The organism is uncultured Streptococcus sp., assembly GCF_901875575.1.
Taxonomy (GTDB): Bacteria; Bacillota; Bacilli; order Lactobacillales; family Streptococcaceae; genus Streptococcus.
The window spans coordinates 1-42,396 of sequence record NZ_CABFMF010000012.1; the positions used below are offsets into that span (position 1 = coordinate 1).

The 42,396-nt window shown below is 38.3% G+C and carries 34 protein-coding genes and 2 pseudogenes; 14 read left to right on the plus strand and 22 right to left on the minus strand.

What is annotated here, in order from left to right; all coding sequences use genetic code 11:
- Nucleotides 1-209 precede the first annotated feature (209 nt).
- Nucleotides 210-470: a lanthionine synthetase LanC family protein gene (locus QZ114_RS04960; protein ID WP_295500312.1), complete on the minus strand. Its 261-nt coding sequence runs from the start codon at nt 468-470 to the stop codon at nt 210-212.
- Between the two features lie 183 nt (nt 471-653).
- Between QZ114_RS04960 and QZ114_RS04965 the strand changes: the two genes are divergently transcribed.
- Nucleotides 654-1,517 carry a helix-turn-helix domain-containing protein gene (locus QZ114_RS04965; RefSeq protein ID WP_295500315.1) on the plus strand — a complete coding sequence of 288 codons (864 nt, stop codon included), beginning with the start codon at nt 654-656 and terminating at the stop codon, nt 1,515-1,517.
- Between the two features lie 50 nt (nt 1,518-1,567).
- Here the strand turns inward: QZ114_RS04965 and QZ114_RS04970 are convergent, their stop codons facing one another.
- Nucleotides 1,568-2,200 (minus strand): LysM domain-containing protein, encoded by a 633-nt coding sequence (locus QZ114_RS04970; RefSeq protein ID WP_295500318.1) that lies wholly within the window; start codon nt 2,198-2,200, stop codon nt 1,568-1,570.
- A 241-nt stretch (nt 2,201-2,441) separates the two neighbouring features.
- On the opposite strand from QZ114_RS04970, the gene sdaAB reads away from it, so the two are divergent.
- From sdaAB to QZ114_RS04985, 3 genes are read left to right on the plus strand one after another with little or no spacing between them, the layout of a single operon-like run.
- Entirely contained in the window at nt 2,442-3,113 is a 672-nt protein-coding gene (sdaAB, locus tag QZ114_RS04975) for an L-serine ammonia-lyase, iron-sulfur-dependent subunit beta (RefSeq protein WP_295500321.1), read from the plus strand.
- Nucleotides 3,114-3,121: 8 nt separating this feature from the next.
- Entirely contained in the window at nt 3,122-3,994 is an 873-nt protein-coding gene (sdaAA, locus tag QZ114_RS04980) for an L-serine ammonia-lyase, iron-sulfur-dependent, subunit alpha (RefSeq protein ID WP_295500324.1), read from the plus strand.
- 21 nt (nt 3,995-4,015) lie between these two features.
- A complete protein-coding gene (locus QZ114_RS04985) occupies nt 4,016-4,663 on the plus strand; it encodes an HAD-IA family hydrolase (RefSeq protein ID WP_295500327.1) in 648 nt (215 codons plus the stop codon).
- Between the two features lie 121 nt (nt 4,664-4,784).
- On the opposite strand, the gene QZ114_RS04990 is transcribed toward QZ114_RS04985, so the two are convergent.
- The 3 genes and pseudogenes from QZ114_RS04990 to QZ114_RS09840 form a co-directional block, all read right to left on the minus strand.
- The gene (locus tag QZ114_RS04990; RefSeq protein ID WP_295500330.1) at nt 4,785-6,635 is read right to left on the minus strand and encodes a nucleoside-diphosphate sugar epimerase/dehydratase; all 1,851 of its coding nucleotides are present in this window, start codon (nt 6,633-6,635) and stop codon (nt 4,785-4,787) included.
- 84 nt (nt 6,636-6,719) lie between these two features.
- Nucleotides 6,720-7,520: a glycosyltransferase gene (locus QZ114_RS04995; RefSeq protein WP_366926345.1), complete on the minus strand. Its 801-nt coding sequence runs from the start codon at nt 7,518-7,520 to the stop codon at nt 6,720-6,722.
- A pseudogene (locus QZ114_RS09840) lies at nt 7,500-7,647 on the minus strand (glycosyltransferase family 2 protein); the annotation flags it as partial. The gene QZ114_RS04995 and the pseudogene QZ114_RS09840, both read right to left, overlap by 21 nt.
- Nucleotides 7,648-7,704: 57 nt before the next feature.
- On the opposite strand from QZ114_RS09840, the gene QZ114_RS05000 reads away from it, so the two are divergent.
- From QZ114_RS05000 to QZ114_RS05020, 5 genes are all read left to right on the plus strand, one after another.
- Nucleotides 7,705-8,871, plus strand: coding sequence for an MFS transporter (locus QZ114_RS05000; protein WP_295500337.1), 1,167 nt, complete (start codon nt 7,705-7,707; stop codon nt 8,869-8,871).
- A 138-nt stretch (nt 8,872-9,009) separates the two neighbouring features.
- The gene (locus tag QZ114_RS05005) at nt 9,010-9,336 is read left to right on the plus strand and encodes a PadR family transcriptional regulator (RefSeq protein ID WP_042901798.1); all 327 of its coding nucleotides are present in this window, start codon (nt 9,010-9,012) and stop codon (nt 9,334-9,336) included.
- Nucleotides 9,323-9,916 carry a DUF1700 domain-containing protein gene (locus QZ114_RS05010; protein ID WP_295500342.1) on the plus strand — a complete coding sequence of 198 codons (594 nt, stop codon included), beginning with the start codon at nt 9,323-9,325 and terminating at the stop codon, nt 9,914-9,916. The genes QZ114_RS05005 and QZ114_RS05010 overlap by 14 nt, the downstream gene beginning before the upstream one ends.
- Nucleotides 9,909-10,820 carry a DUF4097 family beta strand repeat-containing protein gene (locus QZ114_RS05015; protein WP_295500345.1) on the plus strand — a complete coding sequence of 304 codons (912 nt, stop codon included), beginning with the start codon at nt 9,909-9,911 and terminating at the stop codon, nt 10,818-10,820. The genes QZ114_RS05010 and QZ114_RS05015 overlap by 8 nt, the downstream gene beginning before the upstream one ends.
- A gap of 57 nt (nt 10,821-10,877) precedes the next feature.
- The gene (locus tag QZ114_RS05020; protein ID WP_295500348.1) at nt 10,878-11,942 is read left to right on the plus strand and encodes a DUF6574 domain-containing protein; all 1,065 of its coding nucleotides are present in this window, start codon (nt 10,878-10,880) and stop codon (nt 11,940-11,942) included.
- Between the two features lie 86 nt (nt 11,943-12,028).
- Here the strand turns inward: QZ114_RS05020 and QZ114_RS05025 are convergent, their stop codons facing one another.
- Both QZ114_RS05025 and QZ114_RS05030 read right to left on the minus strand, forming a co-directional pair.
- On the minus strand, nt 12,029-13,015 hold the full coding sequence (locus tag QZ114_RS05025) for a rhodanese-related sulfurtransferase (protein WP_049539876.1): 987 nt from the start codon (nt 13,013-13,015) through the stop codon (nt 12,029-12,031).
- 196 nt (nt 13,016-13,211) lie between these two features.
- The gene (locus QZ114_RS05030) at nt 13,212-13,508 is read right to left on the minus strand and encodes a bacteriocin immunity protein (RefSeq protein ID WP_295500353.1); all 297 of its coding nucleotides are present in this window, start codon (nt 13,506-13,508) and stop codon (nt 13,212-13,214) included.
- A 628-nt stretch (nt 13,509-14,136) separates the two neighbouring features.
- Here QZ114_RS05030 and QZ114_RS05035 point away from each other — a divergent pair.
- Nucleotides 14,137-14,291, plus strand: a pseudogene (locus QZ114_RS05035) (glycoside hydrolase domain-containing protein); the annotation flags it as partial.
- Nucleotides 14,292-14,451: 160 nt separating this feature from the next.
- On the opposite strand, the gene QZ114_RS05040 reads toward QZ114_RS05035, so the two are convergent.
- The 13 genes from QZ114_RS05040 to QZ114_RS05100 all read right to left on the minus strand — a co-directional run bounded on the left by QZ114_RS05040 (nt 14,452) and on the right by QZ114_RS05100 (nt 37,870).
- A complete protein-coding gene (locus QZ114_RS05040; RefSeq protein WP_295500356.1) occupies nt 14,452-26,082 on the minus strand; it encodes a DUF1542 domain-containing protein in 11,631 nt (3,876 codons plus the stop codon).
- 1,213 nt (nt 26,083-27,295) lie between these two features.
- Nucleotides 27,296-27,532: a hypothetical protein gene (locus QZ114_RS05045; RefSeq protein ID WP_295500359.1), complete on the minus strand. Its 237-nt coding sequence runs from the start codon at nt 27,530-27,532 to the stop codon at nt 27,296-27,298.
- A 100-nt stretch (nt 27,533-27,632) separates the two neighbouring features.
- The gene (locus tag QZ114_RS05050; protein ID WP_295500362.1) at nt 27,633-27,998 is read right to left on the minus strand and encodes a hypothetical protein; all 366 of its coding nucleotides are present in this window, start codon (nt 27,996-27,998) and stop codon (nt 27,633-27,635) included.
- Between the two features lie 21 nt (nt 27,999-28,019).
- A complete protein-coding gene (locus tag QZ114_RS05055) occupies nt 28,020-28,241 on the minus strand; it encodes a hypothetical protein (RefSeq protein ID WP_295500365.1) in 222 nt (73 codons plus the stop codon).
- 253 nt (nt 28,242-28,494) lie between these two features.
- On the minus strand, nt 28,495-29,397 hold the full coding sequence (locus QZ114_RS05060) for an SPFH domain-containing protein (protein ID WP_295500513.1): 903 nt from the start codon (nt 29,395-29,397) through the stop codon (nt 28,495-28,497).
- A gap of 130 nt (nt 29,398-29,527) precedes the next feature.
- Complete coding sequence (locus QZ114_RS05065) at nt 29,528-30,679, minus strand: iron-containing alcohol dehydrogenase (RefSeq protein ID WP_295500369.1); 1,152 nt, start codon at nt 30,677-30,679, stop codon at nt 29,528-29,530.
- An 847-nt stretch (nt 30,680-31,526) separates the two neighbouring features.
- On the minus strand, nt 31,527-33,032 hold the full coding sequence (gene adcA / locus QZ114_RS05070) for a zinc ABC transporter substrate-binding lipoprotein AdcA (protein WP_295500372.1): 1,506 nt from the start codon (nt 33,030-33,032) through the stop codon (nt 31,527-31,529).
- A 9-nt stretch (nt 33,033-33,041) separates the two neighbouring features.
- Entirely contained in the window at nt 33,042-33,848 is an 807-nt protein-coding gene (locus QZ114_RS05075; protein ID WP_295500375.1) for a metal ABC transporter permease, read from the minus strand.
- Entirely contained in the window at nt 33,841-34,545 is a 705-nt protein-coding gene (locus QZ114_RS05080) for a metal ABC transporter ATP-binding protein (RefSeq protein WP_295500377.1), read from the minus strand. Before QZ114_RS05080 ends, QZ114_RS05075 begins: the two co-directional genes overlap by 8 nt.
- Nucleotides 34,545-34,985, minus strand: coding sequence for a zinc-dependent transcriptional regulator AdcR (adcR, locus tag QZ114_RS05085; protein WP_295500380.1), 441 nt, complete (start codon nt 34,983-34,985; stop codon nt 34,545-34,547). The genes QZ114_RS05080 and adcR overlap by 1 nt, the downstream gene beginning before the upstream one ends.
- A gap of 300 nt (nt 34,986-35,285) precedes the next feature.
- Complete coding sequence (raiA, locus tag QZ114_RS05090; protein ID WP_295500383.1) at nt 35,286-35,834, minus strand: ribosome hibernation-promoting factor, HPF/YfiA family; 549 nt, start codon at nt 35,832-35,834, stop codon at nt 35,286-35,288.
- Nucleotides 35,835-35,912: 78 nt separating this feature from the next.
- Nucleotides 35,913-36,575: a ComF family protein gene (locus tag QZ114_RS05095; RefSeq protein WP_295500386.1), complete on the minus strand. Its 663-nt coding sequence runs from the start codon at nt 36,573-36,575 to the stop codon at nt 35,913-35,915.
- Nucleotides 36,572-37,870, minus strand: coding sequence for a DEAD/DEAH box helicase (locus tag QZ114_RS05100; protein ID WP_295500389.1), 1,299 nt, complete (start codon nt 37,868-37,870; stop codon nt 36,572-36,574). The genes QZ114_RS05095 and QZ114_RS05100 overlap by 4 nt, the downstream gene beginning before the upstream one ends.
- Nucleotides 37,871-37,925: 55 nt before the next feature.
- Here QZ114_RS05100 and QZ114_RS05105 point away from each other — a divergent pair, with 55 nt between their 5' ends.
- The 3 genes from QZ114_RS05105 to cysK all read left to right on the plus strand — a co-directional run bounded on the left by QZ114_RS05105 (nt 37,926) and on the right by cysK (nt 40,043).
- On the plus strand, nt 37,926-38,561 hold the full coding sequence (locus QZ114_RS05105; protein WP_295500392.1) for a YigZ family protein: 636 nt from the start codon (nt 37,926-37,928) through the stop codon (nt 38,559-38,561).
- Nucleotides 38,562-38,576: 15 nt separating this feature from the next.
- The gene (locus QZ114_RS05110; protein WP_295500396.1) at nt 38,577-39,020 is read left to right on the plus strand and encodes a PH domain-containing protein; all 444 of its coding nucleotides are present in this window, start codon (nt 38,577-38,579) and stop codon (nt 39,018-39,020) included.
- A gap of 96 nt (nt 39,021-39,116) precedes the next feature.
- A complete protein-coding gene (cysK, locus tag QZ114_RS05115; RefSeq protein ID WP_295500399.1) occupies nt 39,117-40,043 on the plus strand; it encodes a cysteine synthase A in 927 nt (308 codons plus the stop codon).
- Nucleotides 40,044-40,159: 116 nt separating this feature from the next.
- On the opposite strand, the gene tsf is transcribed toward cysK, so the two are convergent.
- Together tsf and rpsB are read right to left on the minus strand one after the other, a co-directional pair.
- Nucleotides 40,160-41,200, minus strand: a complete 1,041-nt coding sequence (gene tsf, locus QZ114_RS05120; protein ID WP_295500402.1) for a translation elongation factor Ts — start codon at nt 41,198-41,200, stop codon at nt 40,160-40,162.
- A 78-nt stretch (nt 41,201-41,278) separates the two neighbouring features.
- Nucleotides 41,279-42,058, minus strand: coding sequence for a 30S ribosomal protein S2 (gene rpsB / locus QZ114_RS05125; protein WP_000268466.1), 780 nt, complete (start codon nt 42,056-42,058; stop codon nt 41,279-41,281).
- 85 nt (nt 42,059-42,143) lie between these two features.
- Here rpsB and QZ114_RS05130 point away from each other — a divergent pair.
- A partial coding sequence (locus QZ114_RS05130; protein WP_295500508.1) for a hypothetical protein occupies nt 42,144-42,396 on the plus strand: 253 nt, incomplete at its 3' end.

Sequence of the window (42,396 nt, forward strand, 5' to 3'; positions counted from 1 at the left end):
TTATTAAGTGCAAAATTTATATCTTTGAGAATGGTTGAATGACCATAATTTTTACTTACATTTATAACTTCCATTTTTCAATTCCTCCATTAATATCTTTTAGAATTAAATAACTTGTTCTGATATGATTTAGAGCTAAGGTTTAAAGGAATATAAGATTTCTCTCCTTGGTTATACTGACTTAACAAAATAGCAGTATCAATGATACCCTACCATTCTAAGAAATATCCCAATAAGTAATCTCTAGATCGTTCTCCAGTGTAATAACCGTTATCTCTAGCAAAAGCAAAGGCTTTTCTCCAAAAACTATTTGCTAAATTTAAATATCTGGAATCTTCAGTTACAGCATATACAAATAATAGAGATTGCACCATTCCTGCTATTCCGTGACAAACAGAAAAATCAACTTCATCATTTTCTTCTATAGCAAAGCTCTTCGCAATTTCAAATAAATCAACTTTTTTATTCATACCTTTTTCCTCCTATCTGTATTTTGTGTCTATAGTATACCTCTTCTTTACTCTATTTTAGAATTAGTTAACTTTTTTCACACATTATTTTAGTTTTCTTTTTTACTATTCCTATTATTAGGATAAAATATTTTTAATAGAATTACATTGTTTGTTAACTTTTTTCACAAAAAGGAGAAAAGCATGCGTTATGATTTCGGAAAGGTCTATAAAGAAATACGTGAGTCAAAAGGCTTAACCCAAGAAGAGGTCTGTGGGGGTGTTCTCTCAAGAACCAGCCTATCAAAAATCGAAAGTGGCAAGACAACCCCAAAATATGAAAATATGGAATTTCTTCTCCGTCAAATCAATATGAGCTTTGAAGAGTTTGACTATATCTGCCATCTCTATCAACCTAGCCAACGGACAGAAATCATGCAAACTTATCTCAATATGAATTCTATCGTTGGCAGCAGTAGTTTAGTTCATTTTTTGGAAACATGTCAATCCTATCTCAAATCCCACCACGACCTGCCTATAGAAGAAATCAGGGATATGCTAGAAATTGTCATTCATATCCGTCGACATGGTACAGAGCAACTGTCAGACCAAGTAAAACAGACTATCAAAAAGCTTTGGGAAAAAATTGAAAAACAAGATACATGGTATGAAAATGATCTAAAAATCCTCAATACCATCCTTTTCAGCTTTCCCATTGAACATCTCCATCTCATCACTGGAAAAATCTTGCAACGCCTAGAAGTCTATAAAAACTATCAACATTTATATGACTTGCGAATGGCAATCCTACTCAATCTATCCACCATTTACTTATATCATCAAGATAAAAACATGTGTCAACAAATCTGCTATACTTTACTAGAGGATGCCAAGAAAAAGAAAAACTATGATAGCTTAGCTGTCGCCTATGTTCGTATCGGAATTTGTAGGGATGATGCTAAACTTATCCAAAAAGGTTTCTCCCTTCTGGAGCTGATCGATGAAACTTCTATGCTGTCTCATCTCAAAAAAGAAGTGGAGACCTATTATCAACCGAAGAAAATATAAAAAAGTCGAGGAATTTCCTCGACTTTTTAAATTATTCTGTTCGTTATTTCTTAATACCAGCCGTTGTTAAGCCAGAAGTTTTTAGCGGCTGACCATGAACCGTAACGTCCTGCAACGTAGGCATCTGCTACACGTTCTTGGTTTTCAGCTGAGTAGTCACCGTTCAAGTATGAAGCTGTCAATTGGTAACGTCCGATATATTGTCCGTTTGTAGCTGTGTAGCTACCACCTGATTCTTTTTGAGCAATCCATTCTTTTGCTTCTGCGTCAGATCCGCTTACAGTTGAAGCTGGTGCTGCCGCTGGTGTTGGAGCAACTGCTTCTGCAGGAGCACTTGCTACTGGTGCTACTTCTGTAGTTGCTGCTACTGGTGCTGAAACAGCCTCATTCTGTGCTGCTGGTGCTTTATAAGTGCTTGGAGCTGGTGTTACAGCAGGTGCTACAGGTCCATCGATAACGAGCTCTTGACCTACGTAAATCAAGTGGATGTTCTCAATGTGATTGTTTTCTGCTAATTTCTCAACAGTTGTGTTATATGTTTCAGCAATTTCTGAGAGAGTATCACCCTCTTTAACAGTGTAAGTTGTTGATTCTTGAGCAGATACAAACGATGGTACAAATACTGCAAACAAAGCAGCTACTCCTGCAATAGTTGTTTTGATTTTATTAGTTGTTGTTTTCATTTTTAAAAGTTCTCCTTCTTTCTATATCTCTATGATACCTTTTAAATATTACTATTTCTTAACACTTTTATGTAGAAATATTACAAAATTATTTTTTTATTTGATAAAACAAGGCATTTTTGTCACAAAAGAGCCTATTTTTATGCTATTTTGGACATTAAAGAGGTTTTAATCCACAATTAAAGCCAATACCTTCATTCTTTGATATAATATAACTAAGAATTTTTATAAGGGGAAACTGATGCAATCACTTCGTTTTCAATCTGTCTTTGATATTATCGGACCAGTCATGATTGGACCATCTAGTAGCCATACTGCTGGTGCTGTTCGAATTGGGAAGATTGTCTCTTCCATTTTTGATGATACCCCGACAGAAGTCGAATTCCAATTATTCAACTCATTTGCTAAAACCTATCGAGGACATGGTACAGACCTAGCCCTTGTTGCAGGGATTTTAGGCATGGATACAGACGATCCTGAAATTCCAAACAGTCTGGAAATAGCCCACAAGAGAGGCATCAAGATTGTCTGGACCATCCAAAAAGACAGCAATGCCCCTCACCCAAATACCACCAAGATTACTGTCAAAAATGCCCACAAGAGCATCAGTGTCACTGGTATTTCTATCGGTGGGGGGAACATTCAGGTCACCGAACTCAATGGCTTTGCGGTCTCTCTCAATATGAATACACCTACCATCATCATTGTGCATCAGGATATCCCTGGGATGATTGCCCTTGTAACCAAAGCTCTCTCCCGCTATGATATCAATATAGCTCAGATGAATGTTACTAGAGAAAAAGCCGGTGAAAAAGCCATCATGATTATCGAAGTTGATAGTCGAAATTGCGAGGAAGCCATCGAAGAAATTCGAAAAATTCCTCATCTTCACAATGTCAATTTCTTTAAGTAGGGGGAATCATGTTTTATTCTATCAAAGAATTAGTCGAACAAGCAGAAAAGAACTTCCAAGGAAATGTCGCTGAACTGATGATTTCGACAGAATTTGAGTTGACCGGTCGAGAACGCGAAGAAGTCCTTCTCCTAATGGAACGCAATCTAGAAGTCATGAAGGACTCTGTACAATTAGGACTAAATGAAAATAAATCCCGTAGTGGCCTAACTGGAGGTGACGCTGCAAAGCTTGATCGCTATATCCAAAGTGGCAAAATCTTGTCAGATAACACTATTTTATCAGTCGCTCGCAATGCCATTGCAGTCAATGAACACAATGCTAAAATGGGTTTGGTCTGCGCTACTCCTACAGCAGGGAGTGCTGGTTGCCTACCGGCAGTTCTTACGACCGCTATTCAAAAATTAGACCTGAATCATCAAGAACAATTAGATTTCTTATTAGTCGCTGGGGCCTTTGGCCTAGTTATCGCAAACAATGCTTCTATCTCAGGAGCTGAAGGTGGATGCCAGGCTGAAGTCGGTTCTGCCTCTGCTATGAGTGCTGCCGCCCTCACTTTAGCAGCAGGTGGAACTCCCTATCAAGCTAGTCAAGCCATTGCCTTTGTCATTAAAAATATGCTAGGCTTGATTTGTGACCCTGTTGCAGGTCTAGTTGAAGTTCCCTGTGTCAAGCGCAATGCCATGGGATCTAGTTTTGCCTTCATCGCAGCAGATATGGCCTTGGCAGGCATCGAATCCAAAATCCCCGTAGATGAAGTTATCGATGCCATGTATCAAGTAGGAGCGGCCATGCCAACTGCCTTTCGTGAAACAGCCGAAGGTGGCCTTGCTGCCACTCCTACTGGCCGTCGCCTCCAAAAAGAAATTTTCGGAGAGTAATCTTATCTGATAGGAGAAATTATGACCTCTATCTCAGCCATCTTTTTTGATCTAGATGGAACTCTTGTTGATAGTTCCATTGGGATTCATAATGCCTTTAGCTCTACCTTTAAAGAGCTGGGAGTCCCTTGTCCTGATGCCAAAACCATTCGTAGTTTCATGGGACCACCTCTTGAAAGTAGCTTTGAGACTTGCCTCCCCAAAGAAAAAATCTCTGAGGCAGTTCAGACTTACCGTTCTTACTACAAGGAAAAGGGAATCTATGAAGCTCAACTCTTTCCTCAGATTGTAGACTTGCTTGAGAAGTTGTCGAGCAATTATCCACTCTACATCACCACTACAAAGAATACACCTACTGCTCAGGAAATGACAAAAAACTTGGGAATTAATCATTTCTTTGAGGGAATCTATGGATCCAGTCCTGAAACTCCACATAAGGCGGATGTCATTCGCCATACACTAAAAACACATCAACTAGCACCAGAACAAGTTATCATCATTGGTGACACCAAGTTTGATATGATAGGAGCTCAGGAAACCGGACTTAAAAAACTAGCAGTCACTTGGGGCTTTGGAGAAAATGCTGATTTACTAATCTATCAACCTGATTTTATAGCCCATGACCCCTTAGAAGTTTTGACTTTTTTCAAGACAAAAGAAGCTAGGTAAAAACTCAATTTTAGTAGAAACTGAAGTAAAACTTTCCATAACAAAACGCATAGTATCACGTTTTTTCATACCTGATACTATGCGTTTTTCTGATTTTAAAGACTTTTTACCCAAACTCTTTCTATTCAACATGGGTTGTTTCATTAGCAAAAGCGATAATGGCTTGCTTCAACTCATCTCCACGTAGGGAGCGGAATTCTTCAATTTTTTGATCGATAGCTTCTAGTGGCATGACATTTACTTTACCAACAAAAATCTTATCCATCACTTGATTATCAACCAATTCGGTTGACACCAAGAGTTCTTCATAAAGTTTTTCACCTGGACGGATACCCACTTCAACGATTGGAATTTCGCTTTCAGTATGACCACTTAGTAGCACCATTTTCTTAGCCAAGTCATAAATCTTGACTGGTTTGCCCATATCAAGGATAAAAACTTCTCCATCCTTAGCATAGGCCCCAGCATGGATAACTAGACGGCTAGCTTCTGGAATCGTCATAAAGTAACGGGTCATGCGGAAGTCAGTCACCGTTACAGGACCACCCTCAGCAATCTGACGCTCAAATACTGGAATCACACTACCACGGCTACCAAGAACATTCCCAAAACGAACTGCACAGTAGGTAGATTTGCTCCGTTGATTAAAGCCAGTCACAATCAACTCAGCCACGCGCTTGGTTGCACCCATAACATTTGGTGGATTAACCGCCTTATCTGTCGAAATCATGACCATCTTAGGTACTTTAGCTTCATCAACTGCCTTGGCAACATTGTAAGTCCCACGAATGTTATTTTTGAAGGCTTCTTTTGGATTGCGCTCCATCATAGGAACGTGCTTGTGGGCAGCCGCATGATAAACAATAGCTGGCTTGTACTGCTCAAAGACTTGCAACAGACGGTCGTAGTCTTGAATATCTGCGATAACTGGCACATAATCAATCCCTTGGAACTTACGAATCAATTCATGATACACAAGGTAGATTGAATTTTCCCCATGACCAAGTAAAACAATGCGTTCAGGATTAAAGCGACTAACTTGGCGACAGATTTCAGAACCGATTGAACCTCCAGCACCTGTGACTAAGATTGTCTTACCTGTCAGTTCTGCGCCCAGACGCGATTCGTCAAGACGAATTTCCTGACGGCCCAAAAGATCGGTAATGTCAATTTTCTGGAACCCAGTACCTGCTTGGTGTAAACCTTGAACAACTGTTTCAACCTTAGGCATCTTGTAACATTTAACGCCTAGTTTATTACACATCTGCAAGATTCGCTCATATTCTGACGGATCTAGTGATGGAATAGCTACGATCACACGCTCAATTTGGTGACGTTTAGCTAATTCAGGCAAATTATCATATGAGCCCAAAACAGGGATCCCACCAAGTTTTTGACCTTTTTTCTTAGCATCCTTGTCCAAAATACCAACAAGTTCCAATTCACTAGTTGGATGTTGGTAACTGTCCATAAAGAGAGCTCCACCATCACCCGCACCAATCAAGAAGGTACGACGATGCTCACCATCTCCACTTCCTTTTTTGCGTTTAGAGTAAATTAATTGCCAGGTAATACGTGGTAATAAAATCAAGAAAGTACTCAATAAGATAAAGAGAACGATAAATCGAATCGAAAAGAGTGGCAAGAAAGCATAACAGATACTATATGACAAGATGCTACTTGCAGTCACACCAAAAAAGATTTTCATAAAATCCGTTATCTTGCTATAACGGCTGATACTAGCGTTTAGCCCCCAAAATGCAATCATCAACTGGTAAAATAAGAAGGACAAACTTGTATAGATAATGTAGTCAACAGGCGCTGGGTTTATCAATCCATAAAATAAGATATAAGATACGATGATAGAAACCACCATACTTAGAATATCGAAAATCCCCCAAAACACTTGTTTTTGTTGCTTATTTAAAATTTCAACCAGATCAATGACATAATCTGTTAGTTTTTTATTCATAGGAATTTAGTCCCCCTAAAAAGAGATGAATAGTTATATTGTTATTATAACACTTTTTGCTAATTTGCTATCTAGTGCCTGCTTTTATTTGCTTTTTCTTAATAGTTTGACAAAGATAAACTGACGAACAAAGCCAGGACAAAGGGCAACGACTGCCTGAATTCCAACGCTTTTAGCATATTCTATGTAAGAGATTTGATTTCTTTCCAACATCCGTTGTCGAGCCTGACGATAGAGTTTGAGATAACGCAATCCCCCACGACGCTCAAACATACCCGCACCGACGCGAACCCTGCACAAAATTTGATCAATATTCCCAGTTCTAGCACCTGCAGCAATCATATTGAGCCAAAGGAGATCATCCTCCATATAAAGTCCATCTTCGTAGTTACCTGCTTTGAGGACCATGTCCTTCTTGAACATGACCGTCATGTGATTAAAGGCACTTCTCATCCTTTGATAAGAAACAATTTCTGTATGCTGGGTTGGAACACGACGATAGGAAACAATCTCTTCTGGATTGTCAATAAATTCTGCAATGTGACCACCTAAGAGATCAAGATTTTCCTGCTCCATGAGATGAATTTGTTGTTCAAAGCGATCAGCTACTGCTATGTCATCTGTATCCATACGAGCAATGATATCGTACTGGCACTGCAAAACACCGTATCGAAGAGCCAATCCTAGACCTTGATTTTCTTCCAAAGGACAACGTTTAACGGGTATATCTGACTGATTTTCTACCTCGTCAAGTACTTGATAGAGCTCAGAAGTGAGAGGACCATCCTCCACAAGAATGATTTCACTCGGTTTCATAGTCTGGTTTTGAATGCTTTTGATAGCTTCCTTCAAAAATATCGGATTTTCCTTTATATAGACCGACATCAAGACGCTAATTTTTTGCTTTTCAGACACAGTTCTTCTCCAATGTATAAATTTCCTTCCACTATTTTATCATAATTTTCAAGACTTTCCCATTTTTATCTTGAAAGCCAGAAACCTTACTTGACATTATAAGGAAAAAGCCTTAAAATAAGCTGTTATTAAAATCAGCTAGAAGAGGTATTATATGAAAAAGCAATCACTCTTTTTTGTTCCAGGTATTATCCTGATTGGTGTTTCCTTGCGGACTCCTTTTACTGTTTTACCCATTATTTTAGGAGATATTTCGCAAGGTCTGGGGGTAGAAGTTAGTTCACTAGGTATCTTGACTAGCCTCCCTCTCCTCATGTTTACCCTCTTCTCGCTATTTTCTACTCGACTGGCTCAGAAAATCGGCCTGGAACATCTCTTCACCTATAGCCTTTTCTTCTTGACCATTGGCTCTCTCATTCGACTAATCAATCTTCCCCTCCTCTATCTAGGAACCTTGATAGTTGGGGCAAGTATCGCAGTCATCAATGTTCTGCTTCCTAGTCTTATCCAAGCCAATCAACCAAAGAAAATTGGTTTTCTGACTACCTTATATGTAACTTCTATGGGGATTGCAACGGCTCTGGCCTCCTATCTTGCCGTGCCCATTACACAAGCCAGTTCTTGGAAAGGACTTATCATCCTCCTCACCCTGCTCTGTCTAGCAACTCTTTTAGTCTGGTTACCTAATCACCGCTATAATCATAGACTGGTTCCACAAACCCAACAAAAAAGCAAAACAAAGGTCATGCGTAATAAACAGGTCTGGGCAGTTATTGTTTTCGCAGGCTTTCAGTCTCTGCTCTTTTACACAGCCATGACCTGGCTACCTACTATGGCCATCCATGCAGGCCTATCCAGTCACGAAGCTGGCTTGCTCACTTCTATCTTCTCTCTGATTAGCATTCCTTTTTCAATGACTATCCCAAGCCTGACAACCAGCTTGTCAACTCGCAACCGTCAGCTCATGCTCACTCTAGTTTCACTAGCTGGTGTGGTCGGCATTTCCATGCTCTTTTTCCCTATTGGTAATTTCTTTTACTGGCTTGCCATCCATCTCCTCATCGGAACGGCAACCAGCGCCCTCTTCCCTTATCTCATGGTCAACTTTTCACTCAAGACAAGCGCCCCTGAAAAGACAGCCCAATTGTCCGGCCTATCTCAAACAGGAGGCTATATCCTAGCAGCCTTTGGGCCGACTCTCTTTGGATACAGTTTTGACCTTTTCCACTCTTGGGTACCAGCTGTAGCGGCCCTCTTGCTCGTCGATATCCTGATGACTGTGGCTCTCTTTACAGTAGACAGAGCTGATAAAATCCTCTAAACTCCTAGTAAAAACTAGGAGTTTTTTATATATAAAAATTTTACACATTTCTCTTGACAGGGCTCTCTTTTAGATGTACAATGTATGTGTAGAAAAATTATATATAAAAATCTTATACATTAGAAAAGGAGGTTTCTCATGTACTTTCCAACATCCTCTGCCTTGATTGAATTTCTCATCTTGGCCGTACTGGAAAAAGGGGATTCTTATGGTTATGAGATTAGCCAGACCATTAAGCTGATCGCTAATATCAAAGAATCTACACTCTATCCTATCTTAAAAAAATTGGAAGGCAATAGCTTTCTGATAACCTACTCTAGAGAGTTCCAAGGTCGCATGCGCAAATACTACTCCTTGACAAATGGTGGTATAGAGCAACTCTTGACCCTAAAAGATGAATGGACACTCTATACAGACACCATCAATGGCATCATAGAAGGGAGTATCCGCCATGACAAGAACTGAATACTTGACTCAGCTAGAACTCTATCTAAAAAAACTGCCTCAGGCTGACCAAATTGAAGCCATGGATTATTTCAGGGAACTCTTTGACGATGCTGGAGTCGAAGGCGAAGAAGAACTCATCGCTAGCTTGGGAACTCCTAAGGAAGCGGCCCACGAAGTTCTCTCAAATCTTCTCGATAAAAAAATCAATGAAGCACCTGCTCAAAAGAATAACCGACAAATTTTGCATATCGCCTTGTTAGCCCTACTTGCAGCACCCATCGGTATTCCTTTAGGAATCGCCATTCTCTTGGCTCTTTTCGCAATCCTTGTGGCCGCTTCGAGCGTCATCTTGGCTTTCTTTGTAGTTTCCATACTTGGTATCATCGGTGGATTCCTATTTTTAGTTGAAAGTTTCACTGTCTTAGCCCAAGCTAAATCAGCCTTTATCTTGATTTTTGGTTCTGGTTTACTGGCTATCGGTGCTTCTTCACTAGTCTTACTAGGTATTTCCTATGTAGCCCGCTTCTTCGGCCTACTCATTGTTCGCCTGGTGCAATTTATTCTCAAAAAAGGAAAGAGAGGTGATCAGCATGCGTAAATGGACAAAAGGATTTCTCATCTTTGGTGTGGTGACTACCATTATCGGCTTTATCCTGCTTTTTGTAGGTATCCAATCTGACGGGATTAAGAGCCTACTTTCCATGTCCAAGGAGCCTGTTTATGATAGTCGGATGGAAGAGCTGACCTTTGGCAAGGAAGTCGAAAACCTAGAAATCACGCTCCACCAACACGCGCTGACCATCACAGACTCTTTCGATGATCAAATCCACATTTCTTACCATCCATCTATTTCTGCTAACCATGACCTTGTCACAAATCAAAACGATAAAACTCTGAGCCTCACTGATAAGAAACTGTCTGAAAGTCCGTTTCTCTCTTCTGGAATTGGCGGGATTCTCCATATCGCAAGTAGCTACTCTAGTCGTTTTGATGAAGTTATTCTCCAATTGCCAAAAGGAAGAGCTTTAAAAGGGATCAACATCTCAGCCAATCGCGGTCAAACTAGTATCACCAATGCCAGTCTTGAAAATGCGACCCTCAATACAAACAGCTATATCCTCCGAATTAAAGGAAGTCGTATCAAAAACAGTAAACTCACAACGCCCAATATCGTTAATATCTTCGATACAGACCTTACAGATAGTCAGCTAGAGTCAACAGAACATCACTTCCGCGCTGAAAATATTAAAGTATATGGTAAAGTAGAACTATCTTCTAAAAATGCGCTCAGTATCATGCTAACTCAAAAAGAAAGCCAAGAAATTAACTTAGACCTCTCGAGTCACCATGGTTTTATTTATCAATTATTAAGAGATAAGAGTCAACAGAAACCCAACGAATTAAGCAATCCTTACAAAACTGAAAAGACCGATGTAAAAGGTCAACTCATAGCTAAGGCTGATGATTATATTAGTCTTGAGACTACAGCCAACAGACCTTAACAAACCTATTTATATCGACCACAATAACGCATATCTAACTAAAAAGGAGGTTCTACCATGAAACAAGAATGGTTTGAAAGTAATGATTTTGTAAAAGCAACAAGCAAGAACAAGCCTGATGAACAGCCCCAAGATCTTGCAGACAAGGCTGAAGAAAGGATAGTCAATCTCGATACGCCAATTGAAAAAAATATTCAAGTAGAGGAGGAAGTCTCCCAAGCTGAAGTCGAACTGGAAAGCCAGCAAGAAGAGAAAATTGAAACGCCTGAAGACAGTAAAGCGAAAACAGAAATAGAAGAAAAGAAAGCATCCAATTCTACTGAAGAAGAGCCTGACATTTCTAAAGAAACAGAAAAAGTCACTATAGCTGAAGAAAGTCAAGAAGCACTTCCTCAGCAAAAACCAACCACGAAAGAGCCCCTTCTTATCAGTCAATCCTTAGAAAGTCCCTATATCCCCGACCAAGCTCCAAAATCTACGGATAGATGGAAAGAGCAAGCGCTTGATTTTTGGTCTTGGCTAGTGGAAGCGATCAAATCTCCTACGAGCAGTCTTGAAACAAGTAGCACACACAGTTATACAGCTTTTCTCTTACTCATTCTGTTTTCTGCATCTTCCTTTTTCTTTAGTATCTACCACATCAAACATGCTTACTATGGACATATAGCAACGATGCATAATCACTTCCCTGAGCAGCTAGCTCCTTTAACTCTCTTTTCAATCATCTCTATCCTAGTAGCAACAACACTCTTCTTCTTTTCATTCCTCTTGGGTAGTTTCGTTGTGAGACGATTTATCTACCAAGAAAAAGACTGGACGCTAGAAAAGGTTCTCCAACAGTATAGTCAACTCTTGGCAATTCCAATCTTCCTCACTGCTATTGCTAGTTTCTTTGCCTTCTTTGATAGCCTGCGATTTACAGCCCTCTTGTGTGTGATTAGCATTGGAATCATTCTGCTTGCCAGTCTCCATATCATTACAAGACCAAGTCAAGCAAGTGAAACCGACTCCTTCTATCAATTATTCTTGTCTGTCCTTGTGAACGGAGTTATTATCCTCCTCTTCTTTGTAGCTGAAGTGGCACTGATTGGGGATTATCTCCGTATCTTAGCCTTTCTTTAAGATTCAATCCTGTCATCCATGGCAGGATTTTTTTGAATACAACATGTCCGTCTAACTAAAAAACAGCCCCTGAGGACTGTTTGATCTTATACAGTAGCTGCTTGATCCAAGCTTTCACCGATAGTGGCTAGGCGCTCGACAACTTCAGCTTGTGTCAATTCATTTTCTGAAACATAGCGGTTACGTGGGTGAACACGGCACTCGTGTGAGCATCCACGAAGGTACTTGTCTTCATTTTCTTCTGATGTCAAGATACGACGGTTACAGAATGGATTTCCACAGTTGACATAACGTTCACATGGGGTTCCATCAAACCAGTCTTTCCCTACGATGGTTGGGTTAACATGGTTAACATCTACGGCGATACGCTCGTCAAAGACGTACATTTTCCCATCCCAAAGCTCACCTTGAACTTCTGGGTCTTTACCGTAAGTTGCGATTCCTCCGTGCAATTGGCCTACATCTTTGTAGCCTTCACGAACCATCCAACCTGAGAATTTCTCACAGCGAACGCCACCTGTACAGTAAACCACAACACGTTTGTCCATGAATTTTTCCTTGTTGTCACGAACCCACTGTGGCAACTCACGGAAGTTGCGGATGTCTGGGCGGATAGCCCCACGAAAATGTCCTAGGTCGTACTCATAATCGTTACGTGTGTCAAGGACAACAGTATCTTCATCAAGAAGGGCTTCTTTGAACTCTTTTGGAGACAAGTAAGCACCTGTTGTTTCAAGTGGATTGATGTCGTTGTCGAAGTCATTGTCTTCCAAACCAAGGTGGACAATTTCTTTCTTGTAGCGAACAAACATCTTCTTGAAGGCTTGTTCATTTTCTTCGTCAATCTTGAACCAGAGGTCTTCCATTCCTGGAAGGCTGTGAACGTAGTCCATGTATTTTTGAGTTGTTTCATAGTCACCTGAGACTGTTCCGTTAATTCCCTCGTCAGCGACTAGGATGCGGCCTTTAAGACCAATTGATTTACAGAAAGCCAAGTGATCTGCAGCAAATTGCTCTGCATTTTCAATTGGAGTATAAAGGTAGTAAAGTAAGACACGAATATCTTTTGCCATAAGATTTGTTCTCTTTTCTATTCTTAAATTTTCAGAATTTTTCATCCAACAATACTAGTATACCTGCTTGAGAAAACGAATGCAATTTATTTGACTGAAAATTATAGAGAAAGGACTTTCCTGCACTTCAGTGGTGAAGTTGTAACAGCTTTATTCCAAGAATTTAAAGGTCTATAACTTTCTGCTTACAGGCATTTCAGTAACCATATCGAATATTAGATAGATCTCGCAATTTTTTAATCTGCTTAGATTGACTTTCCGATAAATGCAACTTATGTTCAATCAATACACCTGCAATAGCGACATTCATTTGACTCAGAACAAATGGAACAGAGGTTCCACCATCCTTCAGCTGAGCTTTAAAAATAACTAAGTGCTTTTTGAGAGGGGCAAGTTGAGGCGTATCGTCTATATCTTGAAGGAGCTGATCTATGATAACAATCGCCTCATGAGATCTTTCACTCCCTCCAGCAAACCATTTTAAATTGGACATTCATTTTCCTCCTGAAATTTGCTTGACAAGAAGCTCGTTTTCTTTATGTGAATTCTCCTTTGTAAAGTCAATACATCTTTAATCTCCATTTATTCACACATAATATAAAAACAAAGGTGACTCTAATACTGAATATATCAAAAAAATAAGTTAAAAACAATCTTTATCATACTTTTCTTTTGATAGTGACAATCTGACTAATCATGCTAGTCTTCTGCTCTTCAAAGGTCTCGTCAAAAAGTTGAATCTAAACGAAGTCCGTTCAAAACACCTTTTGATTGATGATAAGAGACGCTATTATTTCTACTTAGATACCACTTTATTATCCAATGTCTCTTTGGCTACAATACAGATTATGCCTGTAAGGGATTGAAATCAGATGCTCATTTCTAACAGTTTTAGAGACTGGACTAATCGCTTCACAACTAACATTGTCTCGCTTTCTTTCACGTTCAACAGAGAAAACCGTTAAGAGCTTTAGCATATTGAGCTTTGAATTAGTTCAACTTTTTTTACAAATTTAAAAACAATCCAGTCTTATCATTAATGTAGACTCAACTCATTTTACCATTTAAGATCATAAAGAGAAACCCGGCTATAATGCTCATTAGCTAGCAAAAGCTTATCACCCTATCTCTTCCGTTACAGAAACTACACTGAATACACTAAACTTTAATCAATACAATGCATCAGAAGACATTCAAAGCAAGTTAGGAAGCCTATTCTGTCGCCGAGGATAATAGTAGTCTCTCTACCTGGTACATATGGTCTACTCTCGGACTTTAGCCAACCTGCCCAGGAAAACCAAATTATGATATTGTAATCCCTAAAAGCCAAAAATCTCCCAGCAGACTTTCCTGCTAGGAGATTTTCTTATGAGAGGTACTTGTTTAAGCTTTGAAAATCGGACTTATCATCTGATAATTATCAAACGATCTACCAATTAAGCTTCTTCGTCTTCTTTACGACGACGTCCTGCAAGACCAAGACCAAGTAATGCACTTGCTGCCGCTGCTACCATAGCTACAGTAGAATCTGCTGTACCTGTATTTGGTAATTCTTTAGCTACTTTACGCGCGTTTGTGGTTTCTTCTTGATTAGCATTTACTACTGCTTTAACACCTGCACCTGCATTAGTTCCTGCATTGTTGTTAGCACCTTTAGCTACTACTAATTTATCTGCTGGAATTACCATTTTTTGTCCATCTGGGTAAACGATTGTTGCTTCCCCTTTTGCTGAGATTGTGATCTTAGCATCTTTAAGTTTTGGATTTGCTTTGATTAATGCTTCTTTAACAGCTGCTTTTTCTGCGTCTGTAAGGTTATTCACATCACCTACTGCAACTTTTTCTGGTAAGTTAATATCTAATTCTGCATTTCCATTAGAGTCAGATAATTTTTCTTCTACTAATTTATCTGCTGGAATTACCACTTTTTGTCCATCTGGGTAAACGATTGTCGCTTCTCCTGTTGCTGAAATTGTAATATTAGCATCTTTAAGTTTTGGATTTGCTTTAATCAATGCTTCTTTAACAGCTGCTTTTTCTTCATCTGTTAAGTTTGTTTTGTTAACTACTCCAACTTTTTCTGGTAATTTTGGTGTTTCTTTTTGTCTGAAAGCATCATCTCTTGGAATTGCTAATACTTGACCTTCTTTTGTAACGATAGTTACATTTCCTTCTTTGTCAATAGTAACAGCTAATTCTTTCTTACCATCTTTTTCGATTGTTGCATTACCATCTTTATCAATAGTAATTTTCACTTTACCATCTTTAGATGCGTAAACTGTATTTTCTTTATCATCAGTTGATTTCTCTAGAGTGCTAATGTCGAATTCTTCAACACCAGTGATAGCTCCTAGAATCATGAATTGGAACTTCGCTTTTTCTTCTGGAGTAATATTCTTAAGGTCAGTTACAGTTACTTTACTTAAATCAAACTCAAGGTTATCTCCACCATTTTTCGCTTTAGCATCTTCTTTATCTTTCACTAGTTGTTCTTTAGCTATTGTTGCTGTAGAACCGTCTGGTAATGTTACTGTTGCATTTCCTTTGTCGTCTACTACTACAGTTGAACCTGGGTTGACTGCTTCAATTGCTTTCTTAACTGCTTCTTTTTCAGCGTCTGTTAAGTTTTCTTTATCTCCAACTAATGTACGGAAGGCAGGTGTTTTCACTTTAGCGTTCTTAGCTTCGTCAGCTAGGTTGTCAGCTGGGAGTACTAAGTCTGTTGATGGGATGTTTAGAACTGTTCCATCAGCTTTAGTTACTGTTGCATTTCCTTTGTCGTCTACTACTACAGTTGAACCTGGGTTGACTGCTTCAACAGCTTTCTTAACTTTTGCTTTTTCTTCATCTGTAAGTTTAGTTGGATCTGCTACTACAGTTTTAGCTGCTGGTGTGTTCGCATCGTTACCACCATTATCTTTCTTAGCATCGTCTTCAACTTTAACTAAATCTGTTGATGGGATAACTGAAACATTGCCATCTTTCACTACAGTTGCATTTCCTTTATCGTCAACTACTACAGTTGCGCCTGGATTTGCTGCTTTAACCTTGTCTTCAATTGCTTTCTTCTCTTCTGGAGTTAGAGCATTTGGATCTGCTACTTTTGTTTTAGCTGCTGGTGTAATTGCATTGTCTTTAGCTTGTCCATCGTTCACATCTTTTTCAGATTTTGTTAAATCTGATGCTGGGATGACTGCTGTCTTACCTTCTGGTGTTGTGACTGTTGCGTTTCCTTTGTCGTCTACTACTACAGTTGAACCTGGGTTGACTGCTTTAACTTTAGCTACGATTGCATCTTTCTCATCTTGTGTTAATGAGTCTGGATTTGCAACTTTTGTCTTAGAAGCTGGTTTAACAATATCGTTTCCTGCTTTTGGTGCTTTTTCTGCATCTGCATTCTTCGTTAAGTCTGATGCTGGAATTACCGCTGTTTTACCATTTGGAAGTGTTACTGTTGCATTTCCTTTGTCGTCTACTACAACTTCAGCACCTGAATTTACTGCTTTAACTTTAGCTGCGATTGCATCTTTCTCTTCTGGAGTTAAGCTTTCTGGATTTGCTACTACAGTCTTATCTGCTGGTTTAACGATGTCGTTTCCTGCGTTTGGTTTAGCTGCGTCTGCTGCTGATTTAGTTAAGTCCGCTGCTGGAATTACAACTGGTTTACCATCTTTAGGTGTTACTGTTGCATTTCCTTTGTCGTCTACTACTACAGTCGCATCTGGATTTACTGCTTTGACTTTAGCAACAATTGCTTCTTTCTCATCTTGTGTTAATGAGTCTGGATTTGCTACTACAGTCTTATCCGCTGGTTTAACTACGTCGTTTCCTGCGTTTGGCTCTTTAGCTGAATCTGCTGTCTTAGTTAAGTCTTTCGCTGGAATTACTGCTACTTTGCCATCTTTAGTTACTGTTGCATTTCCTTTGTTGTCCACTACAACTTCAGCACCTGGATTTACTGCTTTAACTTTAGCTGCAATTGCATCTTTCTCATCTTGTGTTAATGAGTCTGGATTTGCTACTACAGTCTTATCTGCTGGTGTGTTTACATCGTTTCCTGCGTTTGGCTTAGCTGCGTCTTCTTTTGTTTTCACTAAATCTTTCGCTGGGATAACCACTGTCTTACCATCTTTAGTTGTTACTGTTGCATTTCCTTTATCATCTACAACTACAGTTTTAGCTTCTGGATTTACTTCTGCTACTTTAGCTGCGATTGCATCTTGCTCGTCTGTTGTTAATGATTCTGGATTTTCTACAACTGTCTTGTCAGCTGGTTTAACTACGTCGTTTCCTGCGTTTGGTTCTTTAGCTGAATCTGCTGTCTTAGTTAATGCCGCCGCTGGAATTACTGCTGTCTTACCATCTTTAGTTGTTACTGTTGCATTTCCTTTGTCGTCTATCGCTATAGTAGCTACTGGATTTACTTCTGCTACTTTAGCTGCGATTGCATCTTTCTCATCTTGTGTTAATGGTTTAGAAGAATCAACCGCTACTTTATCAGCTGGTGTGTTAACGTTGTTTCCTGCATTTGGTTTAGCTGCTTCTTCTTTTGTTTTCACTAAATCAGCTACTGGAATTGTTGCAATATCACCATCTTTAGTTGTTACCGTTGCATTTCCTCTGTCGTCAAATACCACGTTAGCTTCTGGATTTACCGCTTTGATTGCATCTGTAATCTTAGCTTTATCCACATCTGTTAATGCATCTGGATTGCTTACAACCACTTTATCAGCTGGTGTGTTTACTTTGTTTCCAGCATTTGGTTGTTTAGCTTCTTCTTGAGTTGTTACTAAATCTTTTGCTGGAATTGTTGCTGTCTCAGTGTTACCATTTTTATCTATTACAGTTACTGTAGCATTTCCTTTATCATCTACGAATATCGCTTTCGCATCTGGATTAACTTCTTTAATCTTAGCTTCAATCGCTTTTTTCTCTTCTGTAGATAATGGTTTAGTTGGATCTGTTACTGCTACTTTATCTGCTGGTTTGTTAATGTTGTTTCCAGCTTTTTCGTTAGCAGCTTCTGCTTCAGTTTTCACTAAATCTTTTGCTGGAATTACAAAGCTCTTACCATCTTCTGTAGTTATTGTTGCATTTCCTTTGTCATCAACAACCACCGTTGAGCCTGGATTCACTTCCTCAACAGCTTTCTTAATTTTAGCTGCTTTATCCAGATCATTGTCTAACACTTTATCAACAGGTTTCTTAATTAAATCTTGTTTTTTAGGATTTAATAGATATGCTTTTGGTTTTGCTAAGTCTTCTACAGGGATTGTTGCAATGTCTCCATTTGCATTCTTAACAGTTGCATTTCCTTTTGCATCAAATACTACTGTTGCTCCTGGGTTAACTTCTAAGATGTTTTTCTCAATTTCTTTAATTTCATCCGCCGTTAATTTATCTCTGTCTTTCACAAACACTCTGTCTGCTGGTGGATTGATTTTGTTTCCTGCATTCACCTTAGCTTTATCGGCGTCAGTCTTCGTTAAATCAGCTACTGGAATTGTGGCTGTTTTACCTTCTGGAGTTGTGACTGTCGCATTTCCATTTTCATCTACGAACACTGTTGAACCTGGATTTACTCGTTGAACTTTAGCTGCAATTTTTGCTTTGACATCATCCGTGATTTGTCCATCTTTAGCAAATACGCCGTCAGCTGGTTTGTTGATTACGTTACCTGCTTTTGGATCCGTTAACACTTCATCTGAAGTCTTCACTAAAGCATCCGCTGGAATTACTGCTGTTTTTCCTTCTGGAGTTGTGACTGTCGCATTTCCTTTAGCATCAACTGCTACAGTTGCTCCTGGGTTAACTTCTAGAACCTTAGCTTTAATTGCTTCTTTTTCAGGTTCTGTTAAAGCATCTTTATCAGCAACTACTGTTTGATCAATAGGTTTCTTAATCGCATCTTGTTTAGCCGCATTTTCTAAATCTTCTTTAGCATTTGATTTCACTAAATCAGAAGCTGGGATTGTTGCTGTAGCCTTAGTTCCATCTGGATTTGTTACAGTTACTGTCGCATTTCCTTTGTCGTCTACTACTACTGTTGCTCCTGGATTTACTGATTCTACAGCTTCCTTAATTTTATCCTTAACTTCTTTTGGTAATGTTGCATTTGGATCATTCAATACCGCTGGATCTACAAGTGCTTTTTCAGCTGGAGTGTTTACTTTGTTTCCTGCTGATGGAGTTTCTTTAGCTGCTGGATCTTTCAGTAAGTCTTCAACTGGGATTGTTGCTGTCTTACCGTCTGGTGTTGTGACTGTTGCGTTTCCTTTATCGTCTACAAATACAGTTGCACCTGGGTTTACTGACTCTACTGCTTTTTGAATTTTAGCTTTAACTTCGTCTTTCTTGTCTCCAGTCAAGTCTGCTGGTGTTGCCGAAACTTTATCAGCTGGTTTGTTGATGTTGTTTCCTGCAGTTGCACCTTCAGCTTCTTTTGTAGTTTTCACTAGGTCAGATGCTGGAATTACTTCAGTTTTACCGTCTGGTGTTGTGACTGTTGCATTTCCTTTTTCATCTACAACTACTGTTGTGTTTTCTGGATTTACTTTTGCTACAGCTGCTTTGATTGCATCTTTTTCTTCTTGACTTAATTTAGCTGGGTTCTTAACAAGTGTTTTATCAGCTGGTTTCTTAACTGCATCTTGTTTAGCTGGATCTGTTAAGTCATTATTCGTTTTCACTAGATCAGCTGCTGGAATTGTCGCTACAGCTCCGTCTTTCGTTGTTACTGTTGCATTTCCTTTTTCGTCAAATACTACTTTAGCATCTGGATTTACTGCTTTAATTTTTTCAGCAATTTTATCCTTATCTTCAGTTGTTAATTCAGCTGGATTTGCTACTACTACTTTATCTGCTGGTGTATTTACTTTGTTTCCACCATTTACTTCATCTTTAGCAGTTGGAGCTTTCACTAAATCTTCAACAGGAATTGTTGCTGTTTTACCATCTGGAGTAGATACTGTTGCATTTCCTTTGTCATCAACAAATACTTTTGTTCCTTCTGGATTTACTTTAAGAATTGCTTCTTTAATTTTATCTTTATCAGTCGGTTGTAAGTTATCTTTGTTAGCAGTTACTTTATCTGCTGGTTTATTGACATTATTACCTGCTTTAGTATTTTCTGCATCAGCTGCTGTTTTCACTAAATCAGCTACTGGAATTGTTGCTGTTTTACCGTCTGCTGTTGTTACTGTTGCATTTCCATTAGTATCAACTACTACTGTTGCATCTGGATTTACTGCTTTAACTTTTTCTTCAATAGCTTTCTTAGCAGCTTCATCAATATTCGTTGGATCTGTTACTAATACTCTATCCGCTGGTTTATTGATGTTGTTTCCTGCTTTTGCAGTTTCTTTATCTGCTTCTTTTCTTACTAAGTCAGCTTTTGGAATAACTACAGTTTTACCTTCTGGTGTTGTTACTGTTGCATTTCCTTTATCGTCAACGACTACAGTAGAATCTGGGTTTACTGCTTCAACTGCTGCTTTAATCGCATCTTTAGCTGTTTGAGGTAATGTTGCATCTGCATTATCTACTAATTCTGGATCAACTACGACTTTGTCTGCTGGTTTGTTTACAGCATCTTGTTTCGTTGGATCTGCTAATTCAGTTTTAGCTTTCACTAAATCTGTTGCTGGAATTGTTGCTACAACGCCATCTTTATTTGTTACTGTTGCATTTCCATTAGTATCAAATACTACTTCAGCACCTGGATTTACTTTAAGGATTTCAGCTTTAATCTTTTCTTTATCTGTATCGTTTAATGAAGCTGGGTTTTCTACCACTACTCTATCTGCTGGAGTATTTACTTGGTTTCCACCACTTACATTTTCTTTATCAGATGAAGTCTTCACTAAATCAGCTACTGGAATTGTTGCTGTTTTTCCTTCTGGTGTTGTTACAGTCGCATTCCCTTTATCGTCAACGACAACTGTTGCACCTGGGTTTACTGCTTCAACTGCTGCTTTAATTCTAGCAAGTTCAGGCTCTGTTAGTTCAGCTTTATCTGCTACTTGTACTCTATCTGCTGGGTTGTTAATGTTGTTACCAGCTTTTGCAGTTGATGTTTCATTAGGTTTTTTAATTAAATCATCTGCATCGATTACTGCTGTTTTTCCTTCTGGTGTTGTTACAATTGCATTTCCTTTGTCATCTACAACTACTACTGCACCTGGGTTTACTGCTTCAACTTTTGCCTTAATAGCGTCTTTTACTTTAGTACGTTCTTCTGGACTTAATGTTGCCATATCAGCTACAACAGTTTGAGCATTCGGTTTATTGATGTCATCTCCACCGTTGACTTTGCTTGCATCTTCTGGTGTTTTAAATAAGTCTGCAGCTGGAATTGTTGCAATTGTACCATCTTTAAGAACTACTGTTGCATTTCCTTCAGCGTCATATTGAACTGTAGCATCTGCACCATTTAATTTTTTCAGTTTTGCAGTTGCTTTTTCTTGATCAACTGGATTTGTTGCACTACCAACTACTTTATCTGCTGGTTTAAGAATTCCTGCATTACCTGAACCATCTTTTCCTGCATCAGCTAATGTACGTACTAATTCTTTCGCTGGGAAACCTGCTGTATGCCCATCTGGTGTTGAAACTGTTACTGTTCCTGCAGCATCAATTGATACTACAGCATTAGGATTAACATCACGAACTGCTTTTTTGATCTTTTCTTTATCTTCAGCAGTTAACTGATCAGGGTTATTAACAATCACTTTATCTGTTGGACGGTTAATATTATTTCCTCCACCAGCTGTTTCTAAAGCACTTGCATCTTTTGTTAAGTCAACTTGTTTTAATGTTTCTGTTTTACCATTTGGTAATGTAACACTAGCACTTCCATCTTGATTTACTGTTACAGTTGCACCTGGGTTTACTGCTTCGATAGCTTTTTTAAGTTTTTCTTGTTCTTCAGCATCTAAATTGGTTGGGTTTTTCGCAACTAATTTATTTCCTGGTAAACGTGCAGAGTTAATAGCAGCAATGGCTGTTTCAGCTGCTTTTTTAGCTTTATCAACGTCAGCATTTTTCTTAGCACCATTAATTGCTTCTTCTGATGCTTTTTTAATTTCATCTACTTCATCTTGAAGTTTTTTCTTAGCTTCTGGCGATAATGCAGTATCGTCTTGAATTGATTGTTTTTTAGCTTCAGCAGCATTTGTCACAGCTGTATTAGCTTCTGGTTTTTTAGCTGGATCTTTTGCTAAAGCTGTAATAGTCGCTGCTCCATCAGTACCTGCTGCATTGATTTCACCTTGAATTGTTCCAGCTTCTTCAGGTGTATCAGCATTATTTTTCTTACCGTTGATTTCTGCTTTTTTAGTATCAGCAATCTCTTTAGCTTTATCTTTAACTTCTTTTTTCTCTTCATCGGTTAAGTCAGTACGATCATCGATTTCTTTTTCTTTTGCCTTTAATGCTTCATCGATTTTATCTAATGCTGCTTGTTTACTGATTGGATTAATTTTAGAGATTGCATCCGTACCATCTGTTTTTCCAGTATCAACTGCTGTTTGTGCTGTTGTTGCTTCTGCTGGAGTTGGTGCAGTATCTGGTTGTTCATTAATTTTAGCAATTGCTTTATCTGCTTCTACTTTAGCAGCTGCTTTTGCATCTTCTTTTTCTTTTTGAGTTAAATCTTCACGCGCATCAAGTGCATCATTTTTAGCTTTTAATGCATCTGCAACAGCTTGTTTAGCTGCTTCTTTAGCTACTGGGTTTACTTTACCTACGGCTGCAATTCCATCATTTTTAGCTGTTTCAATTGCTCCATTGTTTGTAGCTTCATCAATTTTACCTAATGCTGCTGTTTTATCTTCGTTTACTTTAGCAATAGCTTTTTCTTTCTCAGCTGGCGTTAATGCAGCGTTATTATTAATCGCTGTGATTTGGTCTGTTGCTTTGTTATTTACTGCATCAATAGCTGGTTGTTTATCTAATTTCACAACTTTATCTACTGGGATCGTATCTTTAGAACCATCTTTATAAGTTACTTCTAAGTTATCTCCTTTTTGAACAAGTGTATCAACTACTTTTGCAGCAGCAGCCTTGTCTACTACTGTTCCTTTTTTATCTTCTAAGTTTTTATCTTCATTTTTCTTAGAGTATTCTAAAGGAATATTTTCTTTGATTTTTTCTAATTCAGCTGCTGGAATATTAACTGTATCAGTTACTACAATTTTGTTAGCTTCATCTAATTCTTTAATATCATATTTTTTCGTTTGAGATTTCAATACAATAGAAAATGAGCCAGGGTCTGTTGCATATGAACTACTAGTTGCATTATTAACGATAATTTTTCCGTCTGTATCAGTTGCTGTCGCATAACGAGTTACCAGTCTATATTCGTCTGTATCTCCTTTAGGGAACTTAGTTTTATCAAGTCCTGCTGTATCTTTGGTTACTTTACCTCCGATTTTCACAATAGCAGGTTTTTCAGCTGTTGCTTCTGTTTCTGAAGTAACAGGTGTTAAAGTCATATCAAATTCATTATCTAAAACATCTGGATTAGCAGTAGTTGGATTTAAAGGCTGATTTCCACCTCTGTTAACTGTTGCTGAAGCTACTTTACCTGAATCATCTGTATATTTAATATCAAGGTCAATATCTTCATTCGCATATACATAGACATCTTTCTTGCCATCTACTGAATAAGGGATTTTCACTTCTGGAGCATTATTTTTACGAACGATTACTTTGTATGTGTAGTCAGCAGATTCTTTACCTTGACTATCTACAGCTTTGTAGATAACAGTGTGCTCTCCCGCTTCTGAAGTATCAATTCCAGTAACATTTGTATTTCCATCAACTGAAACTACTCGAACATGACCTTTGTTACCAAGTGTCGCATTTAAATCATCTTCATGGTCTGTTACTTTTACAAGAGCTAATAAATCAGCTTTAGTAATAGTTGTTTCCGTTGGGACTGTTTTTTCATTTTGGTTTTCTTCCACTGCTGATACTACTGGTGCTTCGTTAGTAACAGGATACTGTGTTTTTCCTAAGTATGTTCCTTTTGTTGCTCCACCATTGTGAGGAATAACTTTTAAGTTTACCCCTTCTTTAACAGGTTCTGTTAATGTTAACGTAACTGTATCGTAGAAATTACCTTTTACAGTCTCTTTAACAGTTGCTTTACCTGCATTTCCACCAGCCATCACTAAACTTCCGTCATCTTCACGTTTAATATCAAGCTGAACTTCTCTGTTAGTTTCTTTATTTGTATAGAAGAAGTATGTGAATCCTGCATCATGTGGTACAGTAAAGGTTACTTCTTTAGCTCCTGCGACAACACTCTTACCGTCTTTTGCTGCCGCTGATGGTAAGATTGCTGAAGGTCCGATAGATACAACTACATCCGTCTTTTCACTTAATACGCCATTAACAGTCTGTGTAACTTCAACATTGTTCTTAGGAGCATAGAATGTTCTGGCTCTTTCACTTGCTCCAAATAATGCTTCGTTACTGTTAAGTCCTTTATCTAAAGATAGTTTCCAAGTTCCATCAGCTCCAACTTCTGTAGTTTTTTCTGTGATAACTTGTGTTCCTTCTGGATTTTTTATAGTAACCTTAACAGTTGCTCCAGCCGTACCAGTCCCTGATAATTCTTCATCAGTTGATAAAACTGTATTTCTAGCTTTAGGATTTCCAGTTACTACAGGTGCTGGCCCGCTAATTAACATCCCTTTAGAAATTGTATCTGTAGAACCATCTTTATAAGTTACTACAATATTATTTCCAGAATTAGTAATAGAAGCAATACGATCTGATTGATTTTCTACTTCTGTTCCTTTTTTATCAGCTAAATTAGCGTCATCATTGTTATTAGAGTACTCAATTTTTAATTTTTCTTTGATTTTCGCTAATTCAACTTCTGTTACATTAGTTGGATCTGTTACAGCAACTTTTTCAGTTGGTGTCTTGATATCATACTTATCTGTTTGAGATTTAACGATGAATTCAACATACCCAGGTTTTCTTCGACGAAGTTCATAGTTCTCAACACTATAGGATTCATTTGCTGGCATAGATTTAACACCGTCATTATCTTTAGCCTCGATAAAACTTGTCCACTTGTTTGGAGCTTTAAGGTTTGTAACACCCGTCATCTTGATTGTCGCTGTTCGCTTATCAGCAGATACTGTTCCTTCCCCAGATGCTACAGCACTATTAGTTACCTTTCCTATTGTAAAACCATAAACACTAGCGTTATCACTTTCATCTAAACCTTTATTTCGTAGATATAAATCTTTTACTATTGTCTCGTCTTTACCGGTAAATGTTAAGTCAGTATTTTCACCAGTGTAAATATAGATTTGACGTTTGTCTTCATTTGAGTATGGAAGTTCAACTGTTGGAGCTTGATTTCCTTCTGTTCTAAACCCAACACCTGTAACCATTTCTTTCTCATTACGTGAATCATGAGATCCTGTGTTTTCGATTGAGTTAGATTCTGATTTAGGTTCAGTGTTTTCTGCTTTTTTACCTACAGTTGGTTGTCCGTTAGTAGTGTCTACTTCTGGAGTTTCTTTTTTCTCTACAGGTTTGTTTTTTAATTTTGAGCTTACTGTATTGAGAAGATTTCTGTAAGCTACGTTCAATTCATCTTGAGTCGTTGCAGAAGCGAGTACAGACTCAGCAGAAGCCAATTCCCCATTCAAAAGAGCAAGGCTCTCCTCTGTTTTATTATCATACTTGCCTGCAGCAAGTTTTGATTTAATTTCTGAAATGTAGTTTTCAAGTTGGTTTTTGTCCAAAGCTGGAGTTGTTACTTCTGGTGTTGCTGGTTGTGTTGACTCTTCTGCAATTGGTTGTGCTGCTGGTGTGCTTTCCGCTGAAGTTGGGCTGTCTTCAGAGGCTAGCGCTGGAGCTTCTACAGATGGCGTATCTTGTTTGCTTAGCTCGTTAGCTGATACAGCTCCATTACCTAAGAACATGAAAAGAGCAGCGACTGCTACACTAGCCGCTCCAAAGCTATATTTACGAATCGAGTAACGCGTGACCTTTTCACGACGTAGACGCTCAACGCGACTCATTGATGATTTGTTGTCCATTAATTTGGATCTCCTTTTTGATATATATTTTGGATTTTCACATAAAACTAACCGTTTCTTAAAGCAACGGCTAGTTATTATAATTAATGTGTATCCTTGCATTGACTATTTTACTTTATTTTTAATATATATGCAACTAATTTGATTTTAAATTTTCGCAAAAAAAAAAAAAGCCTTTTGGGAAATCAAACAATTTTCAGAAAATTACTATTTGCATTTTTAAATACTTTTTTGTATAAATATATGAAATATTATCTAGTCAATCGGATAAAAATAGTTGATGCCATTCGGAAAGATAGCGGATACATTTTTTTGTTTTAATAAAATAAATAAGTTTGATATATAAAACTAGATATTTTGCCGGCAAAAAAAGAAATCATTCGGAAAAATGATTAAACAAAACATGCTATCTAGTTCGATAACATGTCCATTTCTCTTTTATAGCAACTCCTCAAACTCCGCTACTGTCATGCTCAATTGTTGACTTGCAGCCTCAGCGGTCATCGGAAAAGAGAAGATATATTAGAATTCTATCTCATTTTAACCAAAATATGAGGCTAATCCAAAAGTTGTCCATCCACGATTGAATTTAGATAGGAATCTAAACTTTTATCGCCAGCAACCTTTAAGGTAAGAAAGCTCCATGTTTTTATTTCACTAGCTTGAAATTACAAGAACTTGATTTCATCATGATAGGCGATTCCATGCACACCTGTTCCTGGTTCAATTAAAAAATTGTCTTCTATATGAATCGGGCTTTCTTTTCACTCAACAATCAAGTGGACCATCTCTCCCTTGATAGCAGCTAGACTTTTTCTGCAAATGTAGAACTGTAACAGATACTTTTTATGATAGTTGGGGAGTTCTGTAGTGAGAAATCCCAGTCAATACTGGCAAGACTTGGGACTCTGTAGTAACCACGGGCATCTAATTTTACTAGATTAAAACATTCAAGTTCCTACTGATCTCTCCATTCCTGATCATAAAAAGTATTAGGACCAAAATGGAAAAAGAAAATTTGGATAAGAATCTTTTCCCCTATAGATACGAATCGGTCTTACAGAGACAGAATCTTGTAAAGTAGAACTTTCTGCGACCTACAAATGAAGTTAATAGATTTGATATTAATAAACTGCCAAATATATAAATCTCCTGCTGATAAACAATCTAGAAACACGTGATTAATGACAGCTTGCCTACTACCAACACAGACTCAAAGAACTTGGCTATCTCCTATTTTATTCACAAAGTTATCCACAGTTTGTGGATAAAATCTAATTGCCTTCCTATCCCCTTCTTTTATAGCTAGCGGATTTTCCACCCGAATATCAAATCTTGTTTCCTGTCCAAGTGAAGAGCATTGCTCTACTTGCCCTACTGAGAATTCAAAAATTGCGATCTCTAATCCAAGGGTACGGGCTTTGACTTTTACTTGTCCAGCTTGATCCAAACTCTAAACCAGAACAAGTTCTCTGCCATGGAAGGCCTTGACTTTAAAGCAACTATTTTCTGAGCTTGATAGCGTTCGCTACTAGCTTGTCTGTCATTATCTACACCCATAATCCAAGTAAGTTCTTCAATCTAAAAATGAAGCTGATTAAATACACTTGGTACCCAGTTCCCATCTTAGTCCAAAAAATCAAATAAAGATAGAGGAGATCTTGACCATATGCATCCAGTTGTGACCTCTCTGAACGTAAGCCAATCTTGACTGGCTTACCTGCAACTACTACCCTATCTTCTACCAGATGGAATCTTTTTCCTGGAAGGTTTTTTCTCTCTGGAATTCTCCATTGAAAAACCTCTACAGACAGGGCATTTGAATAAACTCCAACAAGGATATCTCCATACTTATCCACAACTTGTTGATAACTTTTGTGGATTTCCCAATTCCAATGAGGAAGAATGCCAACCATAGGATGACTACTGTCAACCCATTAACTTTGATAGAGATAAGAAGCATTTGTAGGAATTCCTGGTGTATCGACAATACCAAAACAAGATCTTTTAACCAGAGTCTCATTTTGAGAGTACCAAGGAGTCAGTTCACAGATATAATCTACTCCTATCCAAATAAACTGACCTGCATAGGTTAGCCGGTTTCTATCTGCAACCCAGGAATCTGTTGCTATTTCCCCATAACTGTAGATTATTTCCATAGTCTGACTGTTCAATATTTTATACGCAACGTTTATACCCAATCCACTGCTTATCGGGACGATAGTAGATACCACGAAAGCAAGTAACCGATGAGGTTGAGGATAACCTGGTAAAAATCCCCCAAAAAGAGCCTAATACAAAAACAAATAGCGAACAACTACAATTTTTCTGTTATACAGAATTGTAATTGCTCACTATTTTAAGATTCATAAAATCGACTGATAAAGATTTAATAATATAACATTCTTTTCATCACATCTTCTTATCAGCACGGAGAGCTGACAAGAGTTGTGTACGAATATCATCCACACCATTTGGAGTATTTGGTAAAAAGATAGTTTGATTTCCTTTAGAAGCAAAGGTATTCAAGGTGTCCAAATACTGGTTGGTCAAGAGGATGGACATGATTTGCTCTTCTGTCATGCCAACATTGGCTTCCTTGAGTTCTGTGATAGACTCTGCCAATCCGTCTACAATGGCCTTCCGTTGTTGGGCAATCCCTACCCCATGAAGGCGATCTTTTTCTGCTTCGGCTTCAGCTGCAGTGACGATTTTAATCTTATCTGCTTCCGCTAATTCTTGCGCAGCAACCCGCTTGCGTTGGGCCGCATTGATTTCATTCATAGACTGCTTGACTTCTGCGTCCGGCTCTACCTTTGTAATCAAGGTTTTGACAATAACATATCCGTAAGTTGTCATTTCATCAGCCACTTGATGTTGTACCTCAAGGGCAATTTCGTCTTTTTTCTCAAACAACTCATCCAAGGTTAATTTAGGAACAGAAGAACGAAGCGCATCTTCGATATAAGACTTGATCTGAGATTCTGGACGTGTCAATTTATAGTAAGCGTCTGTCACGCTCTGCTCATTCACACGATACTGAGTCGCCACATTTAACATGACGAAAACATTATCCTTGGTCTTGGTTTCAACTACAATATCACTCTGCAATAAACGCAATTGGATTCGAGCTGCAATTGAATCAATTCCAAAAGGCATTCTCAGATGAATCCCACTATTAGCAGTCTTTTGGTATTTTCCAAAACGCTCAATAATTGCTACTGATTGCTGACGGACTACATAAACTGTACTCAGCATGATTAGCCCCAAGAGAAGCACACAAACCACCACAAAAATTATGAAAAAAGCTGTCATCATTGTGACCTCCATCGTTATATTTCCTGTATTATAACACATTTAAAGAAGGAGAGGCAGTTTTTACTGCGATTTTTCTTGAAATGTCAATATTTGGAGCTGAATTGTCCTGTTTTAGTCTAATTCCTAACTAAAACAACTCTTTATAAAAGGCAATCGTTTCTTCCAAAGTTGGCATAAATGGATTACCTGGTGCACAGGCGTCAATCAAGGCATTTTTAGAAAGGTATTCAAAATCAAAGTCTTTTTCTTCGATACCAAGTTCAGTAAGTTTCTTAGGAATACCTACAGTCTCAGAGAGTTTTTCAATCTCAGTAATGGCATAAGAGGCACACTCTTCATCTGTTTTGCCTTCAATATGGAGACCCAAGGCTTTGGCTACATTACGGAAAGCTAATGGTACACGTTTAGCATTTTCACGTTCCACAACTGGAAGAAGCATAGCACAACAAACTCCATGAGGTAGGTTATAGACTGCACCAAGTTGGTGAGCCATTGAATGAACATAGCCGAGACCAGCATTGTTAAAGCTCATACCACCGAGGAAAATCGCATTGACCATGGCTTCACGCGCTTCAATATCATGTCCGTTTGCTACGGCACGAGGAAGGTATTCCTTGATAAGTTCAATCGCCCCAATAGAGAGTTTTTTGGTTACATCATATGCCCCTGGTGTTACCAAGGCTTCTACAGCGTGAGTAAGAGCATCCATACCTGTCGCTGCAGTTAAATCTTTCGGTTTAGAAAGCATGAGCTCTGGATCATTGACTGATATAAGAGCAAGACTATTTTTATCAACCATGACCATTTTAACCTTGCGTTCTTCATCAGTAATCACGTAGTTAATCGTAATCTCTGCAGAAGTTCCTGCGGTTGTATTGATAGCAACAACTGGCAAGCCTTTTTTAGTAGACTTATGGAGCCCTTCATAATCCTGTGGTGATCCACCATTTGTTGCGATGATGGAAATACAACTAGCCGCATCCTGTGGTGATCCACCCCCAATACTAATGATGAAATCACATTTGTTTTCTTGCAAGGTACGTACACCATCTGTAACATTTTTACAAGTCGGATTAGGTTCCACATCGCTATAAATCACATATTCAATGCCTTCAGCATCTAGTGGTTTTAAGACTTTAGGTAAAATATCACTTGTCTCGATGAACTTATCTGTCACCAAAAGTGCCTTTTTATAGCCGAGTTCCTTAATATAAGGACCAATCTCATTTACGACACCTTTACCAATCAGGTTTACTGCTGGAACATAAAATGTAGCCATATGCATTTCCTCCTGCGCTTTGCGCTATTTATTTAACCACATTATATTACTTTTTGTATCCGTTTTCAATTATTTGTGAATTATTTAACAAATCTTTTTAAAGGAGTGGAGTTTGACTATCATTTATGAGATTCTTTTCCATCAGTAAACAAAGCAAGTCGAACAGATTTTGCAATTATAATATACGAGGACTTGCGAAAACCCTCTGTTTTCGCCCCTCAATTTAATAAAAGAAGTTGTACATATGCTAGAAACTTTACTTACAGTATTTCTAGCTTCATGGCTTATCAACATACTATCTGAGCTTTTAAAACCGTGGACAAAGAAACGAAACAAGTAACGGTTAAACCCTTTAAAAGTCTCACAAAAAACATCATTGCAGTGAACCGCAATCTGATATTTCAAGAATTAAGTGACCTTGATGATCTGAATGTAGTGTGGTATACTATTTTTGTCATCGGTTACCGATTACGTTCCTTACGGTTCGTGAGAGGAGGTGAAACTAATGAACCTTGCCCCAGAGCTCGTTCTTACTATTGTAGCGGACGTCATCGCAGGAATTATCTTGTATTTCGTCTGCAAATGGCTAGATAGTAAGAAGTAGACCGAATGACTAGCCTGTAAACACCCGTTAAATCGCTAAGATACGTCAAAAAATCCCTTAACTACTGGCATAGTTAAGGGATTTGGTGTTCTAATGAACCTTACCCATTAAATTCATTTTAACACACAAGCGCTAAGATTTCAAGAGTTTTATTTATTGTTTAAAGTTCTGAAAGATCTATAATGAAATTAGCCATCTAGTATCCAAAAACCGCCTAGCTCTTATGAACTAGTCGATTTCTCATCAATGCGCCAACATTTCTTGGGCGATTTCTTGTCCAGATAGGTTATCTGGGTAGTAGGTTGGCCAGTTATCCATTTCTTCAAAGAGGGCTTCTTGGCTTGTGCCTCCAAAGAAGATATGGAAATGTTCTGCCTTAACTGGGGCGATATTGTGGTCACTAAACTGAACATACTTGAATTGTCCAGCATTCGCATCTGTGGCTTCAAAAAGGAAGCGCACGCCACGATTGCCTTTCTTGTAAGTCAAAATTTTCTTTCCAACATACTTATAAGTATGTTTCTTACTTTGTCCACCTTGAACAAATTCCATAGTGTTATCAGTGATGTTAATCTTCGTCACATCTGTCTGATAGCCTTTTGTATAGTAGGCCTTGTACTCAGCCTGAGTCATCTTACCAGTCAACTTGGCCTTGTAGTCAAAGACTTGATCAAACGTACCATCTTCAAGGAAAGGATAAACTGATTGCCAGTTACCTGCATAGTCACTCAAGGTGCGGTCCTTGACAGCTGCATCCTCGAAATAACCATTTTGAACTGTCTTCGTATCCTCTGCCTTTTCAGGTTCGATAGCTGAACCTTCTTGGTCTGTTGTTTGTTTTAGAGCCTTGAGGTTTTTCTCCATCACGGAAATGTAGTTTTCTCCAGCCTTAGTGTCCTCTTCTGTCAAACTTTCTAAAGGATTGAGGACATCTGTTTTGACACCTGCCTCTTTTGAAAGCGTATTAGCAAGGGCTTGTGAAGCATTTTCTTCAAAGTAGATATAGGCGATTTTATTTTTCTTAACGTACTCTGTCAATTCTGCCAAACGAGCAGCTGATGGCTCGGCATCTGGAGAAAGTCCTGAGATAGCGACTTGTTTGAGCCCATAATCTAAGGCAAGATAGTTAAAAGCTGCGTGTTGAGTCACAAAGCTCTTTTGTTTTGCTTGAGACAAACCTTCTGCATAAGTCTTATCCAAGGCTTGCAATTTTTCGATATAGGCAGCAGCATTCTTCTCAAAGGTCTCTTTTTTATCAGGATAATCTGCTGACAAGCTATCACGGATGTGCTCTAATAGTTTAATGGCACGGACTGGTGATAACCAAACATGGGGATCGTAGTCATGATGGTGACCTTCACCACCGTGATCATGATCTTCCTCTTCTTCCTCACCACCTGGCAAAAGCAACATATCGCCTGTCGCCTTAATGGTGTTCACTTTTTTCTTATCCAAAGTATCTAGCAATTTAGGTACCCATGTTTCCATGTTTTCATTTTCATAAACGAAGGTATCTGCGTCTTGGATTTTAGCAATTGCCTTGGCAGATGGTTCATATTCATGGGGCTCTGTCCCAGCACCAATTAGGAGTTCTACATTAGCCGTATCTCCTGCGACTTGCTTGGTAAATTCATAGACAGGGTAAAAGGTTGTCACAATATTTAATTTGCCATCTGCCTGTTTTTGATTGGAACAAGCTACCAAAAACAGAGCACATAGACTGGCTAGCAATAGGCTAATTTTTTTCATGTCATTCTCCTATTTGATAAATCGTTTAGCTAAACTGATTAGCAAAAAGACACTTACAAAGATAATCGTTATACTTGCACTTGCAGGTGTTTCTGCATAGTAGGAAATGTAAAGACCTGCTACCATTCCCAAAAATCCAATCGCACTGGCAAGCAGCATAACCGATTTAAAGTTTTTACCCAGACGCAGGGCAATACTAGCTGGCAAGACCATAATGGTCGATACCAGAAGAGCTCCTGCAGCTGGAATCATAAGGGCAATGGCCACCCCCGTCACCATGTTAAAAAGAATGGACATGGTACGAACTGGCAAGCCATCCACAAAAGCCGTATCCTCATCAAAAGTCAAGATATACATTGGACGAAGGAAAAGGAAGGTCAAAATCAAGACAACCGCCGCAATAACAAAGAGGGAAATGACTTGCTCTTCGCTGATAGTCACGATTGAACCAAAAAGGTACTGGTCCAAACTCATCGAACTCGAGCTTTTCCCCTTGCTCATGACAATCAGAGAAACAGCCAGACCTGTTGACATGAGGATAGCTGTCCCGATTTCCATAAAGCTCTTGTAAACCGTACGAAGATACTCCAGAAAGATCGCCGCAATCAAGACAATAGCAATAGTGGAAATAGTCGGAGAAATCCCCAGAACCAGACCAAAAGCTACACCCGAAAGCGAGACGTGACTAAGAGTATCACTCATCAAACTCTGACGACGCAAGATAAGGAAGGTTCCCAATACTGGCGAGAAAAGACTCATAGCGATAACAGCCAGAAAGGCACGCTGCATAAAGTCATAAGATAATAAACTAAGCATTGCCTACCTCCTGATCATTCGCATGAACATTAAAGCAACGCCATGGTGAATCTTGATTACGGACCAGATGAATATTGCGGTCCGCATAGTCCTTAACTTCTTCAGGATCATGGGTAATCATCAAAACAGCTTTGCCATGATGATGGGCACTGTGGTGCATGAGTTCGTAAAATTCATTTTTACTTCCTGCATCCATACCCGTTGTCGGCTCATCTAGGATAAACACATCTGGGTCAGAAGCAAACATACGCGCAATCACCGCTCGCTGCTTTTGCCCTCCAGATAGAGACCCCAAGCGTTTGTCTCGATGTTCCCACATGCCAACTGAATCCAAACTGGCCTTGATATGCTCCTCATCATGAGCATTCAGGCGACGGAACCAACCCTTTCGCGGATAGCGACCCGACTTGACAAATTCATAAACCGTACTTGGAAAACCAGCATTAAAACTGGCAATCTGTTGAGGAAGATAGGCTATTCTCAATTTCTTACCTTGCGTATTTGTCTTTGAAATGCTCACCTTTCCAATGCGTGGTTGAAGGATCCCCAGACTAGCCTTGATTAGCGTCGTCTTGGCAGCTCCATTTTCTCCAGTTAAAGTCACAAATTCTCCACTATCAACACTGTAGTTGATATGTTCCAGAACCGGCTCCTTATCATAATAGAAGGATAAATCCTCTACTGTAATATATCGCATTATTTAATTTCTCCTACTAAGGCAGTCAAAAATCGCTGAATCACTTTTTGTTCATTTGGAGTAAACTTAATCGCTACTTGTTCATAGGTTAAAAGTGTATGCTCATGGTGGTGATGATGTTCTTCAGCAATCGGACGAGCCATATCTGTCAACTGATAAAAGATAACACGCGCATCATTAGGATCCTTAGACGTCTCAAGCATCCCTTCTTTGACCAAAGATTTAATAGCCTTGGTTACGGCTGCCTGGCTAACATTTAAACGACGAGCTAAGTCTGAATTAGTTAAAGACTCCTCTGACAAGAGCATGAGAATATGCTCCTGGGTATTGGTTAAAGCAACATCGCTAGTACAGTTCCCTATCAATATTTCATGCTGATTTTCAGCTTGCAAAATCACCTCGTTCAAAAAGCTATCAATATCCTTAGCTAGCTGTCTCATATCTTACTCCTTTCCTAATGCTTTCTTTATTTCAAAATAGAATAGCAAAATTTATCACTAAATCATTTACTGGTTAATTATATCACAAATACAAGAGGAATAAAAGCATCTGACATAACTATTTTATTTTCTAAACCATATCAGTAAGTTCGAAAAATCAGTCTAAACCATTACTATGAAACAAGATAAGTTTGTACAAACCTTCTATATTTACATCATAGTAATCTGAACAACAAAAAGAAGAGAAACCTATTGGTTCTCTTCGGTTTTGGCTCTGGGCCAAAAAATTTTTACAAAATATTACGATTCTTTAACTTCTAGTAAACCAATTTCACCATCCTCGCGACGATAAATAACATTCGTTGTATGATCCTCAACATCTACAAAGATAAAGAAATCATGACCCAATAAATCCATTTGCAGAATTGCTTCTTCCAAATCCATTGGTTTTAAATCAATTTGTTTTGAACGAACAACTCTAGACTGAACAACATTTGAATCTTCAACCAAAGCATCTGTAAATAATTGACTTTTTGAAACTTTATTTTTATTTTTACGTTCGATTTTAGTTTTATTTTTACGAATTTGACGGTCAATCTTATCTGTTACAAGATCAATTGATCCATACATATCTTGAGAGACATCTTCTGCACGAAGAGTAATAGATCCAAGTGGAATTGTTACTTCTACTTTAGCAGTTTTTTCACGATACACTTTCAAATTAATCCGAGCATCAAGTTCTTGTTCTGCTTGAAAGTACTTTTCGATCTTTTCGAGTTTAGAAACTACATAATCACGAATTGCTTCTGTTACTTCTAGGTTTTCACCACGGATACTATATTTAATCATATGAGTACCTTCTTTCTAAACATTTTTGTTTTTATATTTTTATTATAACGCTTTCATCTTAATTTTGCAATTTTTTCCTCATCTTGCAAGCGAAAATGTTTTTACATCTTCAGCGCCTGCTTCTTCCAACATTCTCTTAATACGATTGACCGTTGAACCTGTAGTATAAATATCATCTATAAGTAATATTTTCTTGGGAATATCTACATCATTTTTGATAAAAAAAGGAAGTTTCGTAGCCAAACGTTCCAAACGATTTTTAGAAGAACTAGCCTTTTCGTCTCTCTTACCTAGTATATCCCTGTATGAATATCCTGCCGCCTCCACCAAGCCAATAACCTGATTAAAGCCTCTATTATAATATCTTTCAGAACTTAAAGGAACGACTACAAATTGATAACCCTTATACTTTCTGAATTCCTCAGATAAATATGATGTGAAAACTTTTCTTAGTAGATAGTCCCCATCAAACTTATATCGACTAAAAAAATCTTTCATAGCTTGATTATAGATAAAAATAGCCTGATGATCCACTCGTAGCCCTTCTTTACACCAATATTGACAATCTTGACACTTAGTTGACACGCCAATTTTCATACAGTTTGGGCAGTGCTCTTCACTAATTTTCTCAAATACAGATAAACAATCTAGGCAAACATTATTTTCTTTATTCTTTAAAAGTAATAAACTTCTAAAAGTTAAATCATTCTTGATACTCTGTCCACATAACAAGCAGCTCACAAACCTGCCTCCTTATTCATCTGTTTAATCTCTTTAATAGCTTTCTTAATGGAGACATTCAAACCGTCATGAAAGAAAACCAATTCTCCTGTTGGTCTGTCCATACTCCGACCGACACGTCCTCCAATCTGTATTAAACTAGACTTGGTAAAAAGACAATGATTCGCTTCTACTACAAAAACATCTACACGAGGAAAAGTCACTCCACGCTCTAGAATAGTTGTACTGATGAGTATGGTCAGTGCCCCATCTCTAAATGCTTGTACCTGCTCTAATCGATCTTCCGTAACTGAGGACACAAAACCAATTTTCTCACGAGGAAATTCCTTCTGCAAAACTTCTTTTAATTTCTTTCCTTTCTCAATTTCTGATGCAAAAAGTAGCAATGGAAAACCAGTACTTCTCTGTTTATCAATATAGGCTTTTAACTTTGGTGACAAACATCCCTTATCTAAATATCTTTCAAAATCAGACAACCAAACTGGTTTAGGAATAATCAAAGGATTACCATGAAATCGCCTCGGCAAACTTAGCCTTTTTAACTCTCCTATTTGAACTTTTTTATCTAACTCATCGGTAGATGTAGCTGTTAAAAAGATTCTCATTCCATTCTCCTTTACACTATTATTTACAGCATGGTAAAGTATTGGATTGTCAACATAAGGGAAAGCATCTACTTCATCCACTATCAGTAAATCGAAAGCTTGATAAAACTTTAATAATTGATGTGTTGTTGCAACAACTAACGGTGTTCGAAAATAGGGATCTGACTCTCCATGTAATAGAGATATATCACAAAAAAAATCATTCTGTAGTCTCTTATATAACTCTAAACAAACATCTATTCTCGGACTGGCCAAACATACCGCACCACCAGCATTAATGACTTTAGCCACAACTTGATAAATCATTTCCGTCTTTCCAGCTCCCGTCACCGCATGAACCAAGATTTCTTCCTTTTTATCTACTGCTTGGAGTAATCCTTTTGATACCATATCTTGAAAAGGGGTTAATTGACCACGCCATTTAAGAACATCTTGCTTTGGAAAATCCTCCTGCGGAAAATAGTATAAAGCTTGATCACTCCTAACTCGCTTCATCAGTAAACACTCCCTACAATAGTAAGCATCGATGGGCAAATACCATTCTTCTAAAATAGGACTATTACAACGTTGACAGAAAAGTTTTCCCTTCTCCTTTCTCATTGCTGGAAGTTTCTCCGCCAACTGACGGTCCTCTTCTGACAATTCATTCTCAGTAAATAAACGACCGAGATAATTTGGATTTACTTTCATACTTCTTTATTCGTAAAACCTAGCACTTTAGATAATTTTTTAGTACAATTAAATCATGGAATTTAGAACAATTAAAGAGGACGGTCAAGTCCAAGAAGAAATCAAAAAATCACGCTTTATCTGTCATGCCAAGCGTATTTATAGCGAAGAAGAGGCTCGCGACTTCATTACTGCCATCAAAAAAGAACACTACAAAGCTACGCATAACTGCTCTGCCTTCATTATTGGTGAACGTAGTGAAATTAAACGTACAAGTGATGATGGTGAGCCCAGTGGTACTGCTGGTGTTCCCATGCTTGGGGTACTAGAAAATCACAATCTTACCAATATCTGTGTGGTAGTAACACGCTACTTTGGTGGCATTAAACTGGGCGCTGGAGGATTGATTCGTGCTTACGCGGGCAGTGTGGCCTTAGCCGTCAAGGAAATTGGTATCATCGAAATCAAAGAGCAGGCTGGCATTGCTATTCAAATGTCTTACGCTCAGTACCAAGAATATGGTAATTTCCTTAAAGAACATAATCTCATAGAACTAGAAACAAACTTCACAGATCAAGTCGATACGATGATTTATGTCGATAAAGAAGAAAAAGAAAATATTAAAGCTGCACTGGTGGAGTTTTTTAATGGAAAAGTTACTTTAACTGATCAAGGTTTACGAGAAGTTGAAGTTCCTGTAAACTTACTGTAAACAAAGGAGAAAAATATGGCATTTGGAAAATTCATTCAAGGGCTCGCTGGTAACTTTAGCGAGCAAAACAAAGAAACTCTTATCAAAGAATATGGACAATATCTACTAGAAAATGAAGAAATTCAAAGTGGATATAAACTGATTCGTGACTCAATTATATTTACAAATATCCGTATTATCTTTACAGATAAACAAGGCGCTACTGGACGTAAGATGTCCGTTAAATCAATCTTTTTGATGAACATTGTTAACGTTGAAATGGAAACTGCAGGAGCAGGTATAGATGATAGTGAAATTACTATTACTTATTTAGAAAATGTCTTTCTAAAAGCACATAATGAGCATTTTAGTTCTCATAAATTTGAATTCCCTAAAAAAACAGATATCATTCCACTTTATACATATTTGCTAGAATTAGCTTATCACAATCGCTTGAAAATTAATGGCTTAGACTTCTGATATAAAAAAATCCTATCACTTCGATAGGATTTCTATATTTTACAAATGGTATAGATAGCGTTATACTAGAGATATCTTATACAAAGAGGTATTCATATGTCTATTTATAACAACATTACTGAATTAATCGGTCAAACTCCGATTGTTAAACTCAACAACATAGTGCCAGAAGGTGCTGCGGATGTCTATGTAAAGCTTGAAGCATTTAATCCGGGTTCATCTGTAAAAGACCGTATCGCTCTCAGCATGATTGAAAAAGCAGAATACGATGGAATTCTAAAACCTGGTGCTACTATTGTTGAAGCAACAAGTGGAAACACTGGTATTGGACTTTCATGGGTAGGTGCTGCTAAAGGGTATAAAGTTGTCATCGTTATGCCTGAAACTATGAGTGTAGAACGACGTAAAATTATCCAAGCTTATGGTGCTGAACTCGTCCTAACTCCCGGTAGCGAAGGAATGAAAGGTGCTATTGCTAAGGCTCAAGAAATCGCTGCTGAACGTGATGGTTTCCTTCCTCTTCAATTTGACAATCCAGCTAATCCAGAAGTACACGAAAGAACAACAGGAGCTGAGGTACTAGCTGCTTTCGGTAAAGATGGATTAGATGCCTTTGTTGCTGGAGTTGGTACCGGTGGAACAATTTCTGGTGTTTCTCATGCACTCAAAACAGCAAATTCAGGTATTCAAGTTTATGCAGTAGAAGCAGATGAATCTGCTATTCTATCTGGTGAAAAACCTGGTCCTCACAAAATTCAAGGTATCTCAGCTGGATTTATTCCTGATACACTTGATACAAACGCCTATGATGGTATTGTTCGTGTAACATCAGACGACGCTCTGGCACTTGGCCGTGAGATTGGCGGAAAAGAAGGATTCCTTGTTGGTATTTCTTCAGCTGCAGCTATCTACGGAGCAATTGAAGTTGCTAAAAAATTAGGTACAGGTAAGAAAGTCCTTGCTCTAGCACCAGATAACGGCGAACGTTATCTTTCTACAGCACTCTATGAATTTGAAGTGTAGTCTCCTAAATACATTTAGCCCTTATTATAGGGCTTTTTGTTTATCTTAACTTTCCCTATAGGAATCTACTATATAACTAATAATAAAAAGGAAGCAATTTGGCTTCCTTTTTATTATTAGTTATTCAAGGCTGCTGCCATTGTAGCTGCAACTTCAGCTTCGAAGTCGTTTGCAGCTTTCTCGATACCTTCACCAACTTCAAAGCGAGCAAACTCAACTACTGAAGCGTTAACTGATTCAAGGTATGCTTCAACTGTCTTGCTATCATCCATGATGTAAACTTGTGCAAGAAGTGTGTATGCTTGGTCAACTTTAGTGTTGTCAAGCATGAAGCGGTCCATTTTACCTGGAATGATTTTATCCCAAATTTTTTCAGGTTTACCTTCTGCAGCCAATTCAGCTTTGATAGCTTCTTCAGCTTGTGCAATTACTTCATCAGTCAATTGAGCTTTTGATCCATACTTCAAGTGTGGAAGAGCTGGTTTGTTAACCATTGCACGGCTTTCGTTGTCTTGGTCGATTACGTGGTTCAATTGTGCCAATTCATCTTTAACGAATTGCTCATCCAATTCTTTGTAAGAAAGAACTGTTGGTTTCATCGCTGCGATGTGCATTGATAATTGTTTAGCAAGTGCTTCGTCTCCACCTTCAACAACTGAAATAACACCGATACGTCCACCGTTATGTTGGTAAGCTCCAAAGTGTTGTGCGTCTGTTTTTTCAATCAATGCAAAGCGACGGAATGAGATTTTTTCTCCGATAGTTGCTGTTGCAGATACGTATGCAGCTTCAAGAGTTTCACCTGAAGGCATTGTCAAAGCAAGTGCTTCTTCATTATTAGCAGGTTTTCCTTCAGCAATAACTTTAGCTGAAGTATTTACCAATTCAACGAATTGAGCGTTTTTCGCAACGAAGTCAGTTTCAGCGTTTACTTCAATAACTGCTGCAACATTACCGTTAACATAAACACCAGTCAAACCTTCTGCAGCAACACGGTCAGCTTTCTTAGCCGCCTTAGCCATACCTTTTTCACGAAGTAATTCAATCGCTTTTTCGATGTCACCGTCTGTTTCTACTAGCGCTTTTTTAGCGTCCATAACACCGGCACCAGATTTTTCACGCAACTCTTTTACAAGTTTAGCTGTAATTTCTGCCATTTTGATTCTCCTATATTTTTTAAAAATAGGAGAGCCGGGCTAAGCCCCGCCCTCCTAGGTAATTACTATTTGTATAAATTAAGCGTTGTCGCCTTCTACAACTTCAACGATTTCTTCAATTGAATCTGCTTGAGTTTCTGAAGCTGCAAATTCTGCTTCAACTGCTACTGCATCTTCACCTTGACGTCCTTCAATGATAGCGTCAGCCAATTTAGCTGTGATCAATTTAACAGCGCGGATAGCGTCATCGTTAGCTGGGATGATTACATCGATATCATCTGGATCAGTGTTTGTGTCAACCATCGCTACAACTGGGATTCCCAATTTTTTAGCTTCTTTAACAGCGATTTGCTCTTTATGTGGGTCAACTACGTACATCACATCTGGGATACGAGGCATATCTTCGATACCACCCAAGAATTTTTCAAGACGTGCACGTTGTTTGTTAAGAAGTGCAACTTCTTTCTTAGGTAGGACTTCGAAAGTTCCATCTTCTTCCATACGTTTGATTTCTTTCAAACGAGCGATACGTTTTTGAATAGTTCCCCAGTTAGTAAGAGTTCCACCCAACCAACGGTGGTTGATGAAGTATTGACCTGAACGTACTGCTTCTTCAGCAACTGCATCAGCTGCTTGTTTCTTAGTACCAACAAACAATACAACTGCATCGTTAGCTGCTGCATCACGCATGAAGTCATATGCTTGGTCAGCGTATTTTACAGTTTGTTGCAAGTCGATAACGTGGATTCCATTACGTTCAGTAAAGATGTATTTAGCCATCTTAGGGTTCCAGCGACGAGTTTGGTGACCAAAGTGTACACCAGCCTCAAGAAGTTGTTTCATTGAAATTACTGCCATGAGTATTTCTCCTTTTTGTTTTTTCCTCTTCTCGATTTCAACTTGCGAAACGACCCAAGGGCAACAGTTTCACAATTCATCAAGAATGAGTATTATCGTTTACACGACAGCTATTATTTTATCATACTTACTCAATATTTTCAAGCTATTTTTAGTAATATCCACTAAAAATGGTAATGGGGTAACTTCTCAAAGTAACTTCCACTTGGCTAGCCGAAGTGGAAATCGGTCTAAAACGGATTTTTATGGTGGAATTAAGTGTGAGACGTTTGAGTTAGAAATGAGGTCCACTATGACAAAACATAAACACCTTACCCTTTCAGACCGCAATGATATCC

What these genes read in the sequence shown, in the direction of transcription:
- QZ114_RS04960 (WP_295500312.1), bottom strand. Translation starts at nt 470, where the DNA reads ATGAATAAAAAAGTTGATTTATTTGAAATTGCGAAGAGCTTTGCTATA.
- QZ114_RS04965 (WP_295500315.1), top strand. Translation starts at nt 654, where the DNA reads ATGCGTTATGATTTCGGAAAGGTCTATAAAGAAATACGTGAGTCAAAA.
- QZ114_RS04970 (WP_295500318.1), bottom strand. Translation starts at nt 2,200, where the DNA reads ATGAAAACAACAACTAATAAAATCAAAACAACTATTGCAGGAGTAGCT.
- sdaAB (WP_295500321.1), top strand. Translation starts at nt 2,442, where the DNA reads ATGCAATCACTTCGTTTTCAATCTGTCTTTGATATTATCGGACCAGTC.
- sdaAA (WP_295500324.1), top strand. Translation starts at nt 3,122, where the DNA reads ATGTTTTATTCTATCAAAGAATTAGTCGAACAAGCAGAAAAGAACTTC.
- QZ114_RS04985 (WP_295500327.1), top strand. Translation starts at nt 4,016, where the DNA reads ATGACCTCTATCTCAGCCATCTTTTTTGATCTAGATGGAACTCTTGTT.
- QZ114_RS04990 (WP_295500330.1), bottom strand. Translation starts at nt 6,635, where the DNA reads ATGAATAAAAAACTAACAGATTATGTCATTGATCTGGTTGAAATTTTA.
- QZ114_RS04995 (WP_366926345.1), bottom strand. Translation starts at nt 7,520, where the DNA reads ATGTCGGTCTATATAAAGGAAAATCCGATATTTTTGAAGGAAGCTATC.
- QZ114_RS05000 (WP_295500337.1), top strand. Translation starts at nt 7,705, where the DNA reads ATGAAAAAGCAATCACTCTTTTTTGTTCCAGGTATTATCCTGATTGGT.
- QZ114_RS05005 (WP_042901798.1), top strand. Translation starts at nt 9,010, where the DNA reads ATGTACTTTCCAACATCCTCTGCCTTGATTGAATTTCTCATCTTGGCC.
- QZ114_RS05010 (WP_295500342.1), top strand. Translation starts at nt 9,323, where the DNA reads ATGACAAGAACTGAATACTTGACTCAGCTAGAACTCTATCTAAAAAAA.
- QZ114_RS05015 (WP_295500345.1), top strand. Translation starts at nt 9,909, where the DNA reads ATGCGTAAATGGACAAAAGGATTTCTCATCTTTGGTGTGGTGACTACC.
- QZ114_RS05020 (WP_295500348.1), top strand. Translation starts at nt 10,878, where the DNA reads ATGAAACAAGAATGGTTTGAAAGTAATGATTTTGTAAAAGCAACAAGC.
- QZ114_RS05025 (WP_049539876.1), bottom strand. Translation starts at nt 13,015, where the DNA reads ATGGCAAAAGATATTCGTGTCTTACTTTACTACCTTTATACTCCAATT.
- QZ114_RS05030 (WP_295500353.1), bottom strand. Translation starts at nt 13,508, where the DNA reads ATGTCCAATTTAAAATGGTTTGCTGGAGGGAGTGAAAGATCTCATGAG.
- QZ114_RS05040 (WP_295500356.1), bottom strand. Translation starts at nt 26,082, where the DNA reads ATGGACAACAAATCATCAATGAGTCGCGTTGAGCGTCTACGTCGTGAA.
- QZ114_RS05050 (WP_295500362.1), bottom strand. Translation starts at nt 27,998, where the DNA reads ATGGTTGGCATTCTTCCTCATTGGAATTGGGAAATCCACAAAAGTTAT.
- QZ114_RS05055 (WP_295500365.1), bottom strand. Translation starts at nt 28,241, where the DNA reads ATGGAAATAATCTACAGTTATGGGGAAATAGCAACAGATTCCTGGGTT.
- QZ114_RS05060 (WP_295500513.1), bottom strand. Translation starts at nt 29,397, where the DNA reads ATGACAGCTTTTTTCATAATTTTTGTGGTGGTTTGTGTGCTTCTCTTG.
- QZ114_RS05065 (WP_295500369.1), bottom strand. Translation starts at nt 30,679, where the DNA reads ATGGCTACATTTTATGTTCCAGCAGTAAACCTGATTGGTAAAGGTGTC.
- adcA (WP_295500372.1), bottom strand. Translation starts at nt 33,032, where the DNA reads ATGAAAAAAATTAGCCTATTGCTAGCCAGTCTATGTGCTCTGTTTTTG.
- QZ114_RS05075 (WP_295500375.1), bottom strand. Translation starts at nt 33,848, where the DNA reads ATGCTTAGTTTATTATCTTATGACTTTATGCAGCGTGCCTTTCTGGCT.
- QZ114_RS05080 (WP_295500377.1), bottom strand. Translation starts at nt 34,545, where the DNA reads ATGCGATATATTACAGTAGAGGATTTATCCTTCTATTATGATAAGGAG.
- adcR (WP_295500380.1), bottom strand. Translation starts at nt 34,985, where the DNA reads ATGAGACAGCTAGCTAAGGATATTGATAGCTTTTTGAACGAGGTGATT.
- raiA (WP_295500383.1), bottom strand. Translation starts at nt 35,834, where the DNA reads ATGATTAAATATAGTATCCGTGGTGAAAACCTAGAAGTAACAGAAGCA.
- QZ114_RS05100 (WP_295500389.1), bottom strand. Translation starts at nt 37,870, where the DNA reads ATGAAAGTAAATCCAAATTATCTCGGTCGTTTATTTACTGAGAATGAA.
- QZ114_RS05105 (WP_295500392.1), top strand. Translation starts at nt 37,926, where the DNA reads ATGGAATTTAGAACAATTAAAGAGGACGGTCAAGTCCAAGAAGAAATC.
- QZ114_RS05110 (WP_295500396.1), top strand. Translation starts at nt 38,577, where the DNA reads ATGGCATTTGGAAAATTCATTCAAGGGCTCGCTGGTAACTTTAGCGAG.
- cysK (WP_295500399.1), top strand. Translation starts at nt 39,117, where the DNA reads ATGTCTATTTATAACAACATTACTGAATTAATCGGTCAAACTCCGATT.
- tsf (WP_295500402.1), bottom strand. Translation starts at nt 41,200, where the DNA reads ATGGCAGAAATTACAGCTAAACTTGTAAAAGAGTTGCGTGAAAAATCT.
- rpsB (WP_000268466.1), bottom strand. Translation starts at nt 42,058, where the DNA reads ATGGCAGTAATTTCAATGAAACAACTTCTTGAGGCTGGTGTACACTTT.